Source organism: Kocuria sediminis (assembly GCF_009735315.1).
Taxonomy (GTDB): Bacteria; Actinomycetota; Actinomycetes; order Actinomycetales; family Micrococcaceae; genus Kocuria; species Kocuria turfanensis.
On record NZ_WOGU01000001.1, the window covers coordinates 1,488 to 56,875 of the forward strand.

Sequence of the window (55,388 nt, forward strand, 5' to 3'; positions counted from 1 at the left end):
CGGCCCTGGTGCTGCTGTCCGTGCTGCTGGCCGTGCTGCTCACCCGGTTCGTCGAGGACCGGCTCAAGACCTGGTCCTGGCCCGAGCAGTCCAAGCGGCGCCTGGCCGGGGTCGTGGTGCTCTGCCTGGCCCTGGTCGTGGCCCCGGTGCTGTCCCTGCAGCAGGCCGAGGACCGACGGGCCACCGCGATCCTCGCCGACGCGGACCGCAACAACCCCGGGGCCGCGGTCCTGCTGCCCGGGTTCCGCGACCAGGCCGACCCGGACGCGCCGGCCATCCCGGTGGTCACCGGGGACCACTACCAGAAGCCGGGGCTGGGCGAGCCCTGCCCGGCGGAGCTGGGGATTCCCGAGGCTCACCAGCAGTGGTGCTTCGACACGGTCCCGAACGCCGAGCCCGCCGCGACCCTGCTGGTGGTCGGCAACAGTCACGTGCACATGTGGATCCCGGCGATCGAGGAACTGGCGGAGGCCAACGACTGGCGGGTGGTCACCTACATCCGCGGCAGCTGCACGTACTCCACCGTCGAGGAGCAGGAGGTCGACCACGAGGCTTGCACCCGCTGGCTGGAGGGCACCGACCCCGTGGTCGAGGCGGTGGGGCCGGACCTGGTGCTGCTGCAGGGCACCCGCAGCACGAACGAGGGCGAGGAGCAGTTCACCCCCGGGACGGAGCAGCGCATCCGCGACCTGGCCGAGCGCGGCATCCAGGTCGTCGCGCTGCGCGACAACGCCCGCTTCGACTTCGTCCCCGCCCAGTGCGCCGTGGACCACGGGGCCGACGCCCCCGAGTGCGCCGCCTCCCACTCGATCCTGGGCCCGGACAGCCCGCTGGCGCCGGTGGCCGACGAGCTGGAGCGGGTGTCGATGGTCGACATGGGCGACCTGATCTGCCCGGACGGACGCTGCCCACCGGTCGTCGGCAACGTGTACACCTACTGGGACAACAACCACCTCACCGTCGAGTACGTGCGGACGCTGGCCCCCATGTTCGTCGAGCGGGTCCGGGACGCCCTGGCCGCCGACGGCGTCGCTCCCAGCGCGGCACCGTGAGACCGGGCACAGCCCGGCCCCCGGCCGGGCCCGGTGCGGCGACAGGCCCGTAGAATGGTCGGGATTCCCTCGAAGCTGAAAGGCCCCACCGTGTCGGATACCGCCGTCCCCACCGCCCTGTCCGAGGACCCGTTCGGGTTCACCGGGCTGACCTACGACGACGTCCTGCTGCTGCCCGGCAACACGGACGTCATCCCGTCGGAGGCCTCGACGCGCACCCGCCTGTCCCGGCGCATCACCCTCGAGGTGCCGCTGCTGTCCGCCGCCATGGACACCGTCACCGAGTCCCCGATGGCCATCGCGATGGCCCGCCAGGGCGGCCTCGGCGTGATCCACCGCAACCTCTCGGTCGAGGACCAGGCGGAGCACGTGGACCGGGTCAAGCGCAGCGAGTCGGGCATGATCACCGACCCCGTGACCATCTCCCCGGACGCGACCCTCGAGGAGCTCGACCGGCTCTGCGGCTACTACCGGGTCTCCGGGCTGCCGGTCGTGGACGCGGAGCAGAAGCTGCTCGGCATCATCACCAACCGGGACACCCGCTACCTGCCGGAGAGCGACTTCCCGAAGCGCCGGGTGCACGAGATCATGACGCCCATGCCCCTGATCACCGGCAAGGTGGGGATGGCCAAGGAGGACGCCCACGCCCTGCTGGCCTCGAACAAGATCGAGAAGCTCCCGCTCGTGGACGACGCCGGCCGGCTGACCGGGCTGATCACCATCAAGGACTTCACCAAGGCCGAGCAGTACCCGCGCGCCACCAAGGACGACGAGGGACGCCTGCGCGTCGGCGCCGCCGTCGGCTTCTTCGGCGACGGCTTCGAGCGCGCCATGGCCCTCGTGGAGGCCGGGGTGGACGCACTGTTCATCGACACCGCCAACGGCCACTCCCAGGGCGTGCTCGAGATGGTCGCCCGGCTCAAGGCGGAGCCGGCCGCCGCCCACGTGGACGTGATCGGCGGCCAGGCCGCCACCCGGCACGGCGCGCAGGCCATCGTCGACGCCGGCGCGGACGCCGTGAAGGTCGGCGTGGGCCCGGGCTCGATCTGCACGACCCGCATCATCGCCGGCGTGGGCGTGCCCCAGGTCACCGCCGTCAACGAGGCGGCCAAGGCTGCGATCCCGGCGGGCGTGCCCCTGATCGCCGACGGCGGCCTGCAGTACTCCGGCGACATCGGCAAGGCCCTCGTGGCCGGCGCGGACTCCGTCATGGTCGGCTCCCTGCTCGCCGGCTGCGACGAGTCCCCGGGCGAGCTGATCTTCGTCAACGGCAAGCAGTTCAAGACCTACCGGGGGATGGGCTCGCTGGGGGCCATGCAGTCCCGCGGCAAGAAGACCTCCTACTCGAAGGACCGCTACTTCCAGGCCGACGTCTCCAGCGACGAGAAGCTCATCCCCGAGGGCATCGAGGGCCAGGTGCCCTACCGGGGCCCGCTCTCGGCCGTGGTGCACCAGCTCGACGGCGGCCTGCGCCAGACCATGTTCTACGTGGGCGCCCACAGCCTGGAGGAGCTCAAGCACAAGGGCCGGTTCGTGCGCATCACCCCCGCCGGGCTCAAGGAGTCCCACCCGCACGACATCACCATGACCGTCGAAGCACCCAACTACCAGCGCTGAGCGGCGGTCCGCTGCACCGTTCGGAAAGGACACCATGAGCTACGACATCGAGATCGGCCGGTCCAAACGCGCCCGCCGCACCTTCTCCCTCGACGAGATTGCCCTCGTCCCCTCCCGCCGCACCCGGGACCCCCGGGACGTCTCCACGGACTGGCAGATCGACGCCTACCGGTTCTCGATCCCCTTCCTGGGCGCCCCGATGGACTCGGCCACGTCCCCGGAGACGGCCATCGCCCTCGGCCGCGCCGGGGGACTGGGCGTGCTGGACCTCGAGGGGCTGTGGACCCGCTACGAGGACCCGCAGCCGGTGCTCGACGAGATCGCGGACCTCTCCGGCGACGACGCCCCGGCCGCGACCCGCCGGATGCAGGAACTCTACGAGGCCCCGGTGCAGCCCGAGCTGATCACCGCCCGGCTCGCCCAGATCCGGGAGGCCGGCGTGATCGTGGCGGGCTCCCTCACCCCGCAGCGCACCGTGGAGCACTACCGCACGGTCCTGGACGCCGGGGTGGACGTCTTCGTGATCCGCGGGACCACGGTCTCCGCGGAGCACGTCTCCCGCAACCAGGAGCCCCTGGACCTCAAGAAGTTCATCTACGACCTCGACGTCCCGGTCATCGTGGGCGGCGCGGCGGGCTACACCCCCGCCCTGCACCTCATGCGCACCGGCGCGGCCGGGGTGCTCGTGGGCTTCGGCGGCGGCGCGTCCATGCGGATCCAGAACACCCTGGGCATCCACGCGGCCATGGCCACGGCGATCTCCGACGTCGCCGCCGCCCGCCGGGACTACCTCGACGAGTCCGGCGGCCGCTACGTCCACGTCATCGCCGACGGCGGCGTGGGGGTCTCCGGGGACATCGTCAAGGCCCTCGCGATGGGCGCCGACGCCGTGATGCTGGGCACCGCCCTGGCCCGCACGGCCGAGGCCCCGGGGCAGGGCTGGCACTGGGGCGCGGAGGCGCACCACGGGCAGCTCCCGCGCGGGCTGCGCACCCGGGTGGGCACGGTGGGGCCGCTGCAGGAGGTCCTCTTCGGCCCCTCCCGGCACGTGGACGGCACCTCCAACCTCGTGGGCGCGCTGCGCCGGTCGATGGCCACCACCGGGTACCTGGAGCTCAAGGAGTTCCAGCGCGCCGAGGTGGTCATCCGCGGCTGAGCCCGCTCGTGCCGGGGTCCCCGCGGACCCCGGCACGCAGCCCGGCGCCGCCGCCCCGGGCGGGCGGGAATTGGCGAACGTCCAGGAAGGCGCACTAGCCTTGACGGGTGCTCACGACCGCCCTGCGCCCCCGTTCGATCCTCACGCTGCTCGTGAGCCTCGGGCTGGCCGTGGGCTTCGTCCTGCTCAGCCAGTGGCAGCTGGAGTCCAGCGAGCAGGCCCGCACGGTGGCGGACCCCGCCAAGGACGTGGCCGTCCCGCTCACCGAGGCCGCCGAGGCCGGAACTCCCGTCACCGCGGCGCAGGCCGACCAGCTGATCACGGTCACCGGGGACTACCGGGACGGGTCCACGCTCCTGGTCCCCGGGCGGCTGCAGGACGGGACCGAGGGGTACTGGGTCGTCTCGGCCCTGACCGTGGCCGATAGCGCCGGCCGGTGGCCGGACGCCGCCGGCGAGCTCACCGTGGCCGTGGCCCGCGGCTGGACCGCCGATCCCGCGGCCGTGCCGGCGGAGCCCGAGGGCCGGGTCGGCGTCGTCGGCCGCTACCTGCCCGCCGAGGGCCCGGTGCCCGGCGAGGACCTGCCGGACGGCCAGGTGGGCACGGTCTCCCCGGCCCAGCTCACCAACCGCTGGGACGCCCCGCTCTACGCCGGGTTCGTGGCGGCCTTCGCGGAGAACCCCGCCTCCGCGCCCTTCCAGCTCCGCGAGGACGGCACGCTCGCCGAGGACCCGGCGCTGCTGAGCCCGCAGCTGTCCGAGCTGGAGATCGACCAGCAGCCCACGGACGAGTCCGTGAACCTGCTCAACCTCTTCTACGCGGTGGAGTGGGTGGTCTTCGCCGGCTTCGCCCTCTACATCTGGTGGCGGTTCGTGCGCGACGAGTGGCTGCGCGAGCAGCGCCCGGAGGACTACTTCTACTTCGAGGGCGAGTACTACTACGACGAGGCGAGCGGGCGCTACTACTACTACGACCCCGAGGCGGGGGAGTACTACTGGTTCGACGACCAGCCCGGCGACCGGGCCGGCGACCGGGCCCGCGGAGCGGGCGCCCCCGACAGGACCCAGGACAGCACCCAGGACAGGACCGGAGCCCACCATGACTGAACCCACCCAGCCGACCCCCTCCCCGAAGGAGCGCACCGACGGGGTGCGGGTCTCGCTCCCGCAGGACGCCCGGCCGTCGGCCGGCGGCCCCGGCCGGGTCCCGCGCCGGGCGGCGCTGCAGCCGCGCCGGCGCTTCGGCGGCACCGAGGCGCAGATCCGGGGGGCGCTGACCTTCTACATGGTCTGCGCCTGGATCTCCGGCACGTTCCTGCTGCTGCTCGTGGCCGAGATGATCACCCGCTACGGGCTGGGCTACGACCTGATCGCCGGCGGCACGGACAAGCTCACGGGACAGACGGTGGCCCTGGGCTGGCAGGACCTGGAGCTGGAGAACCTCGCCGGCGGGGTCAACATCTCCACGTGGATCCTCATCGTGCACGGCTGGTTCTACGTCGTCTACCTCGTCTCCTGCTTCCGGGTCTGGACGCTCATGCGCTGGCCGTTCCCCCAGCTGGTGGTCATGGCGCTCGGCGGCGTCGTGCCGTTCCTGTCCTTCGTGGTGGAGCGCAAGATCCACGCCTCGACCACCGCGGAGCTGCGCGCCAACCCGAAGGCCGCCAAGCGGTACTGAGCCCCTCCCGCGCCTGGCCTAGGATGGAGGGCGTGACCGAAACACCTGAGACCCGTACCGAGCTGGAGCAGCGCCCGGTCCTGGTGGTCGACTACGGCGCGCAGTACGCGCAGCTGATCGCCCGCCGGGTCCGCGAGGCCAACGTCTATTCCGAGATCGTCCCGCACACCTGGTCCACCGAGCAGATCCTCGCCAAGCAGCCGGCGGCGATCATCCTCTCGGGCGGCCCGTCCTCCGTCTACGCCGAGGACGCCCCGCAGCAGGACCCCGCCCTCTTCGAGGCCGGCGTGCCCGTCTTCGGCATCTGCTACGGCTTCCAGGCCATGGCCCAGGCGCTCGGGGGCACGGTCGCGCACACCGGCGCCCGCGAGTACGGCGCGACCACCGCGACCGCCGTGGGCGGTCCCGGCGCCTCCATCCTCGAGGGCTCGCCCGGCACCCAGACCGTGTGGATGAGCCACGGCGACTCCGTGGTCGAGGCGCCCGCCGGGTTCGAGGTCCTCGCCTCCACCGAGACCACCCCGGTGGCCGCGTTCGCCGACGACACCCGCCGTCTGTACGGGGTGCAGTGGCACCCCGAGGTCAAGCACTCCGTGCACGGGCAGAAGGTGCTGGAGCACTTCCTGTTCGACGGCGCGCGCGTGGAGCCGACCTGGTCCACCGGCAACATCATCGAGGAGCACGTCCAGCGGATCCGCGAGCAGGTGGGCTCCGCCTCCGTGATCTGCGGGCTCTCCGGCGGCGTGGACTCCGCCGTGGCCGCCGCCCTGGTCCAGCGGGCCGTGGGCGACCAGCTCACCTGCGTGTTCGTGGACCACGGCCTGCTCCGGGAGGGCGAGGCCGAGCAGGTCGAGAAGGACTTCGTCGCCGCCACCGGCGTCAACCTGTACGTGGCCGAGGAGAAGGAGCGCTTCCTGGGCGCCCTCGCCGGCGTCACCGACCCGGAGCAGAAGCGCAAGATCATCGGCCGGGAGTTCATCCGCTCCTTCGAGGCCGCCGCGGAGGCCGTCGCCCGCACCGCCGCCCAGGAGGGGGAGCCCGTGCGCTTCCTCGTCCAGGGCACCCTCTACCCCGACGTCGTCGAGTCCGGCGGCGGGGAGGGCGCCGCCAACATCAAGAGTCACCATAACGTGGGCGGGCTGCCGGAGGACCTGCAGTTCGAGCTCGTGGAGCCGCTGCGCACCCTGTTCAAGGACGAGGTGCGGGCCGTGGGCCGGGAGCTGGGCCTGCCCCACGAGATCGTGGGCCGCCAGCCCTTCCCCGGCCCCGGCCTGGGCATCCGGATCATCGGGGAGGTCACCGAGGCCAACCTCGCGGTGCTGCGCCGGGCGGACGCCATCGCCCGCGAGGAGCTCACCCGCGCCGGGCTCGACGACGAGGTCTGGCAGATGCCGGTCGTGCTCCTGGCCGACGTGCGATCTGTGGGCGTGCAGGGCGACGGCCGCACCTACGGGCACCCGATCGTGCTGCGCCCGGTCTCCAGCGAGGACGCCATGACCGCCGACTGGTCGCGCCTGCCCTACGACCTGCTCGCCCGCGTCTCCAACCGGATCACCAACGAGGTCGAAGAGGTCAACCGGGTGGTGCTGGACGTCACGTCCAAGCCCCCGGGCACCATCGAGTGGGAGTAGGCATCCAGCGGGAGTAGGCATCGAGCGGGCGCAGGCCCGCAGGACCCGCCCCCGCACGGGCGAGACACGAGCAGCCGGGGTCGGGCGGTCCGCGCGGACCGCCCGGCCCGTGCGCGCCCGGCCCCCGGGCCGGGCGCAGGAGGAGAACCATGTCGATCGCATCCGACCGCACCCCCCGGACGTCGGACATCCCCGGGACGCCGCCCGAGCGCGTCTCGCTGCAGCCGTGGACCCGGCAGATGGACGCCTACACCGGGCCGGACACCCTGCTGGACTTCAACCAGGTCGACAACGTCTGCATCGACCTGACCGAGGCGAACTCCTCGGGCCAGGCGCAGCTGCTCATGGGCCGGCCCACCCGCCTGTCCACGATCGTGCACGACCCCCAGGCCTACGGGCTGGCCGTGCGGGCCGCGCGCTCCCTGCGCACCAAGGTCCACGAGCTGTCGGTCAACCACGGGCTCGACGCCGCGTACCTCGCCGCCGGCACCGCCTCCTGGCTGGCCCGCCCCAAGGGCTCGGACCCGACCGGGGCGGGCCAGCGGCGCTGGATCGCCCCGGTGCTGCTCGCCCCGCTCACGCTCAGGCCGCGCCCCGAGCTCGACGACTTCGAGCTGCAGCTCGTGGGCCCCGCCCGGCTCAACCCCGCGATGGTCCGCCGGCTGGCGGCCGACCACGGCGTGGACCTCACCTCCGGGGAGCTGGCCCGGCTCGCCTACGGCACCCGCCGGCTGGACCCGGCCCCGGCCCTGGAGACCCTGCGCACCCTGGCCGGGGCGGTGCCGGGGATGCACGTGGAGCACAAGCTGCTCGTCTCCACGTTCGCGGACCTGCACGACCGTCCCGCCGACCTGTCGGTGGTGGCCCGCACCGCGGTGGTGCGGGACCTCGCCCGGCTCAAGGCGGCCGCCGTGGGACGCATTCCCCAGGTGCAGGAGATCTCCCACGACGCGCCCCCGCTGGACGAGCGCGACCCCGCCGGCGAGCTGCTGCTGCTCGACGCCGACGGCCCCCAGCAGGAGGTCCTCGACCTCGCGGCGCAGGGGCACTCCTTCGTGGTCACCGCCGCGCCCGGCACGGGGCAGCTCGACACCGCCGTGAACACCGTGGGCACCCTCGTGGCCGCCGGGCGCACCGTCCTGGTGCTGGGGGAGCGGCGCACCACGCTGGCGGCGTTCGGGCGCCGGATGGACGGGCTCGGGCTGGGCACCGCGGTGCTGCCGCTGTCCTCCCAGCTCAGCGACGCCGACGTGGCCCAGCAGCTCATCCGCGCGGTCGCCCGCAACGAGCGCGCCGAGCGCCCCGACCTCGCCGAGCTGCACGAGACGCTGCGCACCAGCCGCGACCAGCTCGCCGAGCACGTGCGTTCCCTGCACACCGTGCGCCCGCGCTGGTCCGTCTCCCCGTACCGGGCGGTGCAGGCCCTCGCCGAGCTGACCTCCCGCCGCCCGGCCCCGGCCACCGCGGTGCGCTTCCCGCGCTCGGTGCTCGACGCCGTCGCGGACCGGGACGCGGTGGTGGCCCGCCTCCAGCGCGCCGCCGAGCTCGGGGCCTTCGACGCCGGGATCCTGGCCGGTCCGTGGAGCGGGGCCCGGCTGGTCAACGAGGACGAGTCCCGCCAGGCCCACCGCCTCGCCCAGTCCCTGCTGCTCGAACTGACCACCCTGGAGACCGGGATGCGCCACGTCCTGGCCACCAGCGGGCTGCGCGGCGGCACGACCGTCCCGGAGTGGGGGCGGCAGCTGCGCCTGCTCCAGGAGGTCCAGGACTCCCTGACCCGGTTCACCCCGGACATCTACGACCGGCCGGTCACGGACCTGGTCGCCGCCACCGCCGGCTCCGCCTGGCGGCGCGAGCACGGGATCGAGATGACCGGTCTGCAGCGGTCACGGCTGCGCAAGGCCGCCAAGGAGTACATCCGGCACGGCGTCCACCTGTCCGACCTGCACAGCGCCCTCGTGCGGGTGCAGTCGCAGCGGGAGCGCTGGCAGGAGTGGGCCACGTCGTCCAAGCACCCCGTGGTCTCCGAGCGGGTGGAGGAGCTCGCGGCCGTGCACGCCCGGTTCGTGGAGGATCTCGAGGGCCTGGCGATCGCGCTCGAGGGTTCCCCGGCCGGCGAGAACCTGCTCGCCCGGCCGATCGAGCGCCTGCGCGAGGTCCTGGACGGGCTCATCAACGACGAGGACAACCTCGAGATGCTGCCCGAGCGCACGGTCCTGCTCGACGAGCTGCGCGGCCAGGGCCTCGGCGAGCTCGTGGACGACCTGGTGCGGCGCACCGTGGCGCCCGAGCAGGTGCCCGGGGAGTTCGACCTGGCCTGGTGGCAGTCCACCCTGGAGGCCATGATCACCGGCGACGACTTCCTGGCGATGCCCGAGGGGCACACCCTGCGCACGGTGGAGTCCACGTTCCGGCGCGCCGACGCGGCGCACATCGCCTCCGGCGCCGGCCGGCTGCTGTGGGAGCTCGCCGACCGCTGGCAGCGCACCGTGCGGCGGTCCCCGCGCGCCGGCGCCGCCCTGCGCCGGATGCTGCGCGCCGGCGCCGCCCCGCTGGAGGAGGTCAGCGCCTCGGCCGGCGAGCTGATCGGCTCGCTGGTGCCCGTGTGGACGGCCAGCCCGCTCGTCCTCTCGGCGGCGCTGCCGGAGGAGCACGACTTCGACGCCGTGGTGGTGCTCGACGCCGAGAGCTCCCCGCTCGCGGCGGTGCTGCCGGCGCTGACCCGCTGCCGGCAGGTGATCGCGTTCGGCGACCCGCACCTGGGCCGGCCCCAGCCCTTCACCGTGGCGCCCACCGCGGCCCCCGCCCCGGGCGCCCACCCCGTGGTCGAGGTGGACAGCGCCTTCGACGCCCTCTCCCGCGTGGTGCCGGAGCGGACGCTGCGGACCGTCCACCGGTCGATGGACGAGCGGGTCTTCGCCTACCTCGACGAGCAGTTCTACGGCGGGCGGCTGCGCCGGCTGCCGCACGGCGAGTCCGTCACCGGCACCGCACCGGCGCTCTCCGTCGAGTACGTCCCCGACGGCGTGGGCGCCCTGACCGCCGGGATCGAGGGCATCCAGGCGCCCGCGGCCGAGGTCCGCCGGGTCGTGGAGCTCGTGTTCGAGCACGCCGCCCGCCACCCGCGCCGCTCCCTGGCCGTGGTGACCGCCAGTGCGGTGCACGCCGCCCGGATCGCCGAGGCCGTCCGGCGGCGGATGCGGGAGGAGCCGGCCACCGCGGCGTTCTTCGCCCCGGGGCCCGAGTCCTTCCGGGTGGTCGACCTGCACCGCGCGGCGGGGATCGTCCGGGACACCGTGATCTTCTCCCTGGGCTTCGGCAAGACGGCCAACGGCCGCACCGTGCCGTACCTGGGCGCGCTGTCCGAGCGGCACGGGAGGCAGGCGTTCGTCCTGGCCATGACCCGGGCCCGGCACACCACCCGGATCGTGACCTCGCTGCACCCGGAGGAGGTGGAGGCCAAGGGCCTCCAGCACGGCGCCCGGGACTTCGCCCGCGTGCTCGCCATGCACCTGGGCGCCGGCGCCGGACCCGAGGAGGGCTCCCGCCGCACGCACGAGGACGCCCTGGTGGTGGACCTCGCCCGGCGGCTCGCGGAGCGCGGGGCCTCGGTGCGGCTGCACCACGCCGGGGTCGTCGACCTCGTGGCCTGGGCGGACACCGAGTCGATGTCGGCCGGCGCCGCGCTCGACGGCAGGACCCGCGCCGAGGGCCGCCCGCTGCGCATCCCCGTGGCCGGGCAGTCCGACGGCTCCGCCGAGGCCGCCGCGCTGTCCGTGCGGGAGCGCTCGCGGCTGCGGCCCCAGCAGCTCGAGCGCACCGGCTGGAACTACCTCACCCTGTGGACGATCGAGGTCTTCACCGACCCCGACACGGTCGCCGACCTGATCCGGCGCTACCTCGGCCTGCCCACCGGCGCGGGGCGGGACTCCCGTGCCCGGTGAGCCGGACGCCCCGGTCCCGGGCGGTCCCGCCCAGGACCGGGCCGCGCAGGAGCGTCCCGCCCAGGACCGGCCCGCCGGGCGGCGCCGGCCCCGGCGGGCGACCGGCGGCACGTTCTCCGGGGCGGAGCCGCGCCTGGCGGGTCTGGACGGCCCGGTGACCGGGCCCGAGACCGGGGACGAGTCCGCGGAGGAGGCGCACGAGGACTGGCTCAGGGCGCAGCGGCCTCCGCACTGGGGCTGACGGGCGCGGGCACGAGCACCACGGTGCTGGGCCCGGCACCGGCCAGCCGGGCGGCGTCCTCGTGCGGGGCCCCCACCACCAGCAGGCCCGCGTCCTCGCCGGGCGACGCGCCGAGCAGCCCGCCGTCCGCCCCGGAGGCGGGGGAGGGGACCCACAGCACGGGCAGGGCGCGGCCCAGGACCCGCCGCTCGTCGGAGAGGTCGCCGTCGGAGAGGCCGACGACGTCGACGTGGTCCCCCGCGCGCACGTGCTGCAGGACGGCCGGGTCGTCGATGCGCAGCGTCACCGCCGTGGCCCCCGCGGGGCGGCCGGTGAGCAGACCGGGGCCCACCACGGCGGAGCCGGTCACCGGCTGGCCGGCACCCGCGGCGCCGGCGAGGGTGCGCCCGGCCAGCTCGGCAGGGTCGGCGACGGCGCCCTCGGGCACCAGCCCGCGCGGATAGGCGGCCACCGCCAGCTGCTCCGGTGCCAGCACGGTGCCCGCCGGCAGGGCCTCGGCGGCGGTCACGACCGGTACGGTGCCGGACCGGGGCGGGCCGAGCCGGAGGACCACCAGGCCCAGGGCGAGACTGACGAGGACCGCCGCGGCGAGCCGTCGGCGCCGGGACAGCGCCGAGCGCAGGTGCAGGGACAGCGGGTAGCGGCGCCGGACGGGACGCGGACGAGGACTCATGGCCGGCACGCTACGGTCCCGGCCCGCCCCGGGCGCGGCCGGGCCGGGCCCCGGGGACGGGGCCGCGGGGCCGTCCCCGGACACGAGGCCGGTGGAGCGCGGACGCCGGGAGGCGCCGGCTCAGGCCGCGGAGCCGCCCGTGCCGGAGGCGGACGCCCCGGTGGAGGACGGGGCAGAGGACGCCGTGGCGGACGCGGCGGCCGCCGGCGCGGCGTCGGCCGCCGCGGGAGCCGGCGCGGAGGACGAGGAGCTCGTGCCGGAGCGGTCGGAGCGCGAGTCGTTGCGGTAGAAGCCGGAGCCCTTGAACACCACGCCCACCGTGTTGAACTTCTTGCGCAGGCCGCCGCCGCACTCCGGGCAGGCGGTCAGGGCGTCCTCGCTGAACGACTGGCGGATGTCGAACGCGTGGCCGCAGTCCTTGCAGGCGTAGGCGTAGACGGGCATGGGTCCTCCTGGAAACGGTCGCCGGGTGCGCTCTCTGGCACTCGAAGGTGTCGAGTGCTGATTCTACCGTGTGCCGGCGCCCGCCCGGGCGCCCAGGGGCACGGGCCCGTCCTCCGTGAGCGCGAGCCCCACGGGGGCGTCGAGCCGCTCGGTGGGGACCGCCCCGGCGGGCAGCACCTCGTCGGCGAACACGCACACCGCGGTGCGCAGCTCGGGATGCGCCGTGCGGGGCAGCTCCGCCAGGAAGCGGTCGTAGTAGCCGCCGCCGAAGCCCAGCCGCCCGCCGTCGTGGGAGACCGCGAGCGCGGGCACCAGCAGCACGCCCACCGAGCGCATCACCTCGGCTCCGTGGCGGGTGCCCACGGGTTCGCGCAGACCGCCCAGCCCGCCGAGCCGCAGCGGGGTGTCCGGGGTCCAGTGCGCCCACGCGAGCCGGCGGCCGGGTTCGCACACCGGCACCCAGATCCGGTGCCCGCGCCGGTGCGCCGCGGCGAGGGCCGGCTCCAGGGGAGGCTCGGTCGGCAGCGGCAGGTACGCCGCGACGTCGAGGTGGGGGCGTCCGGCCAGCAGATCCGCCAGGTGCCGGTCGAAGCCCACGGCGGCGTGCTCGCGTGCGGCGCGAGCCCGCCGGCTGCGGGCCGCGCGCAGCTCCCGGCGCAGGCGGGCCTTCGCCTCGGCCGGGGTCCCCGGGTCGGTCATCGTCGCGTCCGCTCCTGTCCGGCGCCCGGCCGGGACGGCGCCCCGGACCGACCGGCCCGCCCGGGCCGGTGGTGCGAGGGTAGCCGCGGGTGGCGTGGGGATCAACCGGCTGCGGTCGCCGATCCGTTAGCCTGTGCCCATGAGTGGAAACAGCAACCCCCGCGCGGTCCGCAAGGCCGTGATCCCCGCCGCCGGGCTCGGCACCCGGTTCCTGCCCGCGACGAAGGCCATGCCCAAGGAGATGCTGCCGGTCGTGGACCGCCCGGCCATCCAGTACGTGGTGCAGGAGGCCGTGGACGCCGGCCTGCAGGACGTGCTGATGATCACCGGCCGGTCCAAACGAGCCCTCGAGGACCACTTCGACCGGGTGCCGGCCCTGGAGCACCAGCTGGAGGAGTCCGGCAAGACCGCCCTGCTGCGGGAGGTCGAGCACGCCTCGGAGCTCGGTGAGATCCACTACCTGCGCCAGGCCGACCCCAAGGGGCTGGGCCACGCGGTGCTGCGGGCCAAGATCCACGTGGGCGACGAGCCCTTCGCGGTGCTGCTGGGCGATGACCTCATCGACGCCCGCGACGACCTGCTCACCCAGATGATCGACGTCCAGGAGCGCACCGGCGGCTCCGTGGTGGCGCTGATGGAGGTCGAGCCCGAGCAGATCAGCTCCTACGGCTGCGCCGACGTCACGGTCGTGGAGGGCGACGAGTACGTGCGGATCAACGGGCTGGTGGAGAAGCCGGCCCCGGAGGAGGCCCCCTCCAACCTGGCCATCATCGGCCGCTACGTCCTGCACCCGGACGTGTTCGAGGTGCTGGAGAACACCGCCCCGGGCCGGGGCGGGGAGATCCAGCTCACCGACGCGCTGCAGACCCTGGCCGGGCGCGACGGGGCGGGCGGCGGGGTGTACGGGGTGGTCTTCAAGGGCCGCCGCTACGACACCGGCGACAAGCTCAGCTACCTGAAGGCCAACATCATCCTCGCCTCGGAGCGGGAGGACCTCGGCCCGGAGCTGCGGGAGTGGCTCAAGGACTACACCCGGTCGCTGCCGGTCGGCTGAGAGGCCGCGCACCCGTGGCCGGACAGTTCCGGTGGCCCGTCGTCGTCTCCTGGGGCGACCTCCGGCTGCGCCCCCTGGCCCGGGGGGACCGCCGCGAGTGGGACGTCGTGCGCGCCCGCAACCGGGAGTGGCTCGACCCCTGGGAGGCGACGAACCCCGTCCCCGGCGGGGCGGCCCCCACGTTCGGGCAGTTCGTGCGCACGCTGGACCAGCAGGCGCGGCAGGGCACGGCGCTCCCGTTCGTCATCACGGAGCGGGTCCCGGGGACGGAGGAGTTCGGCCTCATCGGCCAGCTCACCGTCTCCGGGATCGCCTGGGGGTCCTTCCTGTCCGCGAGCCTGGGCTACTGGGTGGACCGGGAGCAGGCGGGGCGCGGCGTGGCGCCCATGGCGGTCGCCATGGCCACCGACTACTGCTTCCAGGGCCTGGGACTGCACCGGATGGAGATCAACATCCGCCCGGAGAACACCAAGTCCCTGCGGGTGGTGGAGAAGCTCGGGTTCCGGGACGAGGGCCTGCGCAAGGACTTCCTGCACATCGACGGCCGCTGGACGGACCACCGCAGCTTCGCGATCACCGCCCCGGAGGTGCCCGAGGGGCTGGTGCGGCGCTTCACCGGCTCGGACCGGCCCGCCGTGTGGGAGTGACCGGGCCCGCCGTGTCCACAGGGATACCCACAGGCGGCGCCCCCCGGTAGTAGGCTGTGCCTCACGGCCCGGCCCCGGGCCGGGACACGCCGCGCGCCGGCGGTCCCCGTCCGCTCGTCCGAGCGACCGCAGAGGCAGGACCGCGACCATGATCTGGGTGAGCAGCTCGGCCGTGCTGGCCGCGGTGTGCGCGCTCTGCCTGTTCTGGGTCGCACCGCGTCTGCAGCGCCGCCGCGGGGTCCCCGTCGTGGCGCGGGCCCAGGACGCCGGCACGGACGTGGCCGGTGCGGCCCCTGCCGCGGGGGAGCTTCTCCCGCAGGCCGCGGTTCCCTTCCCCGAGTCCCGCCGACGAAGGATCACCATGGCGACCACCGACACCGTTCCCCCGTCGTCCGGCGCGGCCCGCCGCCCCGGGACGCTGCGCGTCAGGCGCGGCCGCGCCGGCATCTTCCTGGCCGGCTGCACCGCGCTCCTGGCCGCGCTCCTCACCGCCGTCGTCGCGCCCTTCTCGGCCGCGGTGAGCTGGCCGTGGCCCGTGTTCCTCCTGCTGCTGGGGGTGGGCTCCGTGCTCGCCCTGCGCTACCTGGCCGTCCAGGACCGGGCCACCCGCCGCCGGTCGCGCCCGGTGCCGGCCGCGACCGTGGACCCGCACGCCCCCCGCGGGGACGTGGCCCTGTTCGACAACGAGGACGGGATGGTCGAGCAGACCCCCGCCGCGCAGCTCCCCGCCGCCCAGGACGAGCCCGCCGAGGACCTCGACCTCCCGGCCGAGCACGAGCAGCCCCGGGTTCCCCCGGCGTTCACCGTGGAGGAGCTGCGAGCCGAGGCGCTGCGGGTGGCGCGCGAGTCCGCCGATCCCGCCCGCACCTGGGAGCCGGTGCCGGTGCCGCGGCCGACCTACGCGGAGGCCCCGGTGGTGGAGCGCCCCGCCCCGGAGCCGCTGCCCGTGCCCGAGCAGCCCGCCTCCCGCTCCAGCAGCCTCAAGGACGCGGTGCGCACGGGGGAGGAGCGCGGCCGCGCCGCCCTCGACCTCGACGACGTGCTGAAGCGCCGCCGCGCCTGAGGCGCCCGCGCCGCACCCCGCTCCGCCGCCCGGTCGCCGACCGGGCGGCGGAGCCGTTCGGGGGCCGTGCAGGTCGTCCCGGTATCATCGCCGCAACAGCCGGCCGCCGGCTCCCGCCGTCGGACGCCCCGACCGAGGAGGACCCATGACCGCCGTCGCCCACCGCGAGGTCGAGCGCAAGTACGAGGTGCCGGAGGGCGCCGAGAACCGCATCGACTGGAGCGGGCTGCCGGGCTGGACGGTCTCCGCGGAGCCGGTGGAGCACCGCATGGAGGCGGTCTACTACGACACCGAGGACATGGCGCTGGGCCGGCGGTCCGTGGCGCTGCGCCGCCGCCGGGGCGGCGCCGACGACGGGTGGCACGTGAAGTTCTCCGAGGCCACCGGCCGGCAGGAGTGGCAGGTCCCGCTGCTGCGGACCCCGGACCGGATGCCCGCGGCCGTGCGCCACCTGCTGGCCGGACTCACCGGCGGGGAGCCGCTGCGGCCGATCGCGACCCTGCGCACCGTCCGGCGGGTCCTCACGGTCAGCGACGCCGGCGGGGACGAGGTCGCCGAGCTCGCCGCCGACGTCGTCGAGGCCGTCGACGAGCGCACGGGCACGGCGCGCTCCTGGTCCGAGTGGGAGGTCGAGCTCCTCGACGGGTCGATCCCCGAGGAACGGCAGCGGGAGATCTTCGACGCGGTCGAGTCCGCGATCTTCGCGGTGGGCGGCCGGCCCTCCGGCTCCCGGGCGAAGATCGCCCGCGCGCTCGGCGCCGAGGACGGGGCCGCGGACGAGGCCGGCGCGCCCGCGCCGGGCGGATCTGCGCCGGGCGGATCTGCGCCGGGCGGATCTGCGCAGGGGGCGGCGGAGCCGGGCGAGGACGCCGGGCAGAGGACGGGGAAGGACTCCGCGAAGAACAGGGTCGGGCAGGGGAAGAAGCAAGGGAAAGAGCAGGGGACGAAGCAGGGGACGAAACCGGGAAAGAAGCAGGGGAAGAACAAGGGGCCGAAGGCGAAGGGCACAGGCCCGGAGGTGCTCCGGACGGCGCTGGACGGGTTGGCCGAGCAGCTGGTGCTGTGGGACTTCAAGGTCCGCCTGGACGTCCCGGACGCCGTCCACCAGATGCGGGTGACGTCGCGGTCCCTGCGCAGCGTCCTGCGGGCGGCCGCGCCCTTCTTCGCGGGGGACACCGCCCAGGAGCTGGACGGACGGCTGCGCGAGCTCGCCGGGGCGCTGTCCGCCGCGCGGGACGCGGAGGTGACGGCGGAGCTGCTCTCCGGGCGCGTGGCGGCCCTGGACGGCCGGGTGGGTCCGGCCACGGCGGAGGTCCTGCAGCGCGCCGCGGAGGAGCAGGCGCACCGGGCCGCCGGCACGGTCCGCCGGCACGTCGCCGCCCCGGAGCACCTGCAGCTGCTGGCGGACGTCCGGCAGTTCGCGGCGGCGCCGCCGCTGACCGAGGAGTGCGCCGGGCTCTCGGCGCGGGAGGTCGCCGACGCCCTGGTGCAGCGGGCCCTGCGGAAGGTGGTCCGCGTGGCCGAGCGGGGGGCGGCCGCGGAGGAGGCCGGGGAGACGGCGCAGGAGCAGCGGCTCGAGCACCTGCACGACGTCCGCAAGGCCGTCAAGCGGGTGCGCTACGTCGACGCCGTCCTGGACCGAGCAGGGTACCGCCCCGGGAAGTCGCTGCGCCGGGCCGCCCGGGACGCGGAGGACTACCAGGACGCGCTCGGTCGGGTGATGGACACCACGGTGGTCGAGCGGTGGCTCGCGGGCCGGGCGAAGGCGCTGGCGGGCTCGGGGGAGGACCGCTACGCGGTGGGCCTGTTGCACGGCGCCGAGGTGGCCCGGCTGCACGCCGGGGCCGAGGGCGGCTCCGAGGTCGTGGGGGTGCTGCTGTCGCAGCTGCGCGCGGACCTCGCCTGAGCGCCGGGTGTCCGGCCCGGCCGCACCCGTGGGGCGCGGCCGGCCCGGACACGACGGAGGCCCCCACCTGGCGTCCTGCCTGGTGGGGGCCTCCTGATCCGGTGGAGCTAAGGGGAATCGAACCCCTGACCTTTTCACAGGGGGTAGTGCATTCCGGTGCATGCCACCGAGTGCCGTAATCGCCATGATGGCAGGGAAGTGCAGGGATCCGACTGCCCCCGGCGTGCCGTCCGATTCCGTGGGGAACCGTCGAAAACGTGGGGTAAGCGTGGGGAAAGTGAAAGCCCCGCCAAGGGTGGCCGGGGGGCGTCCTTACCGTTTATCGAGATGGATGCGGTGGCGTGGAATGGGGGATCGTTGCAGACTGCCGTCTACATGACAGGTCAGCGACCCGTTGCCCTGACTGCTCCCTGAAGGACTTCCCATGCCTATGCCCGCCTCAGCCAAACAGTTCTTCACCTTGCAGGAGGTGGCTGAGATTCTGTCCCTCCACCCGGAGACGGTCCGCCGTTACTGCGCCAGGGGTGATCTCCCAGCCATCAAGGCCGGTGGGCCATCGGGGTCTCATGAGTGGCGCATAAGGGCTGACTGGTTGGACAAGTGGGGAGTCGACAATCTTTACGACCCGCGGGGCGGCGCCGATGGTTATCGCAAGCGATAACGGAGGCATGCCTGCTAGACAGTTGTTATGGCTAACTTGACGTCCAAAATCGACATTCGTTCCGAGTCAGCAGATGCGGCAGGGGCAACCTACGAGCAGTTGGTGGCAACAATCGAGCAGGGCATCAGGATCCATAGCACCCACCCGATCACCGCCGAGTGGTGAAGGTTCCGGTACAACGACCATGGCGCCCGATCCAGAAGAACTTCTCCAAATGCACCTCGATCGCCTCAAACGGTTTGTGGCCAGAGGACTAATCATCGAGAACCACTCGTTCATCCGGCAGCACTTGAATCGCCTCGTCGACTGGGCTCACGGCAGATTTGACGTGACCTTCCATCAAGACGGCACCTACTCCATCGAAGTTGACCTGCCTGAACGGGAGGCCTTGGAGTCAATGGCAGGCAGGGTGAGGCCGTTGATTTTGGACGGGGAGAAGGCCAACCTGTCGAACACCCTCCAGGCCATTGGGTACCTGGTCAAAGACCTACCGGACGACGACAGTCTCAAGAAGGCACATAAGGCCATCAACAAGGACTGGAAGCACCGAAAGCCTGTCCCGGGCCGCCGACTCGGGTATGAGGTAACGAGAGCCGGCGCTCTACCCATCACTGACGTTGACCTCGCTCTTGGATGGCTCTACGCGGAATTCGTCCATGCTGACGAGGATTCGCACCCTGTCGCCATGCTTTATACCTCGCACGACCGTTACCGGGCCGCAGTATTCATCGTGTCCATCGTTGCCTACCACGCGAGGGCCACGCTCAATCTCGTCCGACGGTTAGCAGACCGGGGGCTCCTCGACTTGGAGATTCCGCCGCAGCCGCCACTGCCCAAATGAGGCACTCGGCGGCTTGATTCCTAAGCTCGAGCCCGATCCCCGCCCCGATGACGTAAGGCCCCCCATGCGCCCCCACAAGCCCAGTCAGGGCCAGCGCAACGCCCGTTGAGAATAGGGCGAGGGCGATTTGGTGATACGGCTTCAAGGCGGTCCTAGGGCATAGATCGGCCCCCGGCGACACAAGGTCGCCAGGGGCCGTCACTCGGGCGCTCGCGGGCTAGTGAGCCCCGCGGGCGGTCAGGGTGTTCGTGGTCAGGCGTCGTTCACGGGAGTACATAGCCATCTCTCGCTTCCACTGGGCCGCGAACTCACGGGCGGTATCCGCATTCGCCCCTGCGCCCAGCGTGAAGTTCTGGTTGAACACCACAGGGGCCGCTGCCGCCCCGGAGCCTGCACCGGCGGCCATCGGCACAGGAATAGGCGTGGTGGGGACCTTGCCCTGGTGGATCGCACCGAGGGCACCCGGGACCGCGGCCAGCTTCTCGGAGGCCCAGTGGTTTACGACAAACTCGCGACCCTGCTCGCCGACAATCGCAGGATGGGCGCCGGAGGCGGTCCAACCGCCCTCAGCATGGTGCGGGGCGTCCTCGAGGAGCATCCGGAGCCGGTCGTCACGGTTGCCGCCAACGTCGGGCAGGCTCAGCTGCTCACCGACGAACGCGCCCGCGCCGAGGACCCGGTCAGCCCAGGACAGCCCGGACCCGTCGGTGTTGCGGCCGTCCCCGAAGTTCAGGGCGGCTTCCGCGGCGTCGTGGAGGCGGGGGAACTTCTCCTCGATCAACCGGTCGATGGACGCCCCGAGGTCATCGAAGAACCCGAGAACGTCCCGCACCCCATCACCGAGGGAGTCGAACCCGTCCCGCACCCACCCCACGTTCTCGTACAGCCACTCCAGGCCCTTCACGGCGCCGACAGCGATGAGGCCCAGTCGGACCAAGGGATGGTTTTTGATGACCGTTCCGAGCCCGGACAGCGCCCACTTCGCGGCGGCAGCTCCTCCGGGCATGCGCTGGATAAGGCCCCACGTAGTGAGAGCCGTAGCGCCGTACGCGAGGGGCTGTGCGAGCAGGGACACGAGCTTCGCGGCCGGGGTGATGATGGGCGCCAGGGCGTCACCGACGTCCACGAACGCGGCTGCGATGGCCCTCGTCATGGTTGTCGCGCTGGCACCTTGCCCAGAGGTCAGGGCGTCCACGAGGGAGTTCGTCGCGCCCGCGGTGTTCAGCACCCCGGACTCCATGTCCGACCACGCCGTGAGGTAGTCGGTGATCTGCGACGGGCCGAGGTCTTCCATCGGGGTACCGAACGCCTCAATGGCCAGCCGTGCCCGTTCGCCGGCGTCCTCAACCTCCAGCAGCCGGGAGGCGGTGTCCCGCAGCGCCCCGGCGTCGCCCTCCTGCAACCGGGATGCCAGGTCGCCCATGTCCATGCCCAGCGCCGCGTACGCCTTCGAGCTGGTGGTGTCCCTGGAGGCGAGCCGGACAGCCCATTCCTTGAACGCGTCACCGGTCTTGTCCACGGCCATCGGCCCCTGGTCCGAGGCGGCCGACAGCGCGGAGGCCAGCACGGACATGTCCACCCCGGTGCCACGTAGCACCGGCCCGTACTCGATCAGGGCGTCCAGCAGCTCATCCTGTGTGCCGGGGTTGGACGCCCGGAGGGCCGAGGTCAGGACGTCCTGGGACGCGGCGGCAGTGAGTCCGTCACCGTCCACAATGACCCGTGTCGCCAGGGACAGCCGGTCGGCCGGGAGCTGGAACGCGTCAGCGATGCTCTGCTGCCCTCTCAGCAGGGCCGCGGCCTCGGGGGAGCCTGGCTCGATGTCGAGGGTGGCGATCATGGACCACGCGGTGTCCGTGACAGCCCCATAGTCAGCGCCAAGCCCCGCCCCGTAGACGTCCCCGGCCAGGTGCCGGATGGCCTCGTGATCGGTCCCGGAAGCGGCACCGACCCTACGGGCGATCCTGTCCTGCTCCAACGAACCGAGCACCCCGCCACCAACCGTGACGCTGCCCAGCGCCGTAGTCAGCCCCGACACGTCGATGCCGTCGATACCCGCCTGGATGCCGGAGGAGATGTTCTGCCCGACGCGCTGCCCGATCTGTCGGGACTCGGTGACCATCTGCCGGCCCGTCCCGGTGAGGGCCGTGAGGGCACGGCGGGGGCCACGCTCGGCCTCATCCCACGACTCCCCGAGGGCTCGGCCCATCAGCCCCGCGGACCCGTCGAGGGCCTTGAACGCCCGCTCGATCTTCGTGAGGGATCGGCGGGTCTTCTCCGAGCCCTTCTCCGCGGCGTCAGCGGCTTTGTCGTGGGCCTGGGCGATGTGCTTCCCAGCCCGGGTGCTGGTCTTCTCGAGGTCCTCGGTGGCCTTGGCGGCCTGCTTCGCGGGCCCGGTGAGGTGGTCCCTCAGGCGGGCGACGAAGGTGATGTCGTTGCTGCTCATCGGACACCCCCAACGCCCTTGATGAGGTGTTGGTGGAGGATCTTGGTGAGAGCCTTCTGGTCAGCGCGGGTGGGGCGGCCCATGACGGTTCGGGGCCGCATGTTCTCCGTGCCCTCCTGGTGATACTTGGCATGAGGGGTCATCGCATCCGAAACGCCGACCTCCATGGCCTTGTTCGACACGCGGTAGATGTTGAAGCCGCGGGCGCTCGTGGGTGCGGCAGCGGCTTTCAGGGTGCCGTCAAAGACGAGGATCTTCCGCCCGGGGCGCCGTTTCGCCTTCCAGCGCTGGTATCCCGGGGAGAGGGACGCCCACCCCGGACCGTAATGCCTGCCCTCGGTCTCAAACTGGTCGCGCTGCATTTCGGCTACGTGTTCGGCCATGCCCTCGAAAACGGGCTTAGCCCGGGTGACGTTCTGCCGGAACCTGGTCAGGTCGTGCACGACTTCCTTCGTGCCGGTCACGCTGAAACTAACTGAAGCCACTTTGGGGCCCTTTCTCTCGTCGGCGGCGCCCCTGGTTAGAGACCTGGCCCCCGCCCCATGTAACGGGTGCGGGGGCCATAGGACCGACGAGGTGCCACCTCCAATTTTCCGGGACAAACCGGCTGGAGTTGGGTATCAGGAGGGTCCTCTCCAGTCCACCGACAGCACGTCCAGGCCGGCGCCGATGAAGCAGTCGGCCAGGAACTGCGAGGGCGTCATGCCCTCCTCGGCGGCCACGGTGGTGACTTCCTCGAGGCGGTGCAGGGGGAGTGCCTTGGTGAGTGGCTGTGTCTCCACTTCGCCGGTCTCGGGCCACCGGAGGGTGTAGGTGCCCCACGTCCCGGTCACAGCACACCACCGCCCTCGAGGTCTTCGCGGTCCTTGGCCTTCTCGGCGGCCAGTAGGTCGGCGGCTTCGGTGTCCCAGTCGGGCGGACCGGCCGTCACGCCACCGATAGCGACGGTGACGTCGGGCTCGCTGTGGGCGACCAGGGTGCGGATGAATTCGGCAGGGTGCAGCCCGGCTTCCTCCGCGTATTCGGTCAAGCGGGCGTGGTCTTCAGGGGACAACCGGAAACTGAACGGTTCACTCAATTGGGGTCTCCTCGATGTGGGTAGTGGTGTGCAACGTCCCTTCAGCTTGAAACGCAGTAGAGACAGCGCTTGCCGGTTGAGGCGCAGGCCGTGTTGGGGCTGGCGAGGCGTCTCGCAACAGTCTTTGTGTACGGATTTCGGCGCGGTGGCTTGGGAGACGTAGTTATGAGACCCTCACTTCCCCGGAATCCCGGGGGCGCTGTGATGTCTCACCGATGTGTCTCCCAAGCCACCGCTTGCGATACAGCGGAAGGTTCCGTGCCCGAGCGAGCGAGGGCGGCAGTTCCCCGCCTCACCGCTACGCCAAGGTGTTGTCCGTTACCAGCCCGAGAGCCACCAGTACACCCCGCAGCTGCGCCTCCGCCGCTGTCTCGCCCGCCTTGGAGTACGTCAGCGACGGCTTCGCAATCGGGGTGCCGCCATAGAAGGCCATCTTCGACGCCGAGGTGCCCAGCTTCGTGCCTGTCCCAGTGCCAAGGAACACCGTGGAATCGTTGCCCAGTGACAAGCCTTGCGTGAATACCGGAGGGGTGTCCCCGAACCGAACTTCTCCGGTGGACCGGTTGATCTGGAACGGTGTGGAGATGTAGGAACCCGTGTCGCTGTAACGCATGATCTGGAACAGCGAGCCGTTGTTCGAGCCCGTCTCCGCCTGGGACACCCGAATCTCCCAGCGGTTCGAACCAGAACTCTGGAAGAACATTCGCCGGTTGGTTCCCGCCTGCCCGTTGACGGACATGGTCGCGTTGGTCGACACGTTGGACCCGGCCGTCAGTGGTTCGTTCAGCGGGTTTCGCAGGCCGGTTCCCTGGTTTCCGAAGCACCGGGCGACCGCTGCGAGGTTGTCCGGGATGCCGTAGTTCATCAGTGGCGACTGGCGTTCATCAATGAAGGTGTTGTTGACGATGAAGATGTTCGCGAGCGACGACGACACCGCGGTGTAGATCCCGCAGTTGTACTGCGTGTCCGTCGAAGCGATGGGATCGCCCGTCCCCACCTGTGTCTCTCGGCCCACGTTGACGAAGAGGTTCTCACCGATCCGCACGTTTCGGGCGTCCCGGATGCCGATGCCGGCGCGGGCGATGTTGCGGAACGTGTTGCCGGTGACATTGATCGTGTCGACATGCCGGATGACAGGTCGGTCGTCCGGGAACCCGGAGATACGAACTCCGTGGCCCTTGCCGAGAGTTGGGGCGTCGAGCGGGCCAGCGAGGATGGTGTCCACGAGGTTGCCGGAGATAGTCCCGTAGCGCGGGCCGTTCGCGAGACTGATACCGCCGTCACCGCAGTTGAAGATCACGTTGTCGGACACGGTGAAGCGGTCGGCACCAGGGTCCATGTTCGAGTCATCCAGGATGTACCCGGCGACCCAGATGCCGAAATACGCGCAACCGATGAAGATGTTGTCGGAGATGACAACGTTCCGGGTCATCCGAGACACGGACACACCGTTGTCCCCACCGTTCAGCGTGAGGTTCCCCTTGTAGATCAGCGACGCGTTCGGCCCCATGTAGGTGAACGATGGGTCCAGGGTGTTTACAAACTTGCACCCCGTGACCTCACCATGCCCGGAGAACCCCGAGAAGTGGAGAGGCTGCTGGAGGTTGGTGAACGTGCAATTCCGGTAGACGAGGTCCTGCACCAACGGCTGCCCGGCAGCAGAGGGAATCGTCGACTGGTTGCCGACAAACCAGCCACCAGAGCGCATCCCACCGCCCTGCTGAGCCCCCGTAATGGAGATGTTGTGGCGGGATGGGTATACGCCCGGGTCGCCCTTCGTCCCCACGAAGTCGAAACCTTCAACGGTGAATCGGCCCGTGATCGGGGATGCAGGATCAACAAGAAACGCGTGGATTCCCGCGGTGGCCGTGACTTTCACGCGCCCTTCGTTGCAGAACAGCCGTACGTCGGTGCGTGGCTTGAGCGACGAGGAGAGCTTCAGGTGCCCGTCTGGGACGAAGACAGACCCGCCACCATTCGCGGCAGCGGCATCAATGGCGGCCTGAACTGCTGGCCCGGAAATCGTCGTGCCAGTGGGGTCGTATCCGAAGGCAAGCGCGTTGATGACTGAGGTGCGCTTGTCGATGGCGTCGTGAACGCCGTTACGGGTCCCTGTCCCGGGTGTTTGCACGAGGGTGGCCACGGAGGAGTCCGGAACGTTAGTCAGGTAACCGGCCTCCTGCACCTCGGTCTTCGTGGTGAACTCGGTGCGCAGGTCCGACTTCGCGGCGGCGGGGAGTTTCTGTTCGGCGGTGAGGCCGTAGAGCATGGCCTCGGTGGTTCCGGAGGTGAACTGGTAGGCGCCGGGCTGGGTTTCGATGACCTCCACCCCGGGCGCGGTGCCACCGCCGCCTTCGACGACGAGGCGGCCGTCCGCGGCGGCACGGTCTACAGCGGCGTCAAATGCTGCGTCGGTGACCTGGCCGGCCTGGATCTGCACGGCCACGTCGTCCACGTAGGTGCGGGCCTCGGCAGCCACGCCGGTGATGCCATTTTCGATGTGGGCGATGTGGTCTGGCGTGAGGATCGACTTGAGCGGAAGGTCCGGGGTCAGGGGGATGTAGGGAGCCATCAGTTGGTCTCCTCCGTGGGGTGGTCGCTCACGGCTGTGGGGTCACTGTCGTCGCCGAGGCGCATGGTGCCGAGCACGGCGTATCCGAGGCGGGCGGTTGTGGAAGCAGACACGGGGTTCTCCTGGTTAGTGGGTGCCTCGGGCCTGTCCTCCGTCAGCGGTTTTTGTGGGTGCCCCGTCCGTCGTTTTCCAGGCGACAGACGGGGCGGTGGCGCCCTCCGCTACCACCAAGCAGGAGGAGGGCGCAGTCTGTGGGGGTCTAGCGGGCGCGTGCCTGCCGGACCAGTTCTTCTGCGAGGCGCTCGCCCTCGCGGGTGAGGTCGGGGCGCTTGATCGGCGTGCCGTCGATCAGGACGTGCCCGAGGCGGCCTTCGACCTTCCACTGGCCCTGGTAGAACGTCGCGTAGGCCGGCCACCCGGTCGCCTTCTCTTGCCCCGGCTTGCCGTGGGGAAAGTCGGGGAGGCCCTTTGCCTCGGCGTAGAGCTCCCGGACGGCGTCGTCCTGGGCGCGGACAGCGGCGAGGTAGTCCTCGAACGCCTTGACGGCCTTCTGACGGGGCTTGTCCAGGGACGGGAGAGCGGCGGCCATGTCGGTCAGGCGGGCGGCGTAGACGGCCTTGTGTGCCTCGTCCACGGCCTGCTGCGCCTCGGCCACCTGGGCGGAGAGCGCCGCGGTACGCCGGGACTTGAGGGACAGGTCAGCCTTCGCCGTCGTGAATGTGGCGGTGTCCACTTCCTCGCCACGGTCGGCGGCGGCCTCAAGAGCAGCCAGGGTGGCACGGGCTGCGTCGGACGCTTCCCGGGCGGCCTGGTGGGCAGCAGTGGCCTCGGTGAGGCGCTCGCGGGCCTCGGCCAGGGTGTCGTCGGGGGAGATGGTGGTCAGGCTCATCGGTGGGTCTCCTGGGGGGTGTTGGCGGGGTGGGCGTCGACGGCTCGGGCTACGGGGTCGATGCCGGCGGAGACGGACAGCAGCACGGCTCCGGAGCGGGTCAGCCCGGCGTGGGCGGCGAGCTCGTCTACCCGCGACAGCAGCGAGGCGGGAAACCGGACACCGACAGTGGTCGTTTCACGAGGGGCGGTCACGGTCGCAGCCCCATCCGGTCCAGGTACTCGTCTGCGGCGTCCTGCTCCCGGGCTTCCTCGAGGGTCGCTCCGACGCCGTACTTCGCTTCGAAGTCCCGGATCTTCTCGTGGGCGATGATCTCCGCGGCCCGGCGCTGCGCCACAGACGAGCCATTGACAAGCTTCACCGTCTGCGGCTTCGCGGCAGGCTGGGAGGGCGCGGACAGCGCCACCTCGGGGGCGGGTGTCTTGCATGCGGCGTCGCGGAGGTTGGCCAGCTGCGCCCAGGTCGGGGGCTTCGGGGCGCCCTCGGACAGGGCGACGTCACCAACACCGTCGAGGGTCGCGGCGACGAGCTGCCCGAGGGCCTGCGCCTGGTGGGCGGGGAGAGGCTTGAAGGTGCTCACGGGGTCACCACCGGGATGTCAGCGGCCTTGTCCGCCACCCATGCCTGCACGGCGTCCAGGGGAGTCACGGAACGGATAGCGCGGTCAACAGCGTGAATGATTTCCTCGGCAGTGGCCTCAGCGGCGCCGGCCCCGGCGTGGTTCCTGCCCAGCAGTGCGTAGATCTCGAATAGCGTGCGCTGCCCGATTTCGGCCCACGATGCCGGGGTCGCGCTCCAATCGAAGGGCTTGGTTTTGGCTCCCATGTTGGGTTCTCCTGATAGTCGGTCGGGGCTTATATCAGATCAACCCCTCTAGTACCTAATTGTTTCACGACCTACAGCGGAGGGTGGGGATCAGGAGTGACCTTTATCTGTCGCGCAACCCTCGGCTTGGGAGACGCCTGAGGAGACACCTTCGGTTCGGAACAAAGCCGCAGGTCGGGGTGTATCGCAACTATGTGTTTCGACTCTTGGCGCATTTCGTTGTCTCCATAGACGGTTGTGAGACGCCCCGACACGAGAAAGCACCCCCGCCCTCGCCCGGGTGGGGGTGCTTCATGTTTCTGGGCGCCGCGGGCCAGAGGCTAGAGAGTCCCCAGAACGCCTTGCAGCAGACCCACGAGGGATGCACCCGCGGCCGTTCCAGTCGAGGTGGACAGCGCCCTCAAGCCTTCGTCCACACACCGGCGGATCATGCGGGGCTTCGGCTCGTCCTTCTCGACTTCCTCCAGCGCGTCCTCAATAGCCTCAGTGACTAACTGGTGATCGATCTCGGGCACGTCCTGCACCATGCTCAAGGCGGACTGGAGATCCTGCCGCACACTCTCGACCTCGTGGGGTCCCATCGTCACGGACCCCGTGATCGTGTTCTGATTGCCAAGGCCCACCGCGCCCATGACTCCGCCATGCTGTGTGAGGTTGTTCGACTGGTCTCGCATGTCCCGGTAGTCGTTGATCGTAGGAGCACTGCCCGGAGTGACGAGGCGGACGCCTTGCTCCAGGGCGTCGCGTCCGGCTGAGGTGATCCCAATGCCGAGAAATACGCCCTGCCAGGTGCCCTCGGCCCGGATCATGTCGTTCTTCTTCAGGAACTCGAATGCCTGGGCGACCTCGTCATGGTCCACTGGCGGATCGACGTGTCTTCCGGTCCAATTCTGTGCCAGGGCCATGGAGTCAACACGGCCCTTGTTGAGCATCGCCTCCAGCACCCCGCGGCGAATGGCCTCCGTGCGACGGCCTCCGGAGGCGAACGACTGCTCAATCTTTCGCGCTACAGACCTGCCCGTGGGGCTCAACTCGACATAGTCTTCGCCCAGCGTTTCGAGGAACTCCACGAGGTTGACTTGCTTGAGTTGGCGGGCGAGTTCTGACACATAGTCAGGCTCTTCGCCGATGTCAGATCCGAGCTCCGTGGTGGTGGACTGCGTGCCACGGGCATGCGCTGCCAGCAGAAGCCGTTCCGTGTCCTGGTCGGCAAGGCTCGCCATGAGTTGCTGTGTGTTCATCGGTGCCCTCCTGGGGGTGAGTGGTCGATGGTGCGCTCAGCCTATGGGGCATCTCGGACGGGCTAGGGGCACCAAAGCGCGAGACGGCCCCAGGTGATGTTGTCCATTACCTGGGGCCGTCGTGAGTGCTCGTGTACTTACGGGTCCACGATGAGGTCACGGTCGGCGTTGGGTAGCCCGCGGGCCGCACGCGCCTGTGCATGCCGCTCGTCCCTCTGCATCCGGCGCCATTCGAGGAACGGGTCTAGCTCTTCGGGTTCGCAGCGGAGCAAGGTGTTGCCGCGCTTGAGCTTCCCGTCCCGGCTGAACACTCCGATGCCCGCCGGATGGAGCTGCCAATCCGGGTCCACGAGGATGAGCACGGTGTCCGGCGGGATCACGCCCACGGCCTCGAACTCGCGGGGGAGTACATCGGTGGGGGCGCCGTCCAGCGACACGACGTTGAGGAACCCTGGGCCAGCTTCAGGCATCTCGGAGATCTCGGCCTCAGCAGCGGCATGGGCACGCTCCAGCGCCTTCCCGTAGCCGATAAGTTCCCCGCGGTCGGTGAGTACCCGCCGGCGGAGATCCAGGGCCCTAAGCCTGTCCCCATCGGAGGCAGTGGGGGATTCGAGGATCGCGACGGTCTGCCGATTGATCTCGTCCAGTTCCTTCCATGCGTAACCGCGGAACGCTTCGACGGCCACGGAGCGGTCCTTCTCCAGAGCCCGCCTAAGCGCCTTGGCGACCCCGGATGGGGTTGTGATGCCTACGGACTCGTCGGCGGCGATCTGGTCCACGGTGAGGCCCTGGGCGCGGAGCTCGAGGACGCGGGCTTCGTTGCGGAGGGCTTGCTCGTTTCTCATCGGTGGTGTCCTCGCTTGCTGTCCTGCTGTCCGCCCTTGGTGGCCCTTTTGCGGGCCTTGCGGCGCTTCCGCTTAGCCCGGTGGGCCGGCCATTCTTCGTCGGTCCTACGGGGGTTCATCGGGTGCCTTTCGTGTCGGCGCGGGTGGGGAGTTCCGCTTGGCGGCGGAGTAGTTCGGTGGGGTCGAGGCCGTCGAATACGTTGTTGGCGGCTGCGTCGATGCGGGGCACTACCCGGGCGTTGATCCGGCGGCGGTGCTCGAGGTAGCAGTGGTAGGCGAGGGCGGTGTCGCCCTTCGCGAGGGCGAGGCGGGCGCCGAACATGGAGTGCCCGGTGGATTCCCCGATGAGGCCGATGGCTTCGGCGAGGTCGGCGGGGGAGGGAAGGCCGGTGGCGTTCATCGGTTCACCTCCGGGCGGGCGCCCTGGAGTAGCGCTACGAGGTCGTCCACGGTGCCGAGCACGTACTGCTGGCCGGGGTCGGACACACCGCGGCGTTTGGCGATGACGAGCCCGGCGAGGGCCCCGTCGTTGTCGCGTTCGGTGGCGGCTTCTCTGAGCCATGCGGAGGGCTCGAGGCGTCCCCCGTAGTCCTTGCATTCGAGGGCGAGGCGGTGGCCGTCGCGGGTGCGGACCCCGCCGATGTCGCCCTTGTCGTTGGCGCCGGTTTTCACTCTGCGGTCGATTCGGTCGTCCACGTGGGTGGCGAGGTAGTCGGCCACGGTTCGTTCGAAGCGGGTGCCGGCGGCCTTCGCGGAGGCTCGGGTGCGGGTCATCGGGCACCGCCCTGGATGCTGCGGAGGATGGAGTCGTTGGTGGTGCGGAGTTCGTCGATGCCGGTCTCGATCCGGTCGAGCCGGGCGTGGATCTCGTCGATCCGGAATTCGAGCGGGTCGGCGGTGGGGGTCCAACGGGACAGGTAGTGGATGTCAGCGAGCTTCATCGGGTGGGCTCCTTGGCCGTGCAAGTCGTTTGGGGGTAGTTCAGTCGTGCTTGGGCGAGTTGGACGCCGAGTTGGTCGCGTACTCGTTGGAGGCGCATGTTCCGGGCGTCGAGGGCTCTGACGAGGTCCTGGAGTTCGGCCTTGGTCTTCGCAGTGCGGATCATCCATTCGACGCGCTCGCGGTCCGCGGGGTCCTGGCAGGTGCAGTCAGTCATCAGGTGCCCCCTTGTGCCGTGTCCCGGGATGTCCCGGTTTTAGGGGCCGTGTCCCGGGATGTCCCGGTTTTAGGGGCCGTGTCCCGCCCGTGTCCCGGGTCCCGTGTCCCCCGTGTCCCGCCGTGTCCCCGCGTGTCCCCGGGGGTGTCCCGCCGTGTCCCCACCACTTCGGGGAGCGTGTCCCCCGTGTCCCTCCTCCTATAGGAGGGACACAGGGACACACCCCCAGAGGGCGCAATGATGATGTTCACGGAGTGCCCTCCATCTCGTCGGTTTCGCGGTAAGAGCGGATGAGCACGAGCGGTGCATTGGGGGAGGGGCGACGGATGTACCCCTCGGCTTCGAGGATCTGAGTTGCCTGGGTGACGTAGGCGGCCTTGCCGATGACAACTGCACGGACGGCCTTGGATGTGAGGGGCCTTCCTGCGTCCTCGAAGGCTCTGGAGACACGTTCCATGAGCGCAGTGGGGCGGAAGCCTTCACTGCCCTTTCCGTCACTTTCCTGGCCGTCCTGGGGTGGTTCGAGCGTGTACTCGATGCACTCCGGGTCGGTGGAGTCGATCACCGCGACGGCCGCCTCCTGGGTGCGGTCACTCTTGCGGAACTTCCCCGACTGCGGGCGAACACGTCCAGGCCGGTCTTTGCCGATCCGGATGGACAGCACGCCACGCATCCCGACGCCCAGGGGCTCGGTGACCTCCACCCCGTAGGACGCACCGGTGAGGTAGGACATCTTCGCCTGGGCGCCGATGGCGAACCGCCCCGCGGTCTCCCGATTCTTGGTCACGTGGTCCACGACCACGACAGCGGCCCCGGTGCGCTCGGCCAGCCGGCGGGGCACGGCACGCCCCCATTTGGTGACCTCGTCGTTGTCCAGGGAGTTCACGCCCTGGACACTGAACGCTTCAGTCACGCCGTCGATCACGGCGAGCATGTAAGGGGTGCGGGTGAGTTCCGCCCATTCCGCCGCGGCCGCTGCGTCCCCCAACGGGGCGTCGGGGCGTCGGTAGTCGAACTGCATGAGGATCTGTCCGGGGGCGCATCCCATGAGCAGCAGGCGCCCGACGACGGTGGCCTGGTCGGACTCGAAGTCGAGGTAGAGCACGTGCCCACCGTCCTGGATGGCGCGTGCGGCTTCGGCCTGGGCGAGCATGGACTTTCCCGACTCCGACTCGCCTTGGAACGAGTGGACCTTCCCGGGGTACAGGAGGCAGTGTCCGTCGGTGCGGGCCATGAGTTCCGGCTCGGGTGCCACGAAGGTCCCGTCCAGGACAGAGGACAGGTCGATTCGGGCCCAGGTGGACCGCTCCTGCTCTTCGGGCTGGTACTGCTCGAGCTCCGCGGGGAGACGCTCGTGAAGGTCGTTCACGCGGCAGCTCCCCGATAGTTCTCAAGCGGGGGGATGGGCCCGGGAGTAGCACCGGCGTCTTCGGCCAAGTAATTGAGGAAGACGCCGGCGTCCCGCTCACCCTGGTTGTCGGCTCGCCGCTCACCTTCTTCGATGCCGGCCCGGAATCCCGCCTGGTAGAGCTCCACGGCTACCGGGTCGACGGCGCGAAGGAGTTCATAAGCTCGTTCACGAGTCTCGAAGAGCTCACGGAGGATCTCTCCAATAGGCCGGGGCTGCTTGAGATCCGTTGAGTTCAGACGCCCCACGGGGGTGCCTGCGACGGTAGAATGAGGCATAGAGTTTTGGTGTCCCTGTTCGTTGGTAGCGGCTGGGGCTGCGGCTCCGGTGTTCTGTTTGGCGACGTGCACCGGGGCCGTTTTCATGTCCTGGGGTGGTCTACTCATCGCGGGTCTCCTCGTGTCCGTCGAGGGCGGCGAGGATGAGGACGCGGTCCTGATCTCTGATAGGACCGAGAGCGGCGAGCTTTCGGGCGTAGTGCGCTGCGGTGCACGCGGCGTGGTCCTGGCGTGCTTCGTGCACCTGGGGTGAGTCGGCACCATGGCGACGGGTGGCCACGCCGATCATGGTTGCGGCGCGTTTTGTGGCCGGGTCGAGTCGGTACATTCCGGGTCCTCTTTTGCGTAGTGGCGGGGGCTTTCCCCTCCTACATCTCCGAGTATCCGGGACTTTCAACGATTGCACTGGGATCAGCAATTACCCCCATGGGTATGTATTCCTGCCTTTTCCAACGTGTTCCTAAATACTCCTGCGCCCGTTATCAAATTGTTATTTTGGGGAAGACCGGCAGTCCCTGGCCGACTGTCGAGATGGCGGTGGACGCCTGTCTCCTGGACGAGATCCGCCCGTACGCGCCCCTTATGCGGCGCCCGAGCCCGACGTCACATACCGCTCAACGTCGTGTGCGATTGCTAACGTTGTTTTCAGGGAGAAGCCCCACTAACTCGCACACCCATTCCCTCAACGGTGGCCCATTAGTTTCACCAAGCCGCCCTCGGAGATGTCGGGGTACTCGAGGACTTGAGTAAAAGCAGACAAGGAACACCACCATGAAGACCATTACCCAACGCCGACCCAACCGACCTAAGTGGATGTGGGCAGCCGGCGGGGTTGGGCTAGCAATCATCGCCCTCGGCGCCATCGACTCCGCCCTTCCTGAGCCCGGACCGGAAGAGGTGCGGTTGGAAGTCGAAGCGGACGGGCCCACCTCCATCCGGCTGTACGACCCTGATGGTGGCGACCATGACATGGAGACTGACGAGTCCGGCGCCTGGGATGGTGTCGTCGGCACCACCGAGGCCGGCGAATGGCGGGTGGGGATTTCGCCGGCGTTCATGTCAGACACCACCACCGTCACGTGCCGTCTCTACGTCGGTGATGTCGTCGTGGATGAGGCCACTGGAACCGGCTCCCATGGCTCAGCGCGGTGCTCCACATGGTGATGGACTAGAGGTCCCGCGGCGCCCATCAATGGCGCAGTCGACGAAGCCCCCGTCACCACGAAGGTGACGGGGGCTTCTCCATGACGGTAGAGGGGTGCTACCGGCGTTTCCGCGGATGACGGACCCCGCACTTGGTGAGGATGTCGCAGGACTCGCAAACAACGGACTCGCCACCGCCCGACGTGGCGGACCCGGACGAAGGAACGAACTCGAAGCCGCAAACGGCGACACCGGGGACGCCGTAAACCTGGGCTTCGAGAATGTCGTCCTGGTGCATCAGGTGGATGATCGTGGGCGGCTTGGCGGTCTTCGTCGTGGCGGCGGTCTCAGGCGCGGGGGCGGTGATCGTAGACATGGGGGGTGTCTCCTGTCGGGGGTCTTGCTGGGGGTGGGGCGGGTCAGGCTGCGTCGAGCTGGGACTGCTCCCAGGCTTCGACGTCTGCGAGTCGGTATCGGACGTATCGACCCACGGCAAAGCCGGCGGGCCCGTAGTTGGTGGTACGCCACCGACGGACGGTTTGGAGCGGCACGCCGTATCGATCGGAGAGGTCCTGCATCGACAGCAGCCGGGCGGCGCCGGGGGTGGGCATTGCGGTCAACGTGTTCTCCTTGAGGCCACACCGCGTGTTTCGCGGCTACACACATACAGCATAATCACGAGACGTGTTGATGTGCAATGCCAAATCGTGAAATGCTCGTGCCATGTCAGAAACCACCGTCAGCCGCTCCTTCCGCGAGAACCTCCGGCGGCAACGAGAAGCCCGCAACTGGACCCAGGGAGACCTGGCCCGATACCTCCGAGACACCGGGGCCACAGCACTCGGGCACCAAACAACCCTTGCCCGCCTCGAATCCGGACAACGCGCCGTGCGGCTCGATGAAGCGGTGACCATCGCCCGGGTACTCGACATCACCCTGGACAAGCTGTTGGTCACCCCCGAAGCCGTGGCGGCACTAGACCAAGCGGCGGACCTCGCCCACGACATGGAGGGCGCCCACCGGAACATCAGCGAGGCCGTTACGACGTTCCTCGCGGCCCGTGAAGGAGTGGCCCAGGGGAGGGCAGGAGTCGTCCACTACGCCGAAGCAGGCGTCTACGAGGGACCTATGGCCCAGCATGTTGAGGAAATGCTGGCGCTCATCGATAAGGCGCTCTCCCTCACCGTCGATGACGCGGTGGCCCATGGCACCAAACAGTGGGAACTCGAAACAGGAGGGGGCGGCGATGCCTAGACCACGGCTGGGGATCGGTGAGCTCGGCACGATCACCTACACACAACTCGGGCACCGGAAGGTGCGGGCCCGTGGAAGGTTCCGCGACGCGGCCGGACGCACCAGGCAGGCCGAAGCCACCGGCACGTCGCAGGCTGGGGCACGGCGTGCCCTGGAAGCCCTAGTCCGTGAACGCACCGGAGACATAGGTCAAGACGTCACCGGTGCCACCCGGGTTGAGCAACTGGCGGCGGAGTGGCTGCGGGAACTCGAGCACTCCAAACTGCGAGCCCGCACCGTGGACGAATACCGAGCTCTAGTAGATGGTGCAGTGATCCCAGCCCTGGGCGGTCTCGCGCTGCGGGAAGTCACGGTGGGGCGGGTGCAACGGTTCCTGTCCACGCTGGCGGAGACCACCCCCGCCAAGGCGAGGAACACCAAGGTCGTGCTGTCGGAGATGTTCGCGCTCGCGGTCCGCCACGATGCCCTTCAGCACAATCCGGTGGCCGGCACGAGGCTGCCCCACGTGGACCGGAAACCGCCCAAGGCCCTGTCCCCGGACGAGTACCGTGCGTTGCGGACCGGTGTCGCGGCGTGGGCCTCCAAGCCTGCCGACACGGGACGCCCGCGCACGCCTGACCTGGTGGACGTCCTGGACGTGCTCGCCGGCACCGGGTTGCGGATTGGGGAGTTGTGCGCCCTCCGGTGGGCTGACGTGGACCTCGAGGGAGAGCGGCCCACCCTCACGGTGTCCGGGACCGTGACGCAGGTAAAGGGGAAGGGGCTGATACGTCAGCCGGTGCCCAAGACGGACGCGAGCCACCGCACGGTCATGCTCCCGAGGTTCGTGGTAACCGTCCTACTGCGCCGGTCAGTGGCGGTCCCCGAGGGCGACGACAGCGGCCTGGTGTTCCCGTCCTCGGCTCTCACCCTCCGGTCGCCGCACAACCTCCGGCGGCAGCTGCGGGACGCCCGCGGCGAGAGGTTCGAGTGGGTCACCCCGCACACACTGCGGAGGTCCGCGGCCACGGCCATCGACAGGGCGATGGGGACCGACGCTGCGGCCGCCCAGCTCGGGCACGCTTCACCGTCCGTGACCGGCCTGCACTACGTGGAGCGGGCGGCCATGGCACCGGATCTCACAGCTGTCCTGGAGGGCTTCGCGGGGGCCACCGAGAACGAAAACGTGGGGTAACCGTGGGGTTGTCCCCTGCGGGTGCTTAAAGCGAAGGGCCCTCACTCGGCATTCTGCCTAGTGAGGGCCCTTTCTTCCGGTGGAGCTAAGGGGAATCGAACCCCTGACCTTTTCATTGCGAACGAAACGCTCTACCAACTGAGCTATAGCCCCGGAGCAACCGTTCCATCCTATACACCCGGCGCCGGTTTTGCATCTCCGGGGACCGGCGTGCCGCGGAGCGTGCCGCCCGGTGGTCGGGAGGCGGTCCCGGCAGTGGGTAGATTGGCGGCCATGGACGACGCGCCCGGGCCCCTGCACCCCACCGACGACGACGCCGGGAGGGCGGCCGACCTCGCCGTCGCATTCGTGCCCGGGGTGATGCCGAGCAAGTGGTTCTTCCGCTGGCGGGACCGCAACCGCGGCCGGGTCCTGGCCGAGCACCCGCTGGAGACGGACGCGTGGCGGGAGGAGCTGGAGGCGGGGCGCGCGCACGCGTGCTTCGTGCGGCTGCCCGCCCATCCACGGGCCGGCGCCGACGACCTCGCCACCCTGCGCCGGCAGTTCCGAGCCGTGGAGCTCTACGCGGAGCAGCAGGTCGTGGTGCTGCCGCGCGAGCACGAGCTGACGCTGCTCGACGAGGTGCCCGTCGCGGAGCTCGTGGACGAGGTGCTGCTGCAGGAGTCCGCGACCCTGCCCGAGCGGGAGCGGCTGCGCTCGCCGGAGGCGGCGGCCGCGGAGGCCCCGCTGCCGCCGATCCGCCACGCCCGGGACGCGATCGAGCTCGTCGCCGCGGGGCTGGGGCTGGTCGTGGTGCCGATGTCGGTGGCCCGGCTGCACCACCGCAAGGACCTCGTCCACCGCGTGGTGCCGGACGCCGCCACGGTGCCCGTGCTGCTCGTGTGGCCGCAGGACCTGCCGGAGGAGCAGGAGGAGCTCGTGCAGGACTTCGTGGGCGTGGTCCGCGGCCGCGGCCTCAACAGCTCCCGCGGGGCGGGGGCGACGCCGGTCCGTGAGGACGCGGCCGCCGCGGCCGGGAAGGGGCGGACGACGGCGCCCTCCCGCGGGACCGCCCGGGTCCCGCGCGGCCCGGCCCGCGGCGGGGGCGGGCGCGCCGGAGGAGCCCGGGGCGGGCGCCGCTCCAGCGGCCGGGGACGGCGCTGACCGTGCACTGACCGTGCACTGGCCGGGTGCCGGCCGGGGGACTGCCTACGGCTGCTCGACGGCCACCGTGTAGGACCACAGCTCCGAGGAGGTCCCCACCGGGGCCGGGCGCCCGGAGGACTCCGCCCCGTGTCCGGCGCCGCCCCCGCCGCCGTGCGCGCGGGCGAAGTCCTGGGAGGACGTCCAGGCCGCGAAGGACTCCTCGTCGGCCCAGCGGGTCAGCACGAGCCACTGGGTGCGGCCGTCCGTGGGCCGGAGCAGCTGGAAGCCCTCGAACCCGGGGACCCCGGCCATGGACCCGCGGTGTGCGGCGAAGCGCCGGCCCAGCTCGTCCCCGGAGTCGGCCGGAACGGTGATGGCGTTGATCTTGACGATGCTCATGCGCCCGATCCTGGCACACCGCGCCGGACGGCCCGGACCTGTCCCGTCTCGGGCGTTCCGGGGGAGCCGGGCTCCGCCCCGTCCTGGCGGATCACCGTCTGGTTCAGCAGCGGCACGTGCAGGCCCTCGCGGTCGAGCATCTTCTTCATCCGCAGCCGCAGCGCCCGGGCCACGTCCCACTGCTTGAGGGGCACGGTGCGCACGGCGACGCGCACGGTCACCGACTCGCCGGTGACGGCCTCCACCCCCCACACCTCCGGGTCCTCGGTGATGTACTCGCCGACCTTGGGGTCGTCCCGCAGGAGGGTGGCCTCGTGCAGGATGAGCTCGGTCATCAGGTCGATGTTCGTGTCGTAGGGCACCGGCAGGTCCAGCACGCAGCGTGCCCAGCCCTGGGACTGGTTGCCCACGCGCAGGATCTCGCCGTTGCGCACGTGCCACAGGGTGCCGTTGACGTCCCGGACCTGCGTCACCCGCAGCCCCACGGACTCCACGGTGCCGCTGGCCTCGCCGAGGTCGACGACGTCGCCGATCCCGAGCTGGTCCTCGGCGACGATGAAGATCCCGGACAGGTAGTCCTTCACCAGGGACTGGGCCCCGAAGCTCAGGGCCACGCCGGCGATGCCGGCGCTGGCCAGCACGGGGCCGATGTCGTAGTCGAGCTCCGAGATGACCATCAGCAGCGCGACGGCCCAGATCACCACGGTGGCGACGGAGGACAGCACCGACCCGATGGTGTGGGCGCGCTGGGCCTGCCGGGCCCCCGCGAGCCCGGCGTCCTCGACCCAGCGCGGCCTGCCCCGGTCGAGCCGGCGCACGATCCGCGACCGGGTGCCCCGGGCGATGCCGCCGGTGATCCGGCGCAGGAACAGGCGCACCACCGCGGCCAGGAGCGTGGCCCCCAGCAGGACGAGGACGATGCGCAGGGGCTTGTCGAGCCAGAAGTCCCAGCCGAGGCCGGGCGCGGGGAGCGGCAGGGGGGAGGACCGGGGGAGCAGCATGGGGGAAGCGTAACGAAGCCGGGCGCGGATCGTCGCCCCGGCGGGCGGCACGCAGCCGGCACCCGGGGCCGTCGGGCACAATGGGGTGCAGACCCGTGGCGCCGCCGCACACGCCCCGACCCCGAGGATCCCATGACCTTCCCCAGCACCGCCCTGCCCGCAGCCCTCCACTCCGCCGCGGAGCCCGCGGCGGAGAGCCTGGGCGGCATCGCCGACTGGGCGGTGAGCATCATGGAGGCGATCGGTGCGCCCGGCGCCGGACTGCTGGTGGCGCTGGAGAACCTCTTCCCGCCGCTGCCGTCGGAGGTGATCCTCCCGCTTGCCGGGTTCACCGCCAGTCAGGGCAACTTCACGGTGGGCGGGGCGATCTTCTGGACGACCCTCGGGTCCGTGGTGGGCGCGATCGCCCTCTACTGGATCGGCGCCGCCCTCGGCCGCCGCCGGCTGCGCGCCATCGTGGACCGGATGCCGCTCGTGGACCTGCACGACCTCGACCGCACCGAGGCGTGGTTCGACCGGCACGGGAAGGCCGCCGTCTTCTTCGGTCGCATGATCCCGATCTTCCGCTCGCTGATCTCCGTCCCCGCCGGCATCGAGCGGATGTCCTTCGCGCTGTTCGTCCTGCTCAGTGCGGCGGGCTCCCTGATCTGGAACACCATCTTCGTGCTGGCCGGGTACTACCTGGGGGAGAACTGGCACGTGGCGGAGGAGTACGCCGGGATCTTCTCCCGGATCGTGGTCGTCGCGGTGGCCGCCTTCCTGGTCTGGTGGGTGGTCAAGCGGGTGCTGCGCAACCGCCGGGGACTGTCCGACGCCGCCCGGCGCGAGCGCGGGGAGTCCTGAGCCCGGCGCTCACAGCCAGCGCTTGAGCTTGAACACCACGTAGAGCACCACACCGGTCACCAGCATCAGGCCCAGGGCCATCGGGTAGCCCCACACCCAGGACAGCTCGGGCATGAACCGGAAGTTCATCCCGTACACGGAGCCGATGATCGAGGGCGCGAAGAGGATCGCGGCCCAGGACGAGATGCGCTTCATCTGCTCGTTCTGCTCGATCGCGGCCTCGTTCTGCCGCGCGGCGAGCTGGGTGGAGTCCAGCATCAGGGCGTTGGTGAGGGAGGACTGGAAGGCCTCGACCTTGTTGTTGACGAAGATCAGGTGGTCCAGGACGTCGCGCAGGCTGTGCCGCAGCTCGAGGGCCGCGCCGTCGAGCTCCTCGAGAAACTGCCGCAGCTCCATCTCCAGCGGGGCGACCGCCCGGTGGAAGGCGCTGACCTCGCGGGTGAGCTGGTAGATCCGCTGCGAGACCAGGCCGTCGCCGGAGCCGGAGAACAGGGCGTCGGAGATCTCGTCGATGTCGTTCTCCAGCCCCTGGACGACGGGGTAGTAGTCGTCCACGGTCTGGTCGAGCACCGCGTAGAGCACCGCCTCGGGGCCGGTGGCGAGCAGCCGCGGCTCGGCCTCCACCCGGGCGCGGACCCGTCCCACCCGGCCGTGCTCGGACCGGCGGACGGTGATCACGAAGTCCGGGCCCGTGAAGATGTGGATCTCCCCGAAGTCGACCGTCTCGGTGGCGTCCTGGTAGACGGCCGGGCGCAGCACCGTGAAGAGGGTGCGGCCGTAGCGGTCCAGCTTGGGCCGCTGCTCGGCCTGCCGCACGTCCTCCATGGCCAGCTCGTGCAGCCCGAAGTGCCGGGCGAGGGAGTCGAGCTCCTCCTCCGAGGGGCTGTGCAGCCCGACCCAGGCGAGCACGCAGTGTCCTCCGGGCTCCGAGCACCGCGGGTCCTCGGCCCGGAGCCGGGCGAGCAGCCGGTAGGTCTCCTCGAGCGTCGCGGGCGACGCGATGCGCTGACCGTCCCGGTAGACGGCGTTGTCGACGATGCTCACGCGGCCCATTATCCCCGGGGCCCGCCGCGGCGCCGGTCGTCGGTTCCCGCGCGGCCTTCCTAGAATGGGCCCATGAGCTTCCCCATGGACACCCGGGTGGGTGCCTACGCCGTCATCGTCGAGGACGGGGCGGTGCTGCTGAGCCACTGGAACCCCCGCCACCCCACGCTGCGGGGGGCGTGGAGCCTGCCCGGCGGCGGCATGGAGATCGGGGAGCAGCCCGCGCAGACCGCCCTGCGGGAGGTCGCCGAGGAGACGGGGTACACCGTGGAGCTCGACGAGCTGCTCGGTGTGCACAGCCGGCACATGGACCCCGAGGAGCGCCTGGACGGGCGCGGGCGCCCCTTCCACGCGCTGCGCGTCATCTACCGGGCGCACATCACGGGCGGGACGCTCACCGCCGAGGTGGACGGCTCCTCGGACGAGGCGCGCTGGTTCCCGCTGGACGAGGTCCCGCAGCTGCCGCTGGTGAGCCTGGTGACGGTGGGCCTGGACCTGGCCGGCGTCTCCCCGGCCGCCGCGAGGCCCGCGGGGCGGGACCGGTGAGGCGCCGCCGCGCGACCGCCGGCCTGCTCGCCCTCGCGGTGCTCACCGGGTGCGCCGGCACCCCCGGGGCCCCGGCACCGGCCTCCCCGGCCCCGGCCACCCCGGCGGACCCGGTCCGGATCGCGGTCGGGCCCACCGGGCAGACGGCCGTGCTCGCCCACGTCTACGCCGGGCGGCTGCGGGAGGCGGGCTTCGACGCCCGCGTGGTCGAGACCGGGACCGGGCGCGCGGACTATCTCGCGGCCCTGGAGCGCGGCGACGTCGACCTCGTCGCCGACTACTCCGGCAACCTCTACCTGCACCTGCGCGGACGGGCCCCGGTCGGGTCCGCGACACCGGCGCCCACGGGCTCCGCCGGGCCCAGCCCCACGCCGACCCCCGAGGACGGGGGCCTCGCCGAGGACCTCTCCGAGCTGCTGGGCCTGGGCGAGGAGCGGGCGGACGACGACGACGTGCTCTCCGGCGTGCGCGACGTCCTGCCGGAGGGGCTGCGCGCCCTCGAGCCGGCGCCGGCGGAGAACACGGTGGCGGTCGTGGTCACCCGGGCGACCGCCGTGGAGCACGAGCTCGACGACCTGGAGGACCTCGGTCCCGTGTGCGACGAGCTCGCCCTCGGCACCGACCTCGACTTCGCGGGCCGCTCCTACGGCCCGGAGGGACTGGAGGACGCCTACGAGTGCGTCCCCGGGCGCTTCGTGCCGTTCGGCGACCAGGAGGAGCTCGTCGACGCCCTGCTCGGCGACCGGGTCCAGGCCGCGGCCGTGTTCACGGCCTCGCCGGCGATCGAGGACAACGCCCTCGTGGTCCTCGCCGACCCGCTCAACAACTTCGTCCCCCAGCGCGTGGTCCCGGTCGGCGCCGAGGAGCTGCCGGACGCCGCCGTGGACGTCGTCGACGGAGTCTCCGCGCAGATCGACACCGACGACCTCGTGCTGATGACGCGGATGACCACCGCCCGCGATCCGTACACCCCCGAGGAGGCCGCGCGGTACTGGCTCGAGGGCGGCGACGACACCTGAGCGGCGCCCCGGGCGCCGACCGGCCCAGGGGTAAGGTGGACCGCATGTCAGTGGTGAAGCAGTCCGACAAGCTCAAGAACGTCCTCTACGACATCCGCGGGCCCGTGCTGGAGCAGGCGGAGCACATGGAGGCGGAGGGCCACCGGATCCTCAAGCTCAACATCGGCAACCCCGCGCCGTTCGGCTTCGAGGCACCCGACGCGATCCTCGTGGACATGATCAAGAACCTGCCCAACGCGCAGGGCTACTCGGACTCCCGCGGCATCTACTCGGCACGCACCGCCGTGGTGCAGTACTACCAGACGCGCGGGATCCTGAACCTGGACACCGACGACGTGTACCTGGGCAACGGCGTCTCCGAGCTGATCACGATGACCCTGCAGGCCCTGTGCAACCCCGGGGACGAGATCCTCATCCCGTCCCCGGACTACCCGCTGTGGACCGCCTCCGTGGCCCTGTCCGGCGGCACCCCGGTGCACTACCGCTGCGACGAGGAGAACGACTGGAACCCCGACCTCGAGGACCTCGCGGCGAAGATCACCCCGAACACCCGGGGCATCGTGGTGATCAACCCGAACAACCCCACCGGCGCGGTCTACTCCCGCGAGGTGCTGCAGTCGATCGTGGACCTCGCCGCCGAGCACGAGCTGATCCTGTTCGCCGACGAGATCTACGAGAAGATCACCTACGACGACGCGGAGATGATCAACACCGCGAGCCTCACCGGGGAGGACGTCCTCTGCCTGACGTTCTCCGGGCTGTCCAAGGCCTACCGGGTGGCCGGGTACCGCTCGGGGTGGCTGGCGATCACCGGCCCCAATTGGAGGGCCGAGAGCTTCATCGAGGGGATCAAGCTGCTGGCCAACATGCGGATGTGCGCCAACGTCCCGGCCCAGCACGCGATCCAGACCGCCCTGGGCGGCTACCAGTCGATCAACGACCTGATCCTGCCCGGCGGCCGGCTGAAGGCCCAGCGCGACCTCGCCCACCGGCGGCTCAACGAGATCAACGGCGTGTCCTGCCGGCAGGCCGACGGGGCCCTGTACCTGTTCCCGAAGCTGGACGTGGAGAAGTTCCACATCGTCGACGACGAGAAGTTCGCCCTGGACCTGCTCAAGGAGCAGAAGATCCTGGTCAGCCACGGCCGGGCCTTCAACTGGCCCGAGCCCGACCACTTCCGGCTGGTGACCCTGCCCTCCGTGGAGATGCTGGCCACCGCCCTGGACCGGATCGAGGAGTTCCTCAGCAACTACCGCCAGTGAACGGCGGTCCGCCCCGCACCCCAGGAGGACCAGCATGAGCGTCGCCGACCGCAGGACCGGCACCGGGTTCGAGCAGGACGTGCGACCGCTGCTGCGCGCCCGGCCCGGACTGGCGCTGGCCGACGTGGACACCGGGTCCACGCCCGGGTTCTCCGGGACCAAGAAGCTGGGCACCGCGCTGCGGGCCGCCCGCGAGGGCGAGCTCGCCGAGCTGCAGCGGCAGATCTACGCCGAGGCCACCGCCGGCGCCCGGCACCGGGTGCTGCTGGTGCTCCAGGGCATGGACACCTCCGGCAAGGGCGGGGTCATCCAGCACGTGCTCGGCGGGCTGAGCCCGCACGGCGTGCACACCCACGGCTTCGGCCGGCCCACGGCCGAGGAGGCGTCCCAGCACTTCCTCGAGCGCATCCGCCGGCAGCTGCCGCGCCCGGGGGTGATCGGCGCCTTCGACCGCTCCCACTACGAGGACGTGCTCGTGCCCGTGGTCCACGACATGCTCGAGGACCGGCAGCTGGAACGGCGCTACCAGGAGATCCGCAACTTCGAGCAGGAACTGGCCGACGACGGGACCGTCGTCGTCAAGGTCTTCCTGCACCTGGGCCGGGACGAGCAGCGCCGCAACCTCATGGCCCGCCTGGGCGACCGGACGAAGCAGTGGAAGTTCGACCCCTCGGACCTCGCGGCCCGCAGCCGGTGGGAGATCTACATGGCGGCCTACGAGCGGGCGATCGACGCCACCGACGCCGACCACGCGCCCTGGTACGTCGTTCCCACCGACCGGAAGTGGTACGCCCGGGCCGTGGTCCAGGACCTGCTGATCTCCGCCCTGGCGGGTCTGCGCCTGGACTGGCCGGAGCCCCAGTACGACGTCGAGGAGATGCGCCGGCGCCTCGCCGAGCTCTGAGCGGCCCGCCGCTGCGCCGGGGCCCTGCCAGGGCCGGTGTCCCGGGACCGGTCAGCCGCGGGCGTCGTCGTCGCCCTCGGCGTCCGCGCGGCGGGCCCGGGCGGCGTCGAGGCGCTCGCGGGCGCCGTCCAGCCACTGCTCGCAGCGCGTGGCCAGGGCCTCCCCGCGCTCCCACAGGGCCAGGGACTCCTCGAGCGAGGTCCCCCCGGCCTCGAGCCGGGAGACCACCTGCACGAGCTCCTCGCGGGCCTGCTCGTAGCCCATGCCCGCGATGTCGGACAGGTCGGGCGCTGCTGCGGGACGGTCGGTGCTCGCCATGGTGGGGCCTCTCTGCGGCGGGTGGGGTGCGTGCGGTCGGGCCGCGGACCTCGTCCGGTCCGCGGCTGCGCCCATTCTTCCACCTCCGGCCGTGCCCGCGCCCTGCCGGAGCACCGGTCCCCGCCCGGCGCCCGGGTGTGTCGCGCGTCTCCCCGGGCCGTCCGGGCCTATCGTCGGGAGCGTCCCATTTGCAGTGGCACATGAATCGAGGCCCCCCCTTGACACTCGACATCACCCGCCGCGGCGCACGCTGCGCCGCGGCACTCGCCGTCACCGGCGCCGTCGTCCTGGCCCCCGTCCCGGCGACGGCAGCCCCCTCCGACGGCGCCCCCGCCGCGCACCTCGTGGGCGGCGCACCGGGCGCGGACGCACCGGCCGCCGCGGCCGACGACCGCCCCGACCGCGCCGCGGAGGCCCGCCGGGAGCGCAACCAGCAGGCCGTGGAGCTGGTCGTCTCCGAGGAGGCCCCCGTCCAGGACCGCGGCGGCTCCCGCTCGGTGCAGGTGGCGCCGGGCCAGTGGGCCCAGTACGGCCTGCAGGAGAGCGACCAGATCCTGTCCTTTCTCGTGGAGTTCGGCGACCAGGCCGACCCGCGCTTCCCCGACGCCCCCGCGGGCCCGGTGCACAACGACATCGCCGCGCCGGACCGCGCCGCCGACAACTCCACCTACTGGACGGAGGACTTCGACCGGGAGCACTACCTGGACATGTTCTTCGCCGGGGAGGGCGAGTCCCTCAAGACCCTCTACGAGGAGATGTCCAGCGGCCGCTACACGGTCGACGGTGACGTCAGCGACTGGGTCACGGTGCCCTACAGCTCCGCCAGCTACGGCGAGACCGAGAGCCAGGCGGACATGACCCGCTTCATCCAGGACACCGCCGACGCCTGGTACGCGGCGCAGCTCGAGGCGGGGAAGACCGCCGAGGAGATCGACGCCTACCTGTCCGGCTTCGACCGGTGGGACCGCTACGACCACGACGGCGACGGCGACTTCGCCGAGGCGGACGGCTACATCGACCACTTCCAGGCCATCCACGCCGGCGAGGGCGAGGAGGCCGGCGCGGACTCCTCCGCCATCTGGTCGCACCGCTGGGCGGCCGGCCAGGCCGGCCGGGGGACCACCGGGCCCGAGGCCAACCCCTTCGGGGGCGTCCGGATCGGCGACTCCGAGCTGTGGATCCGCGACTACACCACCGAGCCGGAGAACGGCGGGCTGGGCGTCTTCGCCCACGAGTACGCCCACGACCTCGGCCTGCCCGACCTCTACGACACCAGCGGCGGGGAGAACGGCACCGGGTTCACCACGCTGATGAGCTCGGGCTCCTGGCTGGGTCACGGGGACGGCACCATCGGGACCACCCCGAACCACATGGGCGCCTGGGAGAAGCTGCAGCTGGGCTGGCTGGACTACGAGGTGGCTACCGCCGGGAAGTCCTCGACGCACCGGATCGGCCCGTCCTTCCACGCCACCAAGGCCCCGCAGGCGCTGATCGTGGCCCTGCCGGAGGACGCCGAGGGCAACGGCCGGTACTACATCGCGGAGAACCGGCAGTACCTCGGCTACGACGCGACGCTGCGGACCGGGCCCTACAACTTCGGCTGGCCGCAGTCCGCGCCGGACACCGTCGAGCACTTCCCGTACCAGGACGGGCTGAGCATCACGTACTGGAACACGGCCCAGCGCAACAACAACACGCGCCAGCACCCCGGCTCCGGGCTGGCCCTGCCGGTCGACGCCCACCCGCAGGCCCTCGTCTGGTCGGACGGCGCCCTGGTGCGCAACCGCATCCAGGGGTTCGACGCCACCTTCGGGAAGGAGCCGACGGACCCGATCAGCCTGCACCGTGAGGTGAACGGGGCCGAGACCACCCTGGAGGTGCCCGCGCGCGCCGGGGTGCCGGTCTTCGACGACACCGACCCGGGGGCCTACTACGACCCGGCCAACCCGCAGGGCAGCGTGCTCGTGGCGGGCACCGGGACCCGGATCGAGGTGGTCCAGGGCAATTCCCAGGGCATGATGACCGTCCGCGTCGACTGACCCGGCGGGCCGCCCGGCGCTCCCGCCCGAGGGGAGCCGCCGGCGCGGCGCGTCCCGCACGGCAGGAGCCGGGAGCCGGTCGCTCCCGGCTCCTGCCGCGTCCCGGGGCGCTGCGTGCGCTCGGGCTCAGGCGCTGCCGGGGTGCTCGCCCGGGCGGCGGGCGGAGACCGTCTCGGTCCGCACCCCCAGCTCCCCGGCGGCCAGGCGCACCCCCAGCAGGTCCCCGGCGCGCACGGCCCCGGCGTCGGTGACCACCGCGCCGGAGGCGTCCAGGACCACGGAGTAGCCGCGCTGCAGCGTCTCCTGCGGGGACAGGGCGCGCACGCGGGCGCGCAGGTGGCGCACGGCGTCCCGCTCCCGCAGCGCCCGGGAGTCCACGGCCGACAGCGCCCGGGTGCGCCACCGGTCCACGTCCTCCTCCCGCAGCAGGATCATGTCCTCCGGCTGGGCGAGGGCCGGGCGGGAGCGCATCCCGGCCAGGCCCGCGGCCTCCCGGTCCAGGAAGGTGCGCACGGCGCGGTCCAGGGACGCCCGGGCCCGGGCCACCCCGGCCCGCTCCTCCACGACGTCCGGGACGATCCGCTTGCCGGCGTCCGTGGGGGTCGAGGCCCGCAGGTCGGCCACCCAGTCCAGCAGCGGCTGGTCGTTCTCGTGCCCGATGGCGCTGACCACCGGTGTCCGCGCGGCCGCCACGGCCCGGATCAGGGCCTCGTCGCTGAAGGCCAGCAGGTCCTCGAAGGACCCGCCGCCGCGGGCGATCACGATGACGTCCACCTCGGCCATCCCGTCGAGCTCGCGCAGCGCCTGGGTCACCGCCCGCACCGCTCCGGAGCCCTGCACGGCGACCTCGCGGACCTCGAAGTGCACGGCCGGCCAGCGCAGCGAGGCGTTGCGGATCACGTCCTTCTCGGCGTCCGAGTTGCGCCCCGTGACCAGCCCGACCCGGCGGGGCAGCAGGGGCAGCGGCTTCTTGCGCCCGGCGTCGAACAGACCCTCCTCGGCCAGGGCCCGGCGCAGCCGCTCGAGCCGCTCGAGGAGGTCCCCGAGCCCGACCGGCCGGATCCCGCGGCCGAGCATGGACAGCCGGCCGGTCTTGGCCCAGAAGTCGGGCTTGAGCTGGGCGACCACCCGCATGCCCTTCTCGAGCGGGCGGTCCAGGTGCGCGGTCTCGTTGGCGAAGAGGGTCACCGGCACGGAGATCTCCGCCTCGACGTCGCGCAGGGTCACGTAGGTGACGCGCGCGCGCTTGTTGAGCTCGATGATCTGGCCCTCGACCCACGTGGGGGCGCAGCGGGCGATGTAGGCGTGCAGATTCTCCGAGAGCATCCGCAGCGGCCAGGGGTTCTCCGGGGTGGTCCGGTCCGCCCGCGCGGGCAGCTCGCGTCCACCGCCCGGCGGCACGTCCTCCTGCGGCTCGAGATAGGTCATGTCCCATGCTTACCACCCGGCGAGGACAGCCGCGCGCGACCCCCGCCCGTACAGTGGTGCCGTGACGACCTCCGCGCCCCCCACCTCCGGACACCGTCCCCGACGACGCTCCGCCACCGTCCTGCGCACCGGCCTCGGCACGGTCCTGGGCCTGACCGCCGCCGCGCTCGTGGCGGTGCTCGTGCCGCTGCACTGGGCCCAGGACACCCTCGTCTCGAAGGACGGCTTCACCCAGGTGGTGGGCACCCTGGCGGAGGACGAGCCGTTCCAGGAGGAGCTGGCCCGCACCGCGGTGGACCGGGCGGCCGAGCGGATCGTGGGGGAGCGGGCCACCGGCGTCGGCTTCCTCGACCGGATGCTGGAGAACGCCGTCCGCCGCGCCGCGGACGTCGCGGCGGGACTCACCGCCGACCCCGCCTACCAGCGCGCGTGGACGGAGGCGCTCGCCCGCACCCACGAGGCCAACGTCCCCGCCGACGGCGCGGCGGACGCCCCGCCGAAGCACCTGGTGCTCGACATCGGCCCGGTCCTGCGGGAGCTGGACGCGGCCGTGCAGCGGACCGTGGGCGTGGACGTCGGCCTGGCGGAGCGGGAGAGCACGATCACCGTGCCGGGGTCGAACACCGGGCGCCTGATCGCGGCGGGGACCCGGCTCACGAACCTGGCCGTGCCGCTGACCTGGGCCGCCGCGGCGCTGGCGGTGCTCGCGCTGCTGGTGACCCGGCACCGCCTCGCCACCCTGGCCGTGCTGGGACTCGGCTCGCTGGCCGGTCTCGGCGTGGTGTGGCTGCTCGTGGAGGAGGTCGTGCAGCGGGCCTCCGGCGTGCTGGGCTCGGACCCGGTGGTCCGGCTCGCCGCCGACCGGGTGCTGGTCCTGCTCACCGGCTCCCTCGGCGAGCAGATGGCCACGGCGGCCTGGGCCGCCGGGATCACGGGCGTCGTGGGCCTCGTGGGAGCGATCGCGGTGTCGGGCGGATCACGGCGCGGTGTCCGGCCCACCGCGTAGCATGGAGGCCATGCCGACCACCGTTGCGCTCTCCATGCCCACCGTTCCCCGTCAGCGGCGCTCGCCCGCGGACGTGGCCGCCGCCGCCCCCGTGGACGGCCCCAAGAAGGTCCTGCTCGCGTCCCCCCGCGGCTACTGCGCCGGCGTGGACCGCGCGGTGATCGCCGTGGAGAAGGCGCTCGAGCACTACGGCGCCCCGGTGTACGTGCGCAAGGAGATCGTGCACAACAAGTTCGTGGTGGGCACCCTCGAGGAGCAGGGCGCCGTGTTCGTCGACGAGACCGACGAGGTCCCCGAGGGCTCCCTGCTGATCTTCTCGGCGCACGGGGTCTCCCCGGCGGTCGTCCGCTCGGCCGAGGACCGGCAGCTGCGCACCATCGACGCCACCTGCCCGCTGGTCACCAAGGTGCACCGCGAGGCCGTGCGCTTCGCCAGGAGCGACTACGACATCCTGCTCATCGGCCACGACGGCCACGAGGAGGTCGAGGGCACCTCCGGTGAGGCCCCCGAGCACATCCAGGTGGTGAACAGCCCCGACGAGGTCGACCAGGTCGTGGTCCGCGACCCCGAGAAGGTCGTGTGGCTGTCCCAGACCACCCTCAGCGTCGACGAGACCCTGGAGACCGTGCAGCGGCTGCGCGAGCGCTTCCCGTCCCTGCAGGACCCCCCGAGCGACGACATCTGCTACGCGACCTCCAACCGGCAGACCGCGATCAAGAAGATCGCCCCGGACGCCGACCTCGTGATCGTCGTGGGCTCCGCGAACTCCTCGAACTCCGTGCGGCTCAAGGAGGTCGCCCTGGAGTACGGCGCCCGCCGGGCCGAGCGCGTGGACTTCGCCCACCAGGTCGACGAGGCCTGGTTCGAGGGCGTCGCCACGGTCGGGGTGACCAGCGGCGCCTCGGTGCCCGAGGTCCTCGTGCAGGACGTGCTGCGGCTGCTGGCCGAGTACGGCTACGGCGAGGTGGAGCAGGTCGTCACCGCCGAGGAGGACGTCCTGTTCTCCCTGCCCAAGGAGCTGCGCGCCCGGCTCACCGCGGCCGGGGACACCTCCCACCGCCTCGGCGGCCGCGGGGCCCGCCCCACGCGCTGACCTGCCTCCCGGTCCCCGCGCGCCGAGCCCCGGCCCCTGCGCCGGGGCTCAGCTGGCCGCCCGCTCCTCGGCCGCGCCCGCCCGCTCCGGCGCGGTGCGGTCCTCGGCCCCGGCGGCCGGCCCGCTTCCCGGGCCCCGCACCGCCCCGTCGAACCGTGTCCCGGTCAGCTCCGCGGCCGCGAGCGGCGCCGCGCCGCGCTCCGGTCCGCCGGCCTCCGGCGCGGTGACCTCGGCCGCGGTGACCTCGGCCGCGGTGGACTGCGCCTCGGTGAACTCCGGGGCGGTGAGCGGGCGCGGGGCCACCACGAGCGGCCGGGTGGTGAGCCGGTCGTCCGGCGCCAGGGTGGGGTCGAGGTCGTTGATCCGCCGGGCCGTGGGGAAGACCCGGGTCTCCACGGAGCCGGCCAGCCGGTTGTACGTCTCGACCGACTTCTGCAGCGACCGGCCCATGTCGTCCAGGTGCTTGCCGACCGTGCCCAGCCGTTCGTAGAGCTGGCGGGAGAGGTCGAAGAGCTCCTTGGCGTTCTCCGCCAGCCCGTGCTGGCGCCACGTGAACGCCACGGCCTTGAGCGAGGCCAGCAGCGAGACCGGGGAGACGAGGGCCACGTTGCGGCCCGCCGCGTGGTCGAGCAGGGTCGGGTCCGTGTCCAGGGCCGCCGACAGCGCCGACTCGGCGGGCAGGAAGCACAGCACCAGCTCCGGGGAGGCGTCCCGCGCCTCCCAGTACTTCTTGGAGGACAGCGCGTCCACGTGCCCGCGCACGGCCTTGGCGTGGGCGGCCAGCTGGGCGCGGCGGGCGTCGTCGTCCCCGGCGTCCTGGGCGCGCAGGTAGGAGGTCATGGGCGCCTTGGCGTCCAGCACGATGTCCCGCCCGCCGGGCAGGTGCACGACCATGTCGGGGCGGATCGCGCTGCGCTCGCCGTCGGCCGTGGTGCCGGTGGAGGCGACCTGCTCGCGGAAGTCGACGTGGGCGGTCATGCCCGCGGCCTCGACCACACGGCGCAGCTGCACCTCGCCCCAGGTGCCGCGCGCGGAGCCCGAGCGCAGCGCGGAGGACAGCGAGGTGGTGGCGGTGCGCAGGTGGTCCCCGACCTCGCGGGTGTGCGCCAGGGCCTGGGTGATCCCGCCGTACTGCTCGGCGCGGTCCCGCTCCAGCGCGGCCACGTGCTCCTCGACCGAGCGCAGCTGGTGGGCCACCGGGGCCAGGGCCCGCAGCACGTTGTTGTCCTGCACGGAGCGGGCGTCGGCGTCGCGCAGCCGGTCCTCCAGCTGGGCCCGGGCCTCGACGGCCGCTGCTCGCTCGGAGGCCAGGTCCACGAGCCGGTCCTGCACGGCGGCGAGCTCGGCCTGCAGCCCGGCCCGTTCCTCCTCCGCGGCCCGGACCTCCCGGGCGGCGCGGGCCCGGGCGGCCGCGGCGCCGAGGAGGGCGCCCACGAGCAGGGCGAGGACGATGAGGGCGACGGCGAGGCTGACGGTCATGCCCAGCAGTGTGGCACGCCACCCGGACACCGCACGGCAGGACCGCCGCCGGCCACTGCCGGCCACCGCCGGCCAGCGTGTCAGCGCGTCAGCGGCGGATCGTGGTCCGGCGCACGGCCAGCAGCACGACCACCGCGAAGACCACCGCCCAGACCCCGGTGTTGAGCGCCAGCGCCCACAGGGGGTCGGACTCCACGGGGGGCCCGCTCGTGGCGACGACGTCCCCCTCCACGAGCGGATACCGGGCCAGCCCGGCCAGGCCGTAGAGCGGGGTGAACCGTGCGATGTCGAGCATGACCCCGGTGAGCGGGACGAAGAGGTTGCCGAAGAAGCTGAGCACCACCAGCAGCCCCGACGCGGCGCTGACCGCGGACTCGGAGCGGAACAGCAGCCCGGCGGCCAGGCCGTACAGGGCGAACACGGACGAGCCGGCCACCACGATCGCCCCCGTGGCGGGCCAGCGCCAGCCGCCCAGCTCGGCGCCGGTGAGAGCGCCCACGGCGTACACGGCGAGCACCGGCAGCACGGCCACGGACAGGGCCACCGCCACCTTGGCCAGCACGTAGCCGTGCCGCGGCGCGGGCGTCAGCCCGATCTGGCGCCCCCAGCCGCGGGCCTGCTCGACGGCGGCCGAGCCGGCGATCGAGGTCGTGGCGGTGACCGCCCCGTACACCGCCATGGAGATCATGTTGTACCCGCCGGCGTTGCCGTGCCCCACAGGCAGGTCCGCGAAGTCCTGCAGCGCCGTGAACATGAGGTACAGCACCGGGGGCAGGACCACGGCGAAGAACGAGGTGGGGACCATCCGCACGGTGCGGCGCAGGTCGTGGGCGGCGTAGGCGAGGCTCATGGCGGGGACCTTCCGGGGAACGGGCGGGGCCGGGATCGAGGGCGGGCGGTCAGTCGGCGACGAGACCCAGGAAGGCCTCCTCGAGGCCCGCGTGGCTGATCTCGAGGTCGGTCGCCGCGGGGTCCGCCAGCAGGTGGCGGGCGATGGCGTCCGTGTCGGGCCCGGTCAGGCGCCGGCGGGCGCCGACGGCGGGCAGCGGCGTGGCGCCGGGCACGTCGACGGGCCCGGCCCCGGACCAGCGGAAGCTGACCACCCGGGTGCCGGCGAGGGACTGGACCTCCGCGGTGGGGGCGTCGGCGACGATCCGCCCGCCCTTCATGACCACCGTCCGGGCGGCGAACTCCTCCGCCTCGTCGAGGTAGTGGGTGGCGAAGACCACCGTGCGGCCGCGGCCGGCCTCCCGGTGCATCGCGGACCAGAACTCCCGGCGGGCGTTGACGTCCATCCCGGCCGTCGGCTCGTCGAGCAGCAGCAGCTCCGGCTCCGGCAGCAGCGCCAGGGCGAAGCGCAGGCGCTGCTGCTGACCCCCGGAGCACTTGGAGACCTTCCGGCCCGCGAAGTCCGCGGCACCGGCCCGGGCCAGCGCCTCGTCCACGGACAGGTGCCGCCGGTGCAGGGTGGCGACCATCGCGACGGTCTCGCGCACGGAGAGGTCGTCCAGCAGCCCGCCCGTCTGCAGGACGGCGCCGATCCGCCCCGCCCGGACGCTGCGGCGGGGTGCGGCGCCCAGGGTGCGCACGGTGCCGCCGTCGGGGTCGGTGAAGCCGAGGACCATGTCCAGCAGCGTGGTCTTCCCGGCCCCGTTGGGCCCCAGCAGCGCGACGACCTCGCCGCGGCCGATGCGCAGGTCCACGCCGTCGACGGCCTGCACCCGGCGGTTCCCGTGCCCGAAGTGCTTGCGGGCGCCGACGACCTCGATCGCGGGCACGGCGCCGTCGTCGGTCGGCGCGGGCCCGGTGGTGGTGTGCATGCTCCTACTCTGGCCCATGCCCCCCGGCGTGGCACGGACCGGCCGCCGGGCGATTCCTGCCGGGCGCCCCCGCGCGCACCGTGCGGGGCGCCCGGTAGGATGGTCTCCCGTGGCTCTTACTATCGGAATCGTCGGACTGCCCAACGTCGGCAAGTCCACCCTGTTCAACGCGCTGACCCGCAACACCGTCCTGGCGGCGAACTACCCGTTCGCCACGATCGAGCCGAACATCGGCGTGGTCAACCTGCCGGACCCCCGCCTGGACCGGCTCGCGGAGATCCACGGGTCCGAGCGGATCCTGCCCGCGACCGTGTCCTTCGTGGACATCGCCGGCATCGTCAAGGGCGCGTCCGAGGGGGAGGGGCTGGGCAACCAGTTCCTCGCCAACATCCGCGAGGCCCACGCCATCGCCCAGGTGGTCCGCGCCTTCGACGACCCGGACGTGATCCACGTCGACGGCGAGGTCGACCCCGCCTCCGACATGGAGACCATCAACACCGAGCTGATCCTCGCCGACCTGCAGACCCTCGAGAACGCGATCCCGCGCCTGGAGAAGCAGGTCAAGATCAAGAAGGCCGACCCGGCCAAGCTCGCCGCGATGCAGCAGGCGCAGACGATCCTCGAGCGCGGGGACACCATCTTCGGGGCGGCCGAGCAGGAGAAGCTGGAGCTGGACCAGCTGCGCGACCTGAGCCTGCTCACCGCCAAGCCGTTCATCTACGTCTTCAACGCCGACGACGGGGTGCTCGGCGACGCGGCGAAGCAGCAGCAGCTGCGCGACCTCGTGGCCCCCGCCGACGCCGTGTTCCTCGACGCGAAGCTCGAGGCCGAGCTCGTGGAGCTCGACGAGGAGGAGGCGAAGGAGATGCTGGAGATGTCCGGGCAGGACGAGGCCGGGCTCGACAAGCTCGCCCGCACCGGCTTCTCCACCCTCGGGCTGCAGACCTACCTCACCGCCGGGCCCAAGGAGTCCCGCGCCTGGACGATCCCCGTGGGCGCCACCGCCCCGCAGGCGGCCGGGGTGATCCACACCGACTTCGAGCGCGGCTTCATCAAGGCCGAGATCGTCTCCTTCGAGGACCTCGACGCCGCCGGGTCCATGGCCGAGGCCAAGGCCGCCGGCAAGGTGCGGATCGAGGGCAAGGACTACGTCATGCGCGACGGCGACGTGGTGGAGTTCCGCTTCAACGTCTGACGGGCCGTCCGCGCCGGCGCGCGGCTCATTCGGGTCCGGGCCGCCGGCGCTGCTGCTTGGTCTCGGAGCGCCGGCGCTTCCCCTCGAGCCGCCGCCGACGGGAGCCGTTCGTGGGGCGGGTCGGGCGCCGCACGAGAGCCGGGACCAGCGCCTCGCGGAGGATCGCGGCCAGGCGTTCTCGCGCCGCGGTCCGGTTGCGCCGCTGCGAACGGTGCTCCGCGGCGCTGATGGTCAGCACGGTGCCGGACAACCGTCCGGCGAGCCGGTCGAGGACGAGGGCGCGCTGGGCGTCGCTCAGCGCGGTCGTCGTGGCCAGGTCCAGGGAGAGCTGCACCCGGGAGTCGGTCGTGTTGACGCCCTGGCCGCCGGGCCCGGAGGCGTGGGAGAACTGCTCGACCAGCTCCCCCGCCGGCACCCTGAGTCCGCGGGGCGCGCCGGGGCCCGGGGGCACGTGCAGATCGTCCACCCGACGATTGTGCCGCACCCACCACGCGGTCACCGCCGTCGGGGCCGGTGGGTCGGCGGCGGTGGATCCGGCTGCGCCTACCCGATGTGCATGTCCGCCCGGAAGCGCGTACACTCGACGAGTCGCCGCGGGGTGGAGCAGTTCGGTAGCTCGCTGGGCTCATAACCCAGAGGTCGCAAGTTCAAATCTTGCCCCCGCAACCAGAGGAAGGCCCCGGACCGCATCGGTCCGGGGCCTTCGTGCTGTCCGCGGCCGGGGCGTCCGCGGGCCTGGCTATCCTCGGGGCATGACCGTCCTCCGCCTCGATCCCGCCGAGGCCCGGCGCATCGCCGTGCGCGCGCAGCTGCTGGACGCCCCGCGGCCGGCCGACCTGCTCGCCGTGGTCCGCGGGCTCACGCTCCTGCAGATCGACCCGATCGCGGCCGTGGCGCCCAGCGCCGACCTCATCCTGTGGAGCCGGCTCGGCCGCGGCTACCGGCCGGCGCAGCTGCAGCAGGCGCTGGAGCGGGACCGCACGCTCTTCGAGCACAACGCCATGGTGCGTCCGATGGAGGACCTGGCGCTGCACCTGCCGGCCATGGCGGCCTGGCCCGCGCGCGAGGCGCCGCGGGAGTGGCTGCGCGTCAACGACCGGTTCCGCCGCGACGTGCTGGAGCGGTTGGGCGGGGACGGACCGCTGCCGTCCCGCGAGATCCCGGACACCAGCGCGGTGCCGTGGCGGTCCACCGGCTGGACCGACAGCCGCAACGTCACCCAGATGCTGGAGTTCCTCATGCTGCGCGGCGA

General features: G+C 71.8%; 57 protein-coding genes and 2 tRNA genes (1 of these 59 only partly in view). 29 read left to right on the forward strand and 30 right to left on the reverse strand.

The window, feature by feature from the left end; genetic code table 11:
- The 8 genes from GMA12_RS00005 to GMA12_RS00040 all read left to right on the forward strand — a co-directional run.
- A partial coding sequence (locus tag GMA12_RS00005) for an SGNH hydrolase domain-containing protein (protein ID WP_276607327.1) occupies positions 1-1,052 on the forward strand: 1,052 nt, incomplete at its 5' end.
- Between the two features lie 54 nt (positions 1,053-1,106).
- The gene (gene guaB, locus GMA12_RS00010) at positions 1,107-2,669 is read left to right on the forward strand and encodes an IMP dehydrogenase (protein WP_156266099.1); all 1,563 of its coding nucleotides are present in this window, start codon (positions 1,107-1,109) and stop codon (positions 2,667-2,669) included.
- Between the two features lie 34 nt (positions 2,670-2,703).
- Positions 2,704-3,825: a GuaB3 family IMP dehydrogenase-related protein gene (locus GMA12_RS00015; RefSeq protein WP_047801800.1), complete on the forward strand. Its 1,122-nt coding sequence runs from the start codon at positions 2,704-2,706 to the stop codon at positions 3,823-3,825.
- 107 nt (positions 3,826-3,932) lie between these two features.
- Entirely contained in the window at positions 3,933-4,931 is a 999-nt protein-coding gene (locus tag GMA12_RS00020) for an SURF1 family protein (RefSeq protein WP_162459257.1), read from the forward strand.
- Positions 4,924-5,502 (forward strand): DUF3817 domain-containing protein, encoded by a 579-nt coding sequence (locus GMA12_RS00025; protein WP_156266101.1) that lies wholly within the window; start codon positions 4,924-4,926, stop codon positions 5,500-5,502. Before GMA12_RS00020 ends, GMA12_RS00025 begins: the two co-directional genes overlap by 8 nt.
- A gap of 23 nt (positions 5,503-5,525) precedes the next feature.
- On the forward strand, positions 5,526-7,133 hold the full coding sequence (guaA, locus tag GMA12_RS00030; RefSeq protein WP_062734912.1) for a glutamine-hydrolyzing GMP synthase: 1,608 nt from the start codon (positions 5,526-5,528) through the stop codon (positions 7,131-7,133).
- A gap of 149 nt (positions 7,134-7,282) precedes the next feature.
- Positions 7,283-11,077, forward strand: a complete 3,795-nt coding sequence (locus GMA12_RS00035) for a hypothetical protein (RefSeq protein ID WP_156266103.1) — start codon at positions 7,283-7,285, stop codon at positions 11,075-11,077.
- Complete coding sequence (locus GMA12_RS00040) at positions 11,067-11,318, forward strand: hypothetical protein (RefSeq protein ID WP_156266105.1); 252 nt, start codon at positions 11,067-11,069, stop codon at positions 11,316-11,318. Before GMA12_RS00035 ends, GMA12_RS00040 begins: the two co-directional genes overlap by 11 nt.
- Here GMA12_RS00040 and GMA12_RS00045 read toward each other — a convergent pair.
- From GMA12_RS00045 to GMA12_RS00055, 3 genes are all read right to left on the reverse strand, one after another.
- Positions 11,287-11,991, reverse strand: a complete 705-nt coding sequence (locus tag GMA12_RS00045) for an SAF domain-containing protein (RefSeq protein ID WP_156266107.1) — start codon at positions 11,989-11,991, stop codon at positions 11,287-11,289. The two genes, GMA12_RS00040 and GMA12_RS00045, sit on opposite strands and share 32 nt — an antisense overlap.
- A gap of 120 nt (positions 11,992-12,111) precedes the next feature.
- A complete protein-coding gene (locus tag GMA12_RS00050; protein ID WP_156266109.1) occupies positions 12,112-12,435 on the reverse strand; it encodes an FmdB family zinc ribbon protein in 324 nt (107 codons plus the stop codon).
- 63 nt (positions 12,436-12,498) lie between these two features.
- Complete coding sequence (locus GMA12_RS00055) at positions 12,499-13,134, reverse strand: 5-formyltetrahydrofolate cyclo-ligase (RefSeq protein ID WP_156266111.1); 636 nt, start codon at positions 13,132-13,134, stop codon at positions 12,499-12,501.
- A 139-nt stretch (positions 13,135-13,273) separates the two neighbouring features.
- Here GMA12_RS00055 and galU point away from each other — a divergent pair, with 139 nt between their 5' ends.
- The 6 genes from galU to GMA12_RS00085 all read left to right on the forward strand — a co-directional run bounded on the left by galU (position 13,274) and on the right by GMA12_RS00085 (position 19,306).
- Positions 13,274-14,188 (forward strand): UTP--glucose-1-phosphate uridylyltransferase GalU, encoded by a 915-nt coding sequence (galU, locus tag GMA12_RS00060; protein ID WP_156266113.1) that lies wholly within the window; start codon positions 13,274-13,276, stop codon positions 14,186-14,188.
- A gap of 14 nt (positions 14,189-14,202) precedes the next feature.
- Positions 14,203-14,835, forward strand: coding sequence for a GNAT family N-acetyltransferase (locus GMA12_RS00065; protein WP_162459258.1), 633 nt, complete (start codon positions 14,203-14,205; stop codon positions 14,833-14,835).
- Between the two features lie 148 nt (positions 14,836-14,983).
- Positions 14,984-15,898 carry a hypothetical protein gene (locus tag GMA12_RS00070; protein ID WP_240898503.1) on the forward strand — a complete coding sequence of 305 codons (915 nt, stop codon included), beginning with the start codon at positions 14,984-14,986 and terminating at the stop codon, positions 15,896-15,898.
- 145 nt (positions 15,899-16,043) lie between these two features.
- Positions 16,044-17,804 carry a CYTH and CHAD domain-containing protein gene (locus tag GMA12_RS00075; RefSeq protein ID WP_156266115.1) on the forward strand — a complete coding sequence of 587 codons (1,761 nt, stop codon included), beginning with the start codon at positions 16,044-16,046 and terminating at the stop codon, positions 17,802-17,804.
- A 430-nt stretch (positions 17,805-18,234) separates the two neighbouring features.
- The gene (locus tag GMA12_RS19455) at positions 18,235-18,465 is read left to right on the forward strand and encodes a helix-turn-helix domain-containing protein (RefSeq protein WP_370829948.1); all 231 of its coding nucleotides are present in this window, start codon (positions 18,235-18,237) and stop codon (positions 18,463-18,465) included.
- Between the two features lie 214 nt (positions 18,466-18,679).
- On the forward strand, positions 18,680-19,306 hold the full coding sequence (locus GMA12_RS00085; RefSeq protein ID WP_162459260.1) for a hypothetical protein: 627 nt from the start codon (positions 18,680-18,682) through the stop codon (positions 19,304-19,306).
- A 217-nt stretch (positions 19,307-19,523) separates the two neighbouring features.
- Here the strand turns inward: GMA12_RS00085 and GMA12_RS00090 are convergent, their stop codons facing one another.
- The 15 genes from GMA12_RS00090 to GMA12_RS00160 all read right to left on the reverse strand — a co-directional run bounded on the left by GMA12_RS00090 (position 19,524) and on the right by GMA12_RS00160 (position 31,727).
- Entirely contained in the window at positions 19,524-21,752 is a 2,229-nt protein-coding gene (locus tag GMA12_RS00090) for a phage tail tape measure protein (protein ID WP_156266121.1), read from the reverse strand.
- Positions 21,749-22,216, reverse strand: coding sequence for a phage virion morphogenesis family protein (locus tag GMA12_RS00095; RefSeq protein WP_162459261.1), 468 nt, complete (start codon positions 22,214-22,216; stop codon positions 21,749-21,751). The genes GMA12_RS00090 and GMA12_RS00095 overlap by 4 nt, the downstream gene beginning before the upstream one ends.
- Before the next feature lie 156 nt (positions 22,217-22,372).
- On the reverse strand, positions 22,373-22,534 hold the full coding sequence (locus tag GMA12_RS00100) for a hypothetical protein (protein WP_156266125.1): 162 nt from the start codon (positions 22,532-22,534) through the stop codon (positions 22,373-22,375).
- Positions 22,535-22,581: 47 nt separating this feature from the next.
- Positions 22,582-22,830 carry a plasmid mobilization protein gene (locus GMA12_RS00105; RefSeq protein ID WP_156266127.1) on the reverse strand — a complete coding sequence of 83 codons (249 nt, stop codon included), beginning with the start codon at positions 22,828-22,830 and terminating at the stop codon, positions 22,582-22,584.
- A 298-nt stretch (positions 22,831-23,128) separates the two neighbouring features.
- The gene (locus GMA12_RS00110; protein ID WP_156266129.1) at positions 23,129-25,402 is read right to left on the reverse strand and encodes a right-handed parallel beta-helix repeat-containing protein; all 2,274 of its coding nucleotides are present in this window, start codon (positions 25,400-25,402) and stop codon (positions 23,129-23,131) included.
- Positions 25,403-25,661: 259 nt separating this feature from the next.
- Positions 25,662-26,291 (reverse strand): hypothetical protein, encoded by a 630-nt coding sequence (locus tag GMA12_RS00115; RefSeq protein WP_156266131.1) that lies wholly within the window; start codon positions 26,289-26,291, stop codon positions 25,662-25,664.
- The gene (locus GMA12_RS00120; protein ID WP_062735248.1) at positions 26,288-26,485 is read right to left on the reverse strand and encodes a hypothetical protein; all 198 of its coding nucleotides are present in this window, start codon (positions 26,483-26,485) and stop codon (positions 26,288-26,290) included. Before GMA12_RS00120 ends, GMA12_RS00115 begins: the two co-directional genes overlap by 4 nt.
- Entirely contained in the window at positions 26,482-26,871 is a 390-nt protein-coding gene (locus GMA12_RS00125) for a hypothetical protein (RefSeq protein ID WP_156266133.1), read from the reverse strand. Before GMA12_RS00125 ends, GMA12_RS00120 begins: the two co-directional genes overlap by 4 nt.
- Entirely contained in the window at positions 26,868-27,116 is a 249-nt protein-coding gene (locus GMA12_RS00130; protein WP_156266135.1) for a hypothetical protein, read from the reverse strand. Before GMA12_RS00130 ends, GMA12_RS00125 begins: the two co-directional genes overlap by 4 nt.
- A 320-nt stretch (positions 27,117-27,436) precedes the next feature.
- Entirely contained in the window at positions 27,437-28,357 is a 921-nt protein-coding gene (locus GMA12_RS00135) for a hypothetical protein (protein WP_156266137.1), read from the reverse strand.
- Positions 28,358-28,494: 137 nt separating this feature from the next.
- Positions 28,495-29,202 (reverse strand): hypothetical protein, encoded by a 708-nt coding sequence (locus GMA12_RS00140; protein WP_156266139.1) that lies wholly within the window; start codon positions 29,200-29,202, stop codon positions 28,495-28,497.
- Positions 29,203-29,317: 115 nt separating this feature from the next.
- A complete protein-coding gene (locus tag GMA12_RS00145; RefSeq protein ID WP_156266141.1) occupies positions 29,318-29,602 on the reverse strand; it encodes a hypothetical protein in 285 nt (94 codons plus the stop codon).
- On the reverse strand, positions 29,599-29,976 hold the full coding sequence (locus tag GMA12_RS00150; protein ID WP_156266143.1) for a hypothetical protein: 378 nt from the start codon (positions 29,974-29,976) through the stop codon (positions 29,599-29,601). Before GMA12_RS00150 ends, GMA12_RS00145 begins: the two co-directional genes overlap by 4 nt.
- Complete coding sequence (locus GMA12_RS00155) at positions 29,973-30,143, reverse strand: hypothetical protein (protein ID WP_156266145.1); 171 nt, start codon at positions 30,141-30,143, stop codon at positions 29,973-29,975. The genes GMA12_RS00150 and GMA12_RS00155 overlap by 4 nt, the downstream gene beginning before the upstream one ends.
- Positions 30,144-30,605: 462 nt before the next feature.
- The gene (locus GMA12_RS00160) at positions 30,606-31,727 is read right to left on the reverse strand and encodes an AAA family ATPase (protein WP_162459262.1); all 1,122 of its coding nucleotides are present in this window, start codon (positions 31,725-31,727) and stop codon (positions 30,606-30,608) included.
- 1,088 nt (positions 31,728-32,815) lie between these two features.
- Here GMA12_RS00160 and GMA12_RS00165 point away from each other — a divergent pair.
- Positions 32,816-33,208 (forward strand): hypothetical protein, encoded by a 393-nt coding sequence (locus GMA12_RS00165; RefSeq protein WP_156266147.1) that lies wholly within the window; start codon positions 32,816-32,818, stop codon positions 33,206-33,208.
- Positions 33,209-33,305: 97 nt separating this feature from the next.
- On the opposite strand, the gene GMA12_RS00170 is transcribed toward GMA12_RS00165, so the two are convergent.
- Positions 33,306-33,563: a DUF3039 domain-containing protein gene (locus GMA12_RS00170; protein ID WP_156266149.1), complete on the reverse strand. Its 258-nt coding sequence runs from the start codon at positions 33,561-33,563 to the stop codon at positions 33,306-33,308.
- A 43-nt stretch (positions 33,564-33,606) separates the two neighbouring features.
- Positions 33,607-33,798 carry a helix-turn-helix transcriptional regulator gene (locus tag GMA12_RS00175; RefSeq protein WP_156266630.1) on the reverse strand — a complete coding sequence of 64 codons (192 nt, stop codon included), beginning with the start codon at positions 33,796-33,798 and terminating at the stop codon, positions 33,607-33,609.
- 112 nt (positions 33,799-33,910) lie between these two features.
- Between GMA12_RS00175 and GMA12_RS00180 the strand changes: the two genes are divergently transcribed.
- The gene (locus GMA12_RS00180) at positions 33,911-34,441 is read left to right on the forward strand and encodes a helix-turn-helix transcriptional regulator (RefSeq protein WP_156266151.1); all 531 of its coding nucleotides are present in this window, start codon (positions 33,911-33,913) and stop codon (positions 34,439-34,441) included.
- Complete coding sequence (locus GMA12_RS00185; RefSeq protein WP_162459263.1) at positions 34,434-35,615, forward strand: site-specific integrase; 1,182 nt, start codon at positions 34,434-34,436, stop codon at positions 35,613-35,615. The genes GMA12_RS00180 and GMA12_RS00185 overlap by 8 nt, the downstream gene beginning before the upstream one ends.
- A gap of 80 nt (positions 35,616-35,695) precedes the next feature.
- On the opposite strand, the gene GMA12_RS00190 is transcribed toward GMA12_RS00185, so the two are convergent.
- Positions 35,696-35,768, reverse strand: a tRNA-Ala gene (locus GMA12_RS00190).
- Between the two features lie 120 nt (positions 35,769-35,888).
- Between GMA12_RS00190 and GMA12_RS00195 the strand changes: the two genes are divergently transcribed.
- Positions 35,889-36,758 (forward strand): LysR family transcriptional regulator substrate-binding protein, encoded by an 870-nt coding sequence (locus GMA12_RS00195; RefSeq protein WP_156266155.1) that lies wholly within the window; start codon positions 35,889-35,891, stop codon positions 36,756-36,758.
- Between the two features lie 45 nt (positions 36,759-36,803).
- On the opposite strand, the gene GMA12_RS00200 is transcribed toward GMA12_RS00195, so the two are convergent.
- The gene (locus tag GMA12_RS00200; protein ID WP_156266157.1) at positions 36,804-37,139 is read right to left on the reverse strand and encodes an antibiotic biosynthesis monooxygenase family protein; all 336 of its coding nucleotides are present in this window, start codon (positions 37,137-37,139) and stop codon (positions 36,804-36,806) included.
- Entirely contained in the window at positions 37,136-38,140 is a 1,005-nt protein-coding gene (locus GMA12_RS00205) for a mechanosensitive ion channel family protein (protein ID WP_156266160.1), read from the reverse strand. Before GMA12_RS00205 ends, GMA12_RS00200 begins: the two co-directional genes overlap by 4 nt.
- 132 nt (positions 38,141-38,272) lie before the next feature.
- Here GMA12_RS00205 and GMA12_RS00210 point away from each other — a divergent pair, with 132 nt between their 5' ends.
- Positions 38,273-38,983, forward strand: a complete 711-nt coding sequence (locus GMA12_RS00210; protein ID WP_156266162.1) for a DedA family protein — start codon at positions 38,273-38,275, stop codon at positions 38,981-38,983.
- 9 nt (positions 38,984-38,992) lie between these two features.
- On the opposite strand, the gene GMA12_RS00215 is transcribed toward GMA12_RS00210, so the two are convergent.
- Positions 38,993-40,027 (reverse strand): magnesium and cobalt transport protein CorA, encoded by a 1,035-nt coding sequence (locus tag GMA12_RS00215; RefSeq protein WP_162459264.1) that lies wholly within the window; start codon positions 40,025-40,027, stop codon positions 38,993-38,995.
- 72 nt (positions 40,028-40,099) lie between these two features.
- On the opposite strand from GMA12_RS00215, the gene GMA12_RS18220 reads away from it, so the two are divergent.
- From GMA12_RS18220 to GMA12_RS00230, 4 genes are read left to right on the forward strand one after another with little or no spacing between them, the layout of a single operon-like run.
- Positions 40,100-40,573: an NUDIX hydrolase gene (locus GMA12_RS18220; protein WP_240898504.1), complete on the forward strand. Its 474-nt coding sequence runs from the start codon at positions 40,100-40,102 to the stop codon at positions 40,571-40,573.
- Positions 40,570-41,592, forward strand: a complete 1,023-nt coding sequence (locus GMA12_RS00220; RefSeq protein WP_162459265.1) for a glycine betaine ABC transporter substrate-binding protein — start codon at positions 40,570-40,572, stop codon at positions 41,590-41,592. Before GMA12_RS18220 ends, GMA12_RS00220 begins: the two co-directional genes overlap by 4 nt.
- Before the next feature lie 44 nt (positions 41,593-41,636).
- Positions 41,637-42,854, forward strand: a complete 1,218-nt coding sequence (locus tag GMA12_RS00225; protein ID WP_156266168.1) for a pyridoxal phosphate-dependent aminotransferase — start codon at positions 41,637-41,639, stop codon at positions 42,852-42,854.
- A gap of 34 nt (positions 42,855-42,888) precedes the next feature.
- Positions 42,889-43,758 (forward strand): PPK2 family polyphosphate kinase, encoded by an 870-nt coding sequence (locus GMA12_RS00230; protein ID WP_156266170.1) that lies wholly within the window; start codon positions 42,889-42,891, stop codon positions 43,756-43,758.
- 51 nt (positions 43,759-43,809) lie between these two features.
- On the opposite strand, the gene GMA12_RS00235 is transcribed toward GMA12_RS00230, so the two are convergent.
- Positions 43,810-44,076: an exodeoxyribonuclease VII small subunit gene (locus tag GMA12_RS00235; RefSeq protein WP_156266172.1), complete on the reverse strand. Its 267-nt coding sequence runs from the start codon at positions 44,074-44,076 to the stop codon at positions 43,810-43,812.
- A 218-nt stretch (positions 44,077-44,294) separates the two neighbouring features.
- Between GMA12_RS00235 and GMA12_RS00240 the strand changes: the two genes are divergently transcribed.
- Positions 44,295-46,115, forward strand: coding sequence for an immune inhibitor A domain-containing protein (locus tag GMA12_RS00240; RefSeq protein WP_240898505.1), 1,821 nt, complete (start codon positions 44,295-44,297; stop codon positions 46,113-46,115).
- Positions 46,116-46,241: 126 nt separating this feature from the next.
- On the opposite strand, the gene xseA is transcribed toward GMA12_RS00240, so the two are convergent.
- A complete protein-coding gene (gene xseA / locus GMA12_RS00245; protein WP_156266176.1) occupies positions 46,242-47,543 on the reverse strand; it encodes an exodeoxyribonuclease VII large subunit in 1,302 nt (433 codons plus the stop codon).
- A 61-nt stretch (positions 47,544-47,604) separates the two neighbouring features.
- Between xseA and GMA12_RS00250 the strand changes: the two genes are divergently transcribed.
- Positions 47,605-48,549, forward strand: coding sequence for a hypothetical protein (locus GMA12_RS00250; RefSeq protein ID WP_156266178.1), 945 nt, complete (start codon positions 47,605-47,607; stop codon positions 48,547-48,549).
- Positions 48,550-48,559: 10 nt separating this feature from the next.
- Positions 48,560-49,642, forward strand: coding sequence for a 4-hydroxy-3-methylbut-2-enyl diphosphate reductase (locus GMA12_RS00255; protein WP_156266181.1), 1,083 nt, complete (start codon positions 48,560-48,562; stop codon positions 49,640-49,642).
- A gap of 48 nt (positions 49,643-49,690) precedes the next feature.
- Here the strand turns inward: GMA12_RS00255 and GMA12_RS00260 are convergent, their stop codons facing one another.
- From GMA12_RS00260 to GMA12_RS00270, 3 genes are all read right to left on the reverse strand, one after another.
- Positions 49,691-51,121 carry a DNA recombination protein RmuC gene (locus GMA12_RS00260; protein ID WP_240898506.1) on the reverse strand — a complete coding sequence of 477 codons (1,431 nt, stop codon included), beginning with the start codon at positions 51,119-51,121 and terminating at the stop codon, positions 49,691-49,693.
- Positions 51,122-51,209: 88 nt separating this feature from the next.
- Positions 51,210-51,971 (reverse strand): ABC transporter permease, encoded by a 762-nt coding sequence (locus GMA12_RS00265; protein WP_062734892.1) that lies wholly within the window; start codon positions 51,969-51,971, stop codon positions 51,210-51,212.
- 49 nt (positions 51,972-52,020) lie between these two features.
- A complete protein-coding gene (locus tag GMA12_RS00270) occupies positions 52,021-52,941 on the reverse strand; it encodes an ABC transporter ATP-binding protein (RefSeq protein WP_156266183.1) in 921 nt (306 codons plus the stop codon).
- Between the two features lie 109 nt (positions 52,942-53,050).
- Between GMA12_RS00270 and ychF the strand changes: the two genes are divergently transcribed.
- Positions 53,051-54,136, forward strand: coding sequence for a redox-regulated ATPase YchF (ychF, locus tag GMA12_RS00275; protein ID WP_162459266.1), 1,086 nt, complete (start codon positions 53,051-53,053; stop codon positions 54,134-54,136).
- Positions 54,137-54,161: 25 nt separating this feature from the next.
- Here ychF and arfB read toward each other — a convergent pair whose 3' ends face one another.
- The gene (arfB, locus tag GMA12_RS00280; protein ID WP_162459267.1) at positions 54,162-54,602 is read right to left on the reverse strand and encodes an alternative ribosome rescue aminoacyl-tRNA hydrolase ArfB; all 441 of its coding nucleotides are present in this window, start codon (positions 54,600-54,602) and stop codon (positions 54,162-54,164) included.
- A 126-nt stretch (positions 54,603-54,728) separates the two neighbouring features.
- Between arfB and GMA12_RS00285 the strand changes: the two genes are divergently transcribed.
- Positions 54,729-54,805, forward strand: a tRNA-Met gene (locus GMA12_RS00285).
- Positions 54,806-54,888: 83 nt separating this feature from the next.
- A protein-coding gene (locus tag GMA12_RS00290; protein WP_156266185.1) for a DNA glycosylase AlkZ-like family protein crosses the window boundary here: on the forward strand, positions 54,889-55,388 show its beginning. The gene runs 589 nt beyond the window's last position; only the first 500 of its 1,089 coding nucleotides appear in the window; the start codon lies at positions 54,889-54,891; the stop codon falls past the right edge of the window.

Bases quoted from the DNA above. Each gene is read 5' to 3' on its own strand.
- GMA12_RS00260 (WP_240898506.1), bottom strand. From the start codon at position 51,121: ATGACCGTCAGCCTCGCCGTCGCCCTCATCGTCCTCGCCCTGCTCGTG.
- GMA12_RS18220 (WP_240898504.1), top strand. From the start codon at position 40,100: ATGAGCTTCCCCATGGACACCCGGGTGGGTGCCTACGCCGTCATCGTC.
- GMA12_RS00130 (WP_156266135.1), bottom strand. From the start codon at position 27,116: ATGGGAGCCAAAACCAAGCCCTTCGATTGGAGCGCGACCCCGGCATCG.
- GMA12_RS00050 (WP_156266109.1), bottom strand. From the start codon at position 12,435: ATGCCCGTCTACGCCTACGCCTGCAAGGACTGCGGCCACGCGTTCGAC.
- GMA12_RS00025 (WP_156266101.1), top strand. From the start codon at position 4,924: ATGACTGAACCCACCCAGCCGACCCCCTCCCCGAAGGAGCGCACCGAC.
- GMA12_RS00115 (WP_156266131.1), bottom strand. From the start codon at position 26,291: ATGAGCCTGACCACCATCTCCCCCGACGACACCCTGGCCGAGGCCCGC.
- GMA12_RS00015 (WP_047801800.1), top strand. From the start codon at position 2,704: ATGAGCTACGACATCGAGATCGGCCGGTCCAAACGCGCCCGCCGCACC.
- GMA12_RS00265 (WP_062734892.1), bottom strand. From the start codon at position 51,971: ATGAGCCTCGCCTACGCCGCCCACGACCTGCGCCGCACCGTGCGGATG.
- GMA12_RS00270 (WP_156266183.1), bottom strand. From the start codon at position 52,941: ATGCACACCACCACCGGGCCCGCGCCGACCGACGACGGCGCCGTGCCC.
- GMA12_RS00225 (WP_156266168.1), top strand. From the start codon at position 41,637: ATGTCAGTGGTGAAGCAGTCCGACAAGCTCAAGAACGTCCTCTACGAC.
- GMA12_RS00175 (WP_156266630.1), bottom strand. From the start codon at position 33,798: ATGCCCACCCCCGGCGCCGCCCGGCTGCTGTCGATGCAGGACCTCTCC.
- GMA12_RS00070 (WP_240898503.1), top strand. From the start codon at position 14,984: ATGATCTGGGTGAGCAGCTCGGCCGTGCTGGCCGCGGTGTGCGCGCTC.
- GMA12_RS00180 (WP_156266151.1), top strand. From the start codon at position 33,911: ATGTCAGAAACCACCGTCAGCCGCTCCTTCCGCGAGAACCTCCGGCGG.
- GMA12_RS00045 (WP_156266107.1), bottom strand. From the start codon at position 11,991: ATGAGTCCTCGTCCGCGTCCCGTCCGGCGCCGCTACCCGCTGTCCCTG.
- galU (WP_156266113.1), top strand. From the start codon at position 13,274: ATGAGTGGAAACAGCAACCCCCGCGCGGTCCGCAAGGCCGTGATCCCC.
- GMA12_RS00145 (WP_156266141.1), bottom strand. From the start codon at position 29,602: ATGAACGCCACCGGCCTTCCCTCCCCCGCCGACCTCGCCGAAGCCATC.
- GMA12_RS00210 (WP_156266162.1), top strand. From the start codon at position 38,273: ATGACCTTCCCCAGCACCGCCCTGCCCGCAGCCCTCCACTCCGCCGCG.
- GMA12_RS00205 (WP_156266160.1), bottom strand. From the start codon at position 38,140: ATGCTGCTCCCCCGGTCCTCCCCCCTGCCGCTCCCCGCGCCCGGCCTC.
- GMA12_RS00235 (WP_156266172.1), bottom strand. From the start codon at position 44,076: ATGGCGAGCACCGACCGTCCCGCAGCAGCGCCCGACCTGTCCGACATC.
- GMA12_RS00140 (WP_156266139.1), bottom strand. From the start codon at position 29,202: ATGAGAAACGAGCAAGCCCTCCGCAACGAAGCCCGCGTCCTCGAGCTC.
- GMA12_RS00185 (WP_162459263.1), top strand. From the start codon at position 34,434: ATGCCTAGACCACGGCTGGGGATCGGTGAGCTCGGCACGATCACCTAC.
- GMA12_RS00110 (WP_156266129.1), bottom strand. From the start codon at position 25,402: ATGGCTCCCTACATCCCCCTGACCCCGGACCTTCCGCTCAAGTCGATC.
- GMA12_RS00165 (WP_156266147.1), top strand. From the start codon at position 32,816: ATGAAGACCATTACCCAACGCCGACCCAACCGACCTAAGTGGATGTGG.
- GMA12_RS00135 (WP_156266137.1), bottom strand. From the start codon at position 28,357: ATGAACACACAGCAACTCATGGCGAGCCTTGCCGACCAGGACACGGAA.
- GMA12_RS00200 (WP_156266157.1), bottom strand. From the start codon at position 37,139: ATGAGCATCGTCAAGATCAACGCCATCACCGTTCCGGCCGACTCCGGG.
- GMA12_RS00230 (WP_156266170.1), top strand. From the start codon at position 42,889: ATGAGCGTCGCCGACCGCAGGACCGGCACCGGGTTCGAGCAGGACGTG.
- GMA12_RS00155 (WP_156266145.1), bottom strand. From the start codon at position 30,143: ATGAAGCTCGCTGACATCCACTACCTGTCCCGTTGGACCCCCACCGCC.
- GMA12_RS00255 (WP_156266181.1), top strand. From the start codon at position 48,560: ATGCCGACCACCGTTGCGCTCTCCATGCCCACCGTTCCCCGTCAGCGG.
- GMA12_RS00090 (WP_156266121.1), bottom strand. From the start codon at position 21,752: ATGAGCAGCAACGACATCACCTTCGTCGCCCGCCTGAGGGACCACCTC.
- GMA12_RS00195 (WP_156266155.1), top strand. From the start codon at position 35,889: ATGGACGACGCGCCCGGGCCCCTGCACCCCACCGACGACGACGCCGGG.
- GMA12_RS00075 (WP_156266115.1), top strand. From the start codon at position 16,044: ATGACCGCCGTCGCCCACCGCGAGGTCGAGCGCAAGTACGAGGTGCCG.
- GMA12_RS00055 (WP_156266111.1), bottom strand. From the start codon at position 13,134: ATGACCGACCCGGGGACCCCGGCCGAGGCGAAGGCCCGCCTGCGCCGG.
- guaA (WP_062734912.1), top strand. From the start codon at position 5,526: ATGGAGGGCGTGACCGAAACACCTGAGACCCGTACCGAGCTGGAGCAG.
- GMA12_RS00085 (WP_162459260.1), top strand. From the start codon at position 18,680: ATGCACCTCGATCGCCTCAAACGGTTTGTGGCCAGAGGACTAATCATC.
- GMA12_RS00035 (WP_156266103.1), top strand. From the start codon at position 7,283: ATGTCGATCGCATCCGACCGCACCCCCCGGACGTCGGACATCCCCGGG.
- GMA12_RS00150 (WP_156266143.1), bottom strand. From the start codon at position 29,976: ATGACCCGCACCCGAGCCTCCGCGAAGGCCGCCGGCACCCGCTTCGAA.
- GMA12_RS19455 (WP_370829948.1), top strand. From the start codon at position 18,235: ATGCCCGCCTCAGCCAAACAGTTCTTCACCTTGCAGGAGGTGGCTGAG.
- guaB (WP_156266099.1), top strand. From the start codon at position 1,107: ATGGTCGGGATTCCCTCGAAGCTGAAAGGCCCCACCGTGTCGGATACC.
- xseA (WP_156266176.1), bottom strand. From the start codon at position 47,543: ATGACCTATCTCGAGCCGCAGGAGGACGTGCCGCCGGGCGGTGGACGC.
- GMA12_RS00170 (WP_156266149.1), bottom strand. From the start codon at position 33,563: ATGTCTACGATCACCGCCCCCGCGCCTGAGACCGCCGCCACGACGAAG.